The 57671-nt window shown below is 66.6% G+C and carries 47 protein-coding genes, 3 tRNA genes and 1 pseudogene (1 of these 51 running past the window's edge); 31 read left to right on the top strand and 20 right to left on the bottom strand.

Annotated elements, in window-relative coordinates; all coding sequences use genetic code 11:
- The 6 genes and pseudogenes from ACK4S9_RS09480 to ACK4S9_RS09505 form a co-directional block, all read left to right on the top strand.
- Positions 1–248, top strand: a pseudogene (locus tag ACK4S9_RS09480) (IS1595 family transposase); the annotation flags it as partial.
- 102 nt (positions 249–350) lie between these two features.
- Entirely contained in the window at positions 351–1307 is a 957-nt protein-coding gene (locus ACK4S9_RS09485) for an IS1595 family transposase (protein ID WP_409724665.1), read from the top strand.
- A 78-nt stretch (positions 1308–1385) separates the two neighbouring features.
- Positions 1386–2108: a hypothetical protein gene (locus tag ACK4S9_RS09490; protein ID WP_409724668.1), complete on the top strand. Its 723-nt coding sequence runs from the start codon at positions 1386–1388 to the stop codon at positions 2106–2108.
- 93 nt (positions 2109–2201) lie between these two features.
- A complete protein-coding gene (locus ACK4S9_RS09495; RefSeq protein ID WP_409724671.1) occupies positions 2202–2828 on the top strand; it encodes an MEDS domain-containing protein in 627 nt (208 codons plus the stop codon).
- Positions 2806–4641: a putative bifunctional diguanylate cyclase/phosphodiesterase gene (locus ACK4S9_RS09500; protein ID WP_409724673.1), complete on the top strand. Its 1836-nt coding sequence runs from the start codon at positions 2806–2808 to the stop codon at positions 4639–4641. Before ACK4S9_RS09495 ends, ACK4S9_RS09500 begins: the two co-directional genes overlap by 23 nt.
- A 16-nt stretch (positions 4642–4657) precedes the next feature.
- Positions 4658–5653: a 2-hydroxyacid dehydrogenase gene (locus ACK4S9_RS09505; RefSeq protein ID WP_409724676.1), complete on the top strand. Its 996-nt coding sequence runs from the start codon at positions 4658–4660 to the stop codon at positions 5651–5653.
- 3 nt (positions 5654–5656) lie between these two features.
- On the opposite strand, the gene ACK4S9_RS09510 is transcribed toward ACK4S9_RS09505, so the two are convergent.
- Positions 5657–7321 carry a 3-(methylthio)propionyl-CoA ligase gene (locus ACK4S9_RS09510; protein WP_409724679.1) on the bottom strand — a complete coding sequence of 555 codons (1665 nt, stop codon included), beginning with the start codon at positions 7319–7321 and terminating at the stop codon, positions 5657–5659.
- Between the two features lie 192 nt (positions 7322–7513).
- Here ACK4S9_RS09510 and ACK4S9_RS09515 point away from each other — a divergent pair, with 192 nt between their 5' ends.
- The 9 genes from ACK4S9_RS09515 to ACK4S9_RS09555 all read left to right on the top strand — a co-directional run bounded on the left by ACK4S9_RS09515 (position 7514) and on the right by ACK4S9_RS09555 (position 14500).
- The gene (locus ACK4S9_RS09515) at positions 7514–8980 is read left to right on the top strand and encodes a protein adenylyltransferase SelO (protein ID WP_409724898.1); all 1467 of its coding nucleotides are present in this window, start codon (positions 7514–7516) and stop codon (positions 8978–8980) included.
- 25 nt (positions 8981–9005) lie between these two features.
- Positions 9006–9401, top strand: a complete 396-nt coding sequence (gene msrB / locus ACK4S9_RS09520; RefSeq protein WP_409724682.1) for a peptide-methionine (R)-S-oxide reductase MsrB — start codon at positions 9006–9008, stop codon at positions 9399–9401.
- Between the two features lie 14 nt (positions 9402–9415).
- Positions 9416–10057: a septation protein A gene (locus ACK4S9_RS09525; RefSeq protein ID WP_409724901.1), complete on the top strand. Its 642-nt coding sequence runs from the start codon at positions 9416–9418 to the stop codon at positions 10055–10057.
- Positions 10047–10325 (top strand): BolA family protein, encoded by a 279-nt coding sequence (locus tag ACK4S9_RS09530; protein WP_409724685.1) that lies wholly within the window; start codon positions 10047–10049, stop codon positions 10323–10325. The genes ACK4S9_RS09525 and ACK4S9_RS09530 overlap by 11 nt, the downstream gene beginning before the upstream one ends.
- 163 nt (positions 10326–10488) lie before the next feature.
- Positions 10489–11268, top strand: coding sequence for a peptidyl-prolyl cis-trans isomerase (locus ACK4S9_RS09535; protein ID WP_409724688.1), 780 nt, complete (start codon positions 10489–10491; stop codon positions 11266–11268).
- An 81-nt stretch (positions 11269–11349) separates the two neighbouring features.
- Positions 11350–12141 carry a peptidylprolyl isomerase gene (locus ACK4S9_RS09540; protein WP_409724690.1) on the top strand — a complete coding sequence of 264 codons (792 nt, stop codon included), beginning with the start codon at positions 11350–11352 and terminating at the stop codon, positions 12139–12141.
- Between the two features lie 175 nt (positions 12142–12316).
- Complete coding sequence (locus tag ACK4S9_RS09545) at positions 12317–13213, top strand: S1 family peptidase (RefSeq protein WP_409724693.1); 897 nt, start codon at positions 12317–12319, stop codon at positions 13211–13213.
- A gap of 293 nt (positions 13214–13506) precedes the next feature.
- On the top strand, positions 13507–13965 hold the full coding sequence (locus ACK4S9_RS09550) for a hypothetical protein (RefSeq protein ID WP_409724696.1): 459 nt from the start codon (positions 13507–13509) through the stop codon (positions 13963–13965).
- A gap of 82 nt (positions 13966–14047) precedes the next feature.
- Entirely contained in the window at positions 14048–14500 is a 453-nt protein-coding gene (locus tag ACK4S9_RS09555) for a hypothetical protein (protein WP_409724699.1), read from the top strand.
- 61 nt (positions 14501–14561) lie between these two features.
- Here the strand turns inward: ACK4S9_RS09555 and purL are convergent, their stop codons facing one another.
- The gene (gene purL / locus ACK4S9_RS09560) at positions 14562–18587 is read right to left on the bottom strand and encodes a phosphoribosylformylglycinamidine synthase (RefSeq protein WP_409724701.1); all 4026 of its coding nucleotides are present in this window, start codon (positions 18585–18587) and stop codon (positions 14562–14564) included.
- Between the two features lie 201 nt (positions 18588–18788).
- Here purL and ACK4S9_RS09565 point away from each other — a divergent pair, with 201 nt between their 5' ends.
- Together ACK4S9_RS09565 and ACK4S9_RS09570 are read left to right on the top strand one after the other, a co-directional pair.
- Positions 18789–20417 carry a tetratricopeptide repeat protein gene (locus ACK4S9_RS09565; protein ID WP_409724704.1) on the top strand — a complete coding sequence of 543 codons (1629 nt, stop codon included), beginning with the start codon at positions 18789–18791 and terminating at the stop codon, positions 20415–20417.
- Positions 20417–22174, top strand: coding sequence for a putative bifunctional diguanylate cyclase/phosphodiesterase (locus ACK4S9_RS09570; RefSeq protein WP_409724904.1), 1758 nt, complete (start codon positions 20417–20419; stop codon positions 22172–22174). The genes ACK4S9_RS09565 and ACK4S9_RS09570 overlap by 1 nt, the downstream gene beginning before the upstream one ends.
- Here ACK4S9_RS09570 and ACK4S9_RS09575 read toward each other — a convergent pair.
- Positions 22159–25758, bottom strand: coding sequence for a hydantoinase B/oxoprolinase family protein (locus ACK4S9_RS09575; RefSeq protein ID WP_409724706.1), 3600 nt, complete (start codon positions 25756–25758; stop codon positions 22159–22161). The two genes, ACK4S9_RS09570 and ACK4S9_RS09575, sit on opposite strands and share 16 nt — an antisense overlap.
- An 85-nt stretch (positions 25759–25843) precedes the next feature.
- On the opposite strand from ACK4S9_RS09575, the gene ACK4S9_RS09580 reads away from it, so the two are divergent.
- On the top strand, positions 25844–27346 hold the full coding sequence (locus ACK4S9_RS09580) for an NAD(P)H-hydrate dehydratase (RefSeq protein WP_409724708.1): 1503 nt from the start codon (positions 25844–25846) through the stop codon (positions 27344–27346).
- Positions 27347–27498: 152 nt separating this feature from the next.
- Here the strand turns inward: ACK4S9_RS09580 and ACK4S9_RS09585 are convergent, their stop codons facing one another.
- A complete protein-coding gene (locus ACK4S9_RS09585; RefSeq protein ID WP_409724711.1) occupies positions 27499–28224 on the bottom strand; it encodes an ABC transporter ATP-binding protein in 726 nt (241 codons plus the stop codon).
- Positions 28225–28261: 37 nt separating this feature from the next.
- Here ACK4S9_RS09585 and ACK4S9_RS09590 point away from each other — a divergent pair, with 37 nt between their 5' ends.
- Together ACK4S9_RS09590 and mnmH are read left to right on the top strand one after the other, a co-directional pair.
- Positions 28262–28852 (top strand): arylesterase, encoded by a 591-nt coding sequence (locus tag ACK4S9_RS09590; RefSeq protein WP_409724714.1) that lies wholly within the window; start codon positions 28262–28264, stop codon positions 28850–28852.
- Positions 28849–29904, top strand: coding sequence for a tRNA 2-selenouridine(34) synthase MnmH (gene mnmH, locus ACK4S9_RS09595; RefSeq protein ID WP_409724717.1), 1056 nt, complete (start codon positions 28849–28851; stop codon positions 29902–29904). Before ACK4S9_RS09590 ends, mnmH begins: the two co-directional genes overlap by 4 nt.
- A gap of 263 nt (positions 29905–30167) precedes the next feature.
- Here mnmH and ACK4S9_RS09600 read toward each other — a convergent pair whose 3' ends face one another.
- The 11 genes from ACK4S9_RS09600 to ACK4S9_RS09650 all read right to left on the bottom strand — a co-directional run bounded on the left by ACK4S9_RS09600 (position 30168) and on the right by ACK4S9_RS09650 (position 44002).
- Complete coding sequence (locus ACK4S9_RS09600; protein ID WP_409724720.1) at positions 30168–32087, bottom strand: SurA N-terminal domain-containing protein; 1920 nt, start codon at positions 32085–32087, stop codon at positions 30168–30170.
- Between the two features lie 233 nt (positions 32088–32320).
- Positions 32321–32397 (bottom strand) — tRNA-Asp (locus ACK4S9_RS09605).
- Positions 32398–32416: 19 nt separating this feature from the next.
- A tRNA-Asp gene (locus ACK4S9_RS09610) sits at positions 32417–32493 on the bottom strand.
- 65 nt (positions 32494–32558) lie between these two features.
- Entirely contained in the window at positions 32559–32831 is a 273-nt protein-coding gene (locus tag ACK4S9_RS09615; RefSeq protein WP_027864169.1) for an HU family DNA-binding protein, read from the bottom strand.
- 186 nt (positions 32832–33017) lie between these two features.
- The gene (gene lon / locus ACK4S9_RS09620) at positions 33018–35426 is read right to left on the bottom strand and encodes an endopeptidase La (RefSeq protein ID WP_409724723.1); all 2409 of its coding nucleotides are present in this window, start codon (positions 35424–35426) and stop codon (positions 33018–33020) included.
- 271 nt (positions 35427–35697) lie between these two features.
- Positions 35698–36966: an ATP-dependent Clp protease ATP-binding subunit ClpX gene (gene clpX, locus ACK4S9_RS09625; protein WP_027864171.1), complete on the bottom strand. Its 1269-nt coding sequence runs from the start codon at positions 36964–36966 to the stop codon at positions 35698–35700.
- A gap of 160 nt (positions 36967–37126) precedes the next feature.
- Complete coding sequence (gene clpP / locus ACK4S9_RS09630; protein ID WP_027864172.1) at positions 37127–37744, bottom strand: ATP-dependent Clp endopeptidase proteolytic subunit ClpP; 618 nt, start codon at positions 37742–37744, stop codon at positions 37127–37129.
- A 219-nt stretch (positions 37745–37963) separates the two neighbouring features.
- Positions 37964–39304: a trigger factor gene (gene tig, locus ACK4S9_RS09635; protein ID WP_409724728.1), complete on the bottom strand. Its 1341-nt coding sequence runs from the start codon at positions 39302–39304 to the stop codon at positions 37964–37966.
- Positions 39305–39335: 31 nt separating this feature from the next.
- A tRNA-Leu gene (locus tag ACK4S9_RS09640) sits at positions 39336–39422 on the bottom strand.
- A 369-nt stretch (positions 39423–39791) separates the two neighbouring features.
- Positions 39792–42890, bottom strand: coding sequence for an efflux RND transporter permease subunit (locus tag ACK4S9_RS09645; protein ID WP_409724731.1), 3099 nt, complete (start codon positions 42888–42890; stop codon positions 39792–39794).
- Entirely contained in the window at positions 42887–44002 is a 1116-nt protein-coding gene (locus ACK4S9_RS09650; protein ID WP_409724734.1) for an efflux RND transporter periplasmic adaptor subunit, read from the bottom strand. Before ACK4S9_RS09650 ends, ACK4S9_RS09645 begins: the two co-directional genes overlap by 4 nt.
- A 141-nt stretch (positions 44003–44143) precedes the next feature.
- Here ACK4S9_RS09650 and hpnC point away from each other — a divergent pair, with 141 nt between their 5' ends.
- From hpnC to ACK4S9_RS09680, 6 genes are all read left to right on the top strand, one after another.
- Positions 44144–44953, top strand: coding sequence for a squalene synthase HpnC (gene hpnC, locus ACK4S9_RS09655; protein ID WP_409724736.1), 810 nt, complete (start codon positions 44144–44146; stop codon positions 44951–44953).
- A gap of 76 nt (positions 44954–45029) precedes the next feature.
- Positions 45030–45863: a presqualene diphosphate synthase HpnD gene (hpnD, locus tag ACK4S9_RS09660; RefSeq protein WP_409724739.1), complete on the top strand. Its 834-nt coding sequence runs from the start codon at positions 45030–45032 to the stop codon at positions 45861–45863.
- On the top strand, positions 45850–47253 hold the full coding sequence (gene hpnE, locus ACK4S9_RS09665; protein WP_409724742.1) for a hydroxysqualene dehydroxylase HpnE: 1404 nt from the start codon (positions 45850–45852) through the stop codon (positions 47251–47253). The genes hpnD and hpnE overlap by 14 nt, the downstream gene beginning before the upstream one ends.
- A 57-nt stretch (positions 47254–47310) precedes the next feature.
- The gene (locus tag ACK4S9_RS09670; protein ID WP_409724744.1) at positions 47311–47463 is read left to right on the top strand and encodes a hypothetical protein; all 153 of its coding nucleotides are present in this window, start codon (positions 47311–47313) and stop codon (positions 47461–47463) included.
- A gap of 15 nt (positions 47464–47478) precedes the next feature.
- Positions 47479–48273, top strand: a complete 795-nt coding sequence (locus ACK4S9_RS09675; RefSeq protein WP_409724746.1) for an HAAS signaling domain-containing protein — start codon at positions 47479–47481, stop codon at positions 48271–48273.
- Between the two features lies 1 nt (position 48274).
- The gene (locus tag ACK4S9_RS09680) at positions 48275–49081 is read left to right on the top strand and encodes a head GIN domain-containing protein (RefSeq protein ID WP_409724748.1); all 807 of its coding nucleotides are present in this window, start codon (positions 48275–48277) and stop codon (positions 49079–49081) included.
- Here the strand turns inward: ACK4S9_RS09680 and ACK4S9_RS09685 are convergent.
- A complete protein-coding gene (locus ACK4S9_RS09685) occupies positions 49071–50324 on the bottom strand; it encodes a TIGR03862 family flavoprotein (protein WP_409724750.1) in 1254 nt (417 codons plus the stop codon). The two genes, ACK4S9_RS09680 and ACK4S9_RS09685, sit on opposite strands and share 11 nt — an antisense overlap.
- A gap of 138 nt (positions 50325–50462) precedes the next feature.
- Here ACK4S9_RS09685 and ACK4S9_RS09690 point away from each other — a divergent pair, with 138 nt between their 5' ends.
- The 5 genes from ACK4S9_RS09690 to dctP all read left to right on the top strand — a co-directional run bounded on the left by ACK4S9_RS09690 (position 50463) and on the right by dctP (position 53498).
- Complete coding sequence (locus ACK4S9_RS09690) at positions 50463–50849, top strand: hypothetical protein (RefSeq protein WP_409724753.1); 387 nt, start codon at positions 50463–50465, stop codon at positions 50847–50849.
- Positions 50846–51049, top strand: a complete 204-nt coding sequence (locus ACK4S9_RS09695; protein ID WP_409724755.1) for a helix-turn-helix transcriptional regulator — start codon at positions 50846–50848, stop codon at positions 51047–51049. Before ACK4S9_RS09690 ends, ACK4S9_RS09695 begins: the two co-directional genes overlap by 4 nt.
- Positions 51046–51996 (top strand): alpha/beta fold hydrolase, encoded by a 951-nt coding sequence (locus tag ACK4S9_RS09700; protein ID WP_409724758.1) that lies wholly within the window; start codon positions 51046–51048, stop codon positions 51994–51996. Before ACK4S9_RS09695 ends, ACK4S9_RS09700 begins: the two co-directional genes overlap by 4 nt.
- A gap of 16 nt (positions 51997–52012) precedes the next feature.
- The gene (locus ACK4S9_RS09705) at positions 52013–52243 is read left to right on the top strand and encodes a hypothetical protein (protein ID WP_409724761.1); all 231 of its coding nucleotides are present in this window, start codon (positions 52013–52015) and stop codon (positions 52241–52243) included.
- A gap of 241 nt (positions 52244–52484) precedes the next feature.
- A complete protein-coding gene (gene dctP / locus ACK4S9_RS09710) occupies positions 52485–53498 on the top strand; it encodes a TRAP transporter substrate-binding protein DctP (protein ID WP_409724764.1) in 1014 nt (337 codons plus the stop codon).
- Positions 53499–53508: 10 nt separating this feature from the next.
- Here the strand turns inward: dctP and moaD are convergent, their stop codons facing one another.
- From moaD to ACK4S9_RS09730, 4 genes are all read right to left on the bottom strand, one after another.
- Positions 53509–53766 carry a molybdopterin converting factor subunit 1 gene (gene moaD, locus ACK4S9_RS09715; protein WP_409724767.1) on the bottom strand — a complete coding sequence of 86 codons (258 nt, stop codon included), beginning with the start codon at positions 53764–53766 and terminating at the stop codon, positions 53509–53511.
- 7 nt (positions 53767–53773) lie between these two features.
- Positions 53774–54982, bottom strand: a complete 1209-nt coding sequence (gene glp / locus ACK4S9_RS09720; protein WP_409724907.1) for a gephyrin-like molybdotransferase Glp — start codon at positions 54980–54982, stop codon at positions 53774–53776.
- A gap of 24 nt (positions 54983–55006) precedes the next feature.
- Entirely contained in the window at positions 55007–56482 is a 1476-nt protein-coding gene (gene thrC, locus ACK4S9_RS09725; protein ID WP_409724770.1) for a threonine synthase, read from the bottom strand.
- Positions 56483–56701: 219 nt separating this feature from the next.
- Positions 56702–57671 carry the 3' portion of an L-serine ammonia-lyase gene (locus ACK4S9_RS09730; RefSeq protein WP_409724773.1) on the bottom strand. Its footprint extends 419 nt past the window's final position, so only the last 970 of its 1389 coding nucleotides appear in the window; its start codon lies off the right edge, out of view; its stop codon occupies positions 56702–56704.

Genomic DNA, 57671 nt, shown 5'->3' on the forward strand with positions numbered 1-57671 from the left:
TTGCCCGCCAGGCACGTCTCGCGCACGCCTTCGTCAACCTGCGCCTGGGTGAGCGGGTGCGCGGCGCAATTCACGTGCAGAACGTCAACTCCTATCACCAGCGCCTGCGCAACTGGCTGTCACGATTTCACGGCGTGGCCTCGCGCTACCTGCCCAACTACCTCGGCTGGCGCTGGGCGCTCGATGGGGAACGCATCGCATCGCCCGAGCGCTTCCTGAGAGCGGCAATCGGCATCTTCCACACGTAACGAGAACAGCGCCTATTATTTGGCGCTGTTCGCGCTAGATGTAGAAACTGAACTGTCGGGCTGAATGGATGTCCAACCTGGATCGCATCGCCAGGAGGATCCGTGCGTCCGACAGGTTTTACCCGACTGCTGCGCAGCTTGCCGCTACTTACCCGGCAGCAGCGGGCACAACTGGTGGCGGCCTTACGGCCGGCGGCCGGCTTCGACAGCGTGTGCGCGGCAATCGACGGCGCGCGGACAGCGCCCTTGTGCTGTCCCGATTGCGCTTGCCACCGGCACTATCGCCACGGAATGAATCGCGGCCTGCAACGCTACCGGTGCCGGGCTTGTGGCCGCACCTTCAGCGCCTTGAGCGGCACGCCGCTGGCACGCCTGCGCCACCGCGGCAAATGGCTCGACTTCCTCAAGGAAATGCTCGAGTCGCGCAGCGTGCGGGCGTCAGCCAAGCTGCTTGGCGTGCACCGCACGACCAGCTTTCGCTGGCGTCACCGCTTTCTGAATGGCGCAAGGCTGGACCAACCGGAACGCCTGGCCGGCATCGCCGAAGCCGACGAACTGTTTCTCCTGGAATCGCAAAAGGGTTCGCGCACGCTCGACCGGCCGGCTCGCAAGCGCGGCGGCGTCGCCCGCAGGCGGGGCATCACCCATCAACACGACTGCATCCTGGTCGCGCGCGACCGTTCCGGCCAGACCTGTTCCTTCGTCACGGGGCGCGCAGCAGTGACGGCCACGCAGTTGCACCGTCACCTGCTGCCTGTGCTCGATCCGGACGTACTGCTGGTGACCGATGCCCATGCCGCCTACAGGACCTTTGCCCGCCAGGCACGTCTCGCGCACGCCTTCGTCAACCTGCGCCTGGGTGAGCGGGTGCGCGGCGCAATTCACGTGCAGAACGTCAACTCCTATCACCAGCGCCTGCGCAACTGGCTGTCGCGATTTCACGGCGTGGCCTCGCGCTACCTGCCCAACTACCTCGGCTGGCGCTGGGCGCTCGATGGGGAGCGCATCGCATCGCCCGAGCGCTTCCTGAGAGCGGCAATCGGCATCTTCCACACGTAACGAGAACAGCGCCTATTATTTTCTGGCGCGGCGCGATGTGCCAGAATACGCGCCTCCCGCCACCCTCATGCACCGCACATGGAAAAACTGACCGCACAACTGATCCGGCTCTACCTCCTGCCCGGCCTCGAACCGGCCGGCCCGGCCGAGCAGCGCAGCGCCGCCACGCCGCTGGTATCGCCCGAGGGCCGCATGCGCGCCATCGTCGTCGACTTCCCGCGCGCGCCCGGCGACGCGAGCCGCCACTGGGAAGAGCTCTGCCAAGTGGCCAATACGCTGCAGGAAAAACTGGGCTTCCCGGCGCCGGCGGTGAGCATCAGCGGGGACAAGTCCTTCCGCCTGTGGCTCTCGCTGCGCGAGGCGGTGCCGGTGGCAGTGGCCGACCGTTTCCTTGCCCTGCTGCATGACGCCTGGTTCCCGGAGCTGCGCCTGCAGGCCGCCCGGGCGGTCGCGCTGCCGCCCTGCCCGCACGGCGAGACCGGCAAGTGGGCCGCCTTCATCCATCCCGGCATGGGCGCTTCGTTCGCCGGGGAGGAAGGACTGGACATGGCGCCGCCCGCGGCGGCCCAGCTGGCCTTCCTGGAAGGCCTGGAAAGCATCGCGCCGGCACAGTTCCAGGAAGCGCTGGCCGCCATGCAGCGGCCGTCCGAGGCCGAGGCCGCCGCCGTGCCCGTGCCGGCGGCGGCGCCGAGCAGCGGCCTGCTGCTGAAGGACGCGACGCTGGAAGACATCGTGCGCCACCTGCACGCACTCGGGATCGAGCCCACCTTCCGCCACGTCCTGCCGGGCCGGGACCGCTAGCCGGCCGCTCCGGCGCGGCATCCACGCGCAAGCGGACAGCTCCTTCGGCGGCGCCGGTGTATCCTTTTCCGGACGGGATACGCGAGGTGCCGCATGAGCGAAGAACGACGCCACATCTGCCTTGGATTCACGGACGAGCGCTATCCGGAGGGCACCCACATCTGTTACCTGTACAGCGACGACGAGGAGCGGCGCCGCATCCTGCCGCCGTTCGCCCGCCACGCCCTGCTCGAGCACGAATGCTTCAACTACGTGGCCGACGTGCCCGACGCCGCCGGGCTGCCGCGGGTCATGGACGAGCTCGGGCTGAAGCAGGCCGGCAGCGGCCTGCCGGGCCGCATCGACATCGCCACCGTGAGCGAAGGCTACTTTCCGGATGGCCACTTCGATCCGGACGCCATGCTGGCGCGCCTGCGCGCCGCCTACGAACATTGCCTGGCGGCGGGCCAGGCCGGCGCCCGTTTCGCAGGCGAGATGACCTGGGCCCTGCGCGGGATTCCCGGCGCCGAGCGCATCATCGAGTGCGAATCGCGCATCAACGACCTGGTGCGGGAAGCGCCGGTGACGGTGATGTGCCAGTACGACCTGCGCCGGTTCGACGGCGCCATGATGTTCGACGTCATGAGCGTGCACCCGCTCATGATCGTCGGCGGCCACATCCTGCGCAACCCCTTCTACCTGCATCCGGCGGCGCTCCATGGACACGAGCCCGGCCGCTGACGGCGAGGCGCCCAGCGCCGCCGTGCTGGGGCGCCTGCTGGTCATCCAGCAAGCCATCGACGCCCTGCCCGACGAGGAGCGCTTGGCCGCCTTCGTGCGGCGCGCGCTGGCGGGCGTGCCCGGCATCGCCGACGCCCACGTCCATCTCGAGGGACGCACCGTTGCGCCGACGCCGGCCATCGCCGCCCTGCTTCGTTGCTGCAAGGGCGGGGCCGACCCTGGCGCCGCCGCCAACCTGCTGCGCAACATCGGGCACGCCGGGCATTGCTTCCCGATCCACGCGCCGGAGCAGCATTTCGGCTGCCTGGTGGTGCAGATCGCGGATGCGCGCGCCCTGCGGCCCTACCGCGACTTTCTCAGCAATATCTCGAGCACGATCGGCCGCGTGCTGTCCGCGCGCCTGTACCAGGCCCGGCTGGTACAGCTCAACGAGGAGTTGCGCCAGGCGCGCGACAGCCTCGAACTGCGGGTCGCCGAGCGCACCCGCGAGCTCGAATACCGCGCCACCCACGACCTCCTGACCGGGCTGGCCAACCGCCCGCTCCTGATCGACCGCCTGCACGCGGCCATTGCCCTCGCCCGGCGCGAAGGACGGGTGGTGGTGGTCGCCTACCTCGACCTGGACAGCTTCAGCTTCATGAATACGGGCCTGGGCAATGCCTGCGGCGACGCCTACCTGGTCGAGACCGCCGAGCGCCTGCGCCGGGTGGCGCCCGACCGCGACGCCGTGGCGCGCATCGGCTCGGACGAATTCGTGATCGTGCTGGCCGGCCTGGACGGCGTCGAGCGCTGCGGCCCCTGCCTGCACGCGCTGCTGGCGGCGGTGCGCGAGCCGGTGCGGCTCGAGGGCAAGGACGTGGTGGTCACCGGCAGCATCGGCGCCAGTGCCTATCCGTCGGACGGCGAAGACCCCGAGCTGCTGCTGCGGCGCGCGAACTCGGCGATGCACCGGGCCAAGCGCTCCGGCAAGGACGGGGTCCAGTTCTACGCCAGCACGCGCGACGCCGCGGTGGCCGAGCGCATGGAACGGGAAGCCGAGCTGCGCCAGGCCATCCCGGGCGGGCAGCTGGTGCTGCACTACCAGCCCAAGCTGAACCTGCGAAGCGGCGCCTGGCGCGGCGTCGAAGCCCTGGTGCGCTGGCAGCACCCCAGGCGCGGCCTGCTGCCGCCGGCCGAATTCATCCCGCTGGCCGAGGAATCGTCCCTCATCGTGGCGCTCGGCGAACACGTGCTGGCCGAGGCCTGCCGCCAGGCCGCCCGGTGGCAGCGCGACGGCCTGCCGCGCACCCCGGTCGCGGTCAACGTCGCGGCCCGCCAGTTGCGCGACCGCCGCATCGTCGAGGTGGTGGACGGCGTGCTGCGCGACACCGGCCTGCATCCCAGCTGCCTGGAGCTCGAGATCACCGAAAGCTCGATCATGCACGACCTCGAGTATGCTTCCACCTTGCTGCACGAACTGAAGGCGCTGGGAGCGAGGATCTCGATCGACGATTTCGGCACCGGCTATTCGAGCCTGAGCGCCCTGCGCCACTTCCGCGTCGACAAGCTCAAGATCGACCGCTCGTTCATCCAGGAGATCGAGCAGGACCAGAGCGCGGCGGCGGTGACGCTGGCCGTGATCTCCTTCGCCACCACGCTGGGCATGCAGGTCAACGCGGAAGGCGTGGAGACGCCGGGCCAGGCCGCCTTCCTGCAGCAGCACGGCTGCGACGAGATCCAGGGCTACCTGCTGTCGCGCCCGCTGCCGGCCGCGGCGCTCGAAGCACTGTACCGCAGCGGCGATCCGCCGCCCTGGCACGTGGCCACGACCTGAACGAAAGGACAACACGATGAAAACAGCCGTCTACAGCGCCCGCCGCTACGACAAGACCCTGCTGGCGCGCGCCAACCAGGAGGCCGGCCACGAGTTGCGCTTTATCGAAGACCGCCTGAGCCTGGCGAGCGCGAACCTGGCCGAGGGCTGCGAAGCCGTGTGCGTGTTCGTCAACGACACCGTCGACGCGCAGGTGCTCGATGTACTGGCCCGCCAGGGCACCCGGCTGGTGGCGACCCGCTCCACCGGCTACAACCAGATCGACGTGGCGGCGGCAGGAAAGCTGGGCATCGAGGTGGTGCGCGTCACCGACTATTCTCCCTACTCGGTCGCCGAGTTCGCGGTAGGCCTGCTGCTGGGCGTGAACCGCAAGATCGCGCGCGCCAGCGCCCGCACCCGCGACGGCAATTTCGACCTCGAGGGCTTGATGGGCTTCGACCTGCACGGCAAGACGATCGGCGTCATCGGCACCGGCAAGATCGGCGTCATTTTCGCCCGCATCATGGCCGGCTTCGGCTGCACCATCCTGGGCCACGATCCCTATCCGAGCGGGGCCTTCGAAGACACCGGCGGGCGCTACGTCGCGGTCGACGAGCTGCTCGCGCACAGCGACGTGGTGTCGCTGCACTGTCCGCTCACCGAGGCCACCCGCTACATCATCAATGCCGGGAACCTGTCCCGCCTCAAGCGCGGCAGCATCCTCGTCAACACCAGCCGCGGCGGCCTGGTCGACACCGACGCGGCCATCGAGGCGCTCAAGAGCGGCCAGCTCGGCGGCCTGGCGATCGACGTCTATGAACAGGAAGCGAACCTGTTTTTCCAGGACCTGTCCTCGACCATCATCTGCGACGACGTGATCCAGCGCCTGGTTTCCTTCCCGAACGTGATCGTCACCGGCCACCAGGCCTTCTTCACGGTGGAGGCGATCGGCCAGATCATGCGGACCACCATCGACAGCATCAGCGCCTTCGAGCGCGGCGAGCCTTTGCTCAACCGGGTGCCGCCGGCTTGAAGCTCAAGCGGTCGGCAGCCGGTGCTCCTGGTAGATGTCGCGCAGCTTGTTCTTCTGGATCTTGCCGGTGCCGCCGACCGGCAGCGCCTCGGCGAAGACGACGTCATCCGGGATCCACCACTTGGCCACCTTGCCTTCGAAGAAGCCCAGCAGTTCCTCGCGCGACACCGAAGCGCCGGGACGCCTGACCACCACCAGCAAGGGGCGTTCCGCCCACTTCGGGTGCGCCACGCCGATGCAGGCCGCCTGCAGCACCGCCGGATGCGCCATCGCGATGTTCTCCAGGTCGATCGAGCCGATCCATTCGCCGCCGGACTTGATCACATCCTTGCTGCGGTCCGTGATCTGCAAGTAGCCGTCGGCGTCGATGGTGGCGACGTCGCCGGTCGGGAACCAGCCGTCCTGCAGGACCTCGCCGCCCTCGCCCCGGAAATACCCCGACACCACCCACGGGCCTTTCACCAGGAGGTGCCCGTAGGTCGCGCCGTCCCAGGGCAGCTCGCTGCCGTCGTCGTCGACAATCTTCATGTCGACGCCATAGATGGCGTGTCCCTGCTTGCGCAGCGCGGCGCGCTGCGCTTCCCGCGGCAGCGCCAGGTGCCTGCCCAGCAGGGTGCAGGCGGTGCCCAGCGGCGACATCTCGGTCATGCCCCAGGCGTGCACCACTTCGACGCCCAATTCGTCGATCAGGGTATCCATCATGGCCGGCGGGCAGGCCGAGCCGCCGATCACCGTGCGCCGGAACGTGGAAAAACGCAGTCCGGTCTGCTGCACGTGATTGACCAGGCCAAGCCAGACGGTCGGCACGCCGGCCGAGAAAGTGACGCCTTCGGCCTCGAACAGCTCGTAGAGAGACTTGCCGTCCAGGGCCGGGCCCGGAAACACCAGCTTCGCGCCCGACAGCGGCACCGAATACGGCAGCCCCCAGGCATTCACGTGGAACATCGGCACCACCGGCAGCACGACGTCACGAGCCGAGACGTTCAGCGCGTTCGGCATGGCCGAGGCGTAGGCGTGCAGCACGGTCGAGCGGTGCGAGTACAGCGCGCCTTTCGGGTTGCCGGTGGTGCCCGAGGTGTAGCACAGGCTTGCCGCCGAACGCTCGTCGAACTGCGGCCAGGCGTAGTCGTCGGAAGCGGACGCGATCAGGTCCTCGTAGCACAGCAGCAGCGGGATGTCGGTCTCGCGCGGCATGTGGGCGCGCTCGCACATCGCCACGTAGCCCTTGATGGTCTTGCAGTGGCGCGCCATCTGCTCGATCGCGGGCAGGAACGTCATGTCGAAGAACAGGTACTGGCCCTCGGCATGGTTGAGGATGTAGGCGATCTGCTCGGGATGCAGGCGCGGGTTGATCGTATGCAGCACCGCGCCCGAGCCGGATACGGCATAGTACAGCTCCATGTGGCGGTAGCCGTTCCAGGCCAGCGTCGCGACCCGGTCGCCCATCGCCACGCCCAGCGTTCGCAAAGCCTGCGCCATGCGGCGCGCGCGCGCCTCGCAGTCGCGGTAGGTATAGCGGTGGATGTCGCCCTCCACCCGGCGCGACACGATCTCGCCGGATCCGTAGTGGCGGGCGGCGAATGCGATGATGCTCGAGACCAGCAGCGGCTGGTCCATCATCTGGCCCATCAGGGGGCTGGCCGGGTAAGCGTCGACTGCGGTGTTCATCTCGTCTCCCATATGCTGATTGGCAACTATATGTCGAGTGTCGGCTCCCGCTCGCGCTCGCGTCAACGCAATTCGATTGCGCGGCGCAGCATGGCCGCATGCAGCCGTGCGCCATGGGAATCGGCCCGGTACGGTAGAATCCTGCCGATACCACACGCATAACCGTGCCGACCGCGCACCAAAGGAGCTGCCATCACTGCCGACGAACTCCCCTTCAACAACTCGTTTGCCGAGTTGCCGCCGGCCTTCCATACCCGGCTGATGCCGACGCCCTTGCCGTCGCCCTATTTCATCGCTGCCAGCGCACCCGCGGCGGCGCAGCTAGGGCTCGATCCGCAGGCGCTGGCGCAGGAGGATTTCGTCGCCGTGTTTACCGGCAACAAGGTGGCGGTCCGTTCCCAGCCCCTGTCCGCCGTCTATTCGGGCCACCAGTTCGGCGTCTGGGCCGGCCAGCTCGGCGACGGGCGCGCCATCGTGCTGGGCGACCTGCCGGCCGCCGGCGGGTCCATGGAAGTGCAGCTCAAGGGCGCCGGCCTGACGCCGTATTCGCGCATGGGCGATGGCCGCGCGGTGCTGCGTTCCTCGATCCGCGAGTTCCTGTGCTCGGAAGCGATGGCCGCGCTCGGCATTCCCACCACCCGCGCCCTGATGCTGACCGGTTCGCACCAGCGCGTCATGCGCGAAACCGTCGAAACCGCCGCCGTCGTCACGCGCATGGCGCCGACTTTCGTGCGCTTCGGCTCCTTCGAGCACTGGCATTACCGCGGCAAGCAGGACGAACTGCGCATCCTGGCCGACTACGTCATCAAGAACTGGTATCCGGAATTCCTGGGCGCCGCCAACCCGTATAAAGAACTGCTGGCCGAAGTCACGCGCCGTACCGCCCGGATGATTGCCCAGTGGCAGGCGGTCGGCTTCATGCACGGGGTCATGAACACCGACAACATGTCGATCCTCGGCCTGACGCTCGACTACGGCCCCTTCGGCTTCATGGAAGCCTTCGACGCCAACCACATCTGCAACCACACCGACCAGGGCGGCCGCTACTCCTATGCCAACCAGGTGCCGGTGGGACACTGGAACTGCTACGCCCTCGGCAACGCCCTCCTGCCGCTGATCGGCACCCCGGAAGACACCGAGGAAGCGCTCGACGCCTACCGTCCCGCCTTCGGCGAAAAACTGGACGAGCTCCTGCATGCCAAGCTCGGCCTGTTCGACACGCGCGAGGAGGACAGCGCCCTGTTCGAGGCCATGTTCCAGCTGCTGCAGGCCAACCACGCCGACTTCACGCTGTTCTTCCGCCTCCTCGGCGACTTGCGCCTTGACGGCGGCCAGGACGAGGACGCGCCCCTGCGCGACCTGTTCCTCGACCGCGCAGCCTTCGACGCCTGGGCCGGCCAATACCGCGCCCGCCTGCGCCTGGAAGGCAGCCAGGACGCATTGCGCCGTCCCGCCATGCAGCGCGTCAACCCGAAATACGTGCTGCGCAACTACCTGGCCCAGACCGCGATCGAACAGGCCCAGAACGGCGATTTCAGCGGCGTGCACAAGCTGCTCGCCGTGCTGGAGCGCCCCTTCGACGAGCAGCCGGAAAACGCATCGTACGCGGCCCTGCCGCCCGATTGGGCAGCGCACCTCGAGGTGAGCTGCTCGTCCTGAACCACCCGCAACAAGTGAGACCGACATGAACGACAAAGTGAGCAAGAGCGACGCCGAGTGGCGCGCCCAACTGGACCCGATGCAATACCAGGTGACCCGCCACGCCGCCACCGAGCGCGCCTTCACCGGCAAGTACTGGGACCATCACGAGCACGGCATCTACCACTGCGTCTGCTGCGACACCCCGCTGTTCGAATCCGACGCCAAGTTCGAGTCCGGCTGCGGCTGGCCGAGCTACTTCAAGGCCCTCGACCCGGACAATGTGATCGAAAAGGAAGACCGCAGCCACGGCATGCTGCGCACCGAGATCATCTGCGCAGTCTGCGACGCCCACCTCGGCCACGTGTTCCCGGACGGCCCGCCGCCCACCGGCCTGCGCTACTGCATCAATTCGGCGGCGATGCGCTTCGAACCCGCCTGAGGACCACCAGAATGATCAAGTTTTTGTTCGACATGCTGCCGGTGATCCTGTTCTTCGGCATCTACAAGTATGGGGAAAACAACCAGGACTGGGCCCACGGCCTGGTCACCGATTACCTGGGCTTCCTGATTTCCGGCGGCGCGGTGCCGGCCTCGCAGTCGCCGATCCTGCTGGCGACCGCCGTCACGATCGTGGCCACGGTGCTGCAGATCGTCTACCTGCTGGCGCGCCGCCGCAAGGTCGACGGCATGCTGTGGCTGTCGCTGGGCGTGGTCGTGATCGCCGGGGGCGCCACCATCTACTTCCACGACGACACCTTCATCAAGTGGAAGCCGACCATCCTGTACTGGGCATTCGGCGTCGTCCTGCTGCTGGCGCAGCTGATTTACCGCAAGAACCTGATGCGCTCGGCGCTCGGGGGCGCCATGAGCCTGCCGGACGCGGTCTGGAACCGGGTCCTGTATGCATGGGTTGCCTTCTTCATCGGACTGGGGCTGCTCAACCTCCTGATGGCCTTCGTGGTGTTCCGGTCCGATACCGGCGCCTGGGTCAGCTTCAAGCTGTTCGGCATCAGCGGAATCTTGTTCGCCTTTATCGTCATTCAATCGCTTTTCCTCTCCAAACATATCCAGGAGGATGCTAAAAATGGAAGCTAGCCGTACCGAACGCCTGCGCGAGCGCCTGCAGGCCGAACTCAACCCCTCCGTGCTGGACATCCAGGACGACTCGCACCTGCACGCCGGCCACGCCGGCGCCGCCTCGGGCGGCAGCCACTACAGCGTGAAAATCGTGTCGGACAAGTTCCAGGGCCTCACGCTGGTCATGCGCCATCGTCTTGTGTATGATGCCGTTCACGAAATGATCAACAAGGCGGAAATCCATGCCCTGGCCATCACGGCCCTGGCGCCGTCGGAACCGGCTTGAGGCTGATTGCCGCTGGCCTGCGCCACCGGCATTCAGCCCTGCTCATCTTCAGTCTACTTTAAGAATAGTGGCCGACAATCTGTAACGCGAAGTACCAGAACTTGAAGTACAAGAACTAATCAAATCTCGTCCAAGCACATCCCTTCCCACAGGAATTCCAGAAATGACTTTTAAGCCAGCACACCTGCTGTTAGCTCTGATCGCCGTGTCCGCAGCACCCGCTTTTGCGCAGAACCTCGCCGTCGTCAACGGCAAAGCCATCCCGACTTCGCGCGTCGAGGAAGCCGTCAAGCAGCTCGTCGCTGCCGGCCAGGCCCAGGACAATCCGCAAACGCGCCTGGCCATCAAGGAAGAGCTGATCGCCCGCGAAGTGCTGATGCAGGAAGCGATCAAGCAGGGTTACGACAAGAAGCCGGAAGTGCGCGCCGCGCTCGACAATGCGCGCCAGTCCATCGTCGTCAACCAGCTGGCCCGCGAATACATCCAGAAGAACCCGGTGACCGACGCCGAGATCAAGGCCGAGTACGACCGCTTCAAGGCCCAGACCGGCGACAAGGAATACCACGTGCGCCACATCCTCCTCGACACCGAGGCCGACGCGAATGCCGTGATCGGCAAGATCAAGGCCGGCGCCAAGTTCGAAGAGCTGGCCAAGCAGTCGAAGGACACCGGCACCGCCAACAACGGCGGCGACCTGGACTGGGCGACCCCGTCCTCCTTCCCGCCCGAGTTCGCTGCCGGCTTCACCGGCCTGCAGAAGGGCGGCGTGACCGAGAAGCCGGTCAAGACCGCCAACGGCTTCCACGTCATCAAGCTGGACGACACCCGTGCCGCCAAGCTGCCGTCGCTGGAGGAAGTCAAGCCGCAGATCCAGGACGCCCTGGCTCAGAAAAAACTGACTGACTACCGCGACCAAATGGTCAAAAAGGCAAAGGTGCAGTAAGATGTACTACCGCCGGTGCCTGCAGGCACCGGTTCTTGCCGCCTGCGGCGAACTTTTTCGTGTTTAGATAGGACCTCAACAATGATTTTGAAGCCAGCCCGCCTGACTTTGGCAATCAGCTTGGCCACGGCCGCGATGATCGCCGCGCCTGCTTTCGCGCAGAACGCCGCCACCGTCAACGGCAAGCCCATCCCGGCGGCAAAGGTTGACCAGCTGGTCAAGCAATTGGTCGCACAAGGCCGCGCCACCGATTCGCCACAGCTGCGCGACGCGATCAAGAAAGACCTGATCGGCCGCGAAGTCCTGATCCAGGAGGCCGACAAGCAAGGCATCGGCGGCCGCGCCGACGTCAAGGCAGCTATCGACAACGCCCGCCAGAGCATCATCATCAACGCGATGCTGGCCGACTACGTCAAGAAGAACCCGATCTCCGACGCCGCCATCAAGGCCGAGTACGACAAGTACAAGGCGCAGGTGGGCGACAAGGAATATCACGCGCGCCACATCCTGGTCCCGACCGAAGACGAAGCGAAGTCCATCATCACCAAGCTCAAGGGCGGCGCCAAGTTCGAAGACCTGGCCAAGCAGCACTCCAAGGACGGTTCGGCGGCCAACGGCGGCGACCTGGACTGGGCGAGCCCGGCCAACTACGTGCCTGAGTTCTCGAAGGCCATGGTTGCCCTGCAAAAAGGCGCCATCACCGACACCCCGGTCAAGAGCCAGTACGGCTTCCACGTGATCAAGCTGGAAGACGTGCGCCAGGCCAAGATCCCGGCCCTGGACGAAGTCAAGCAGCAGGTCGCGGAATCGCTGCAGCAGCGCCAGCTGGCGCAGTACCGCGAAAGCCTGGTCAAGAAGGCCAAGATCCAGTAAGTCTCTATTACTCAGAAGCGCAGTTTCTGAACTGAACCCCAAAAGTTGTCTCGCAGCTTTTGGGGTTTTTTTATGGCATACGACAAATGAAGCCGGGACGGCGCCTGCACGCGCGCATGGAACGCAAGCGGAATACCCGGCTGATGATCCACGAGAAGATGGAGATGTACACGATATGAAGTATGTGAAAATAGCCTCCTTCCTGGCCCTGCTGGCGATGTCATCCACGTCCGGCGCGATCATCATCCGTGACGACGTCGATGACGACAAGTACCGCGTCCCCGCCTCGACGCTTCCAGCGCTAGCCGATTTTCACCAGGAAGGACATGGCGTCCTGATCGCTCCGCAATGGGTCGTGACCGCCGCGCACGTCGCGTGCATGCACCCCAATCAGGACGTCGTCATCAATGGCCTGCCGCGCCGGGTCGCCGCCATCATCGTCCACCCGGGATACAAGACACCGCCAGAGGAACTGGTCCAGGAAGTCCTCGCCTCCGGCGAAGGCGCCAGGCTGAGGGCGTTTCTTGCCTCTTCCGATGACATCGCGCTGGTCAGGCTGACGGCCCCTGTTACGGATGTCCCCCCGGTGCCGCTTTACAGCGGCGATGACGAACTCGGCAAGACCGTCCAACTGATTGGCAAGGGCGCCACCGGCAGTGGCGACAAGGGTATCGCAGCGCAGAGCCCGCATCGCACCCTCTTGCGCAGAGCCTACAACGTCATTTCCAGCGTCGATGACCGCTGGATCTCCTACACCTTTGATGCGCCGGCCTCCGCCCTTCCGCTGGAAGGCATGTCGGGTAACGGCGATAGTGGAAGCCCAGTCCTGATCCTGCGTGATACACGGTGGGAACTCGCCGGCCTGGTTGCGTGGGTGAGCAGTGACCGGGATATCCGGACCTTCCACGGCGCCCGATACGGCGACGGCGGGAATAACGTTCGCATATCGCATTACAGAAGCTGGATCGAGCGCACTATTTCCGACGAGGACAAAAAGAGAGCCCCCCCCGCCCGCGGGAAGCTGAGCGACGGCCTCGGCGCCGGCAAGACTAGCAGCCTGGCTCAACGCTGAATGAGAAGGCCATTTCTGTTGCCTGTGCCGGCGCAGGCGCAGGCGCGCATTGCACACCTCCTCGTCGTTGATGACGGCCCCGACCGTCTCGCCCCATGATGCGCGTGCGGACGAGCTTGGGATTTACGTCAACTCAGGCACGCAAGCTATTGATCTTTCGGCATAATTTTCCTGTCAGCAGGCTCATGCAACGCCCTCGGACGCCTCCTACGGGAACGCGGAAGGTGCGCCTATTCAAGTTTCGGCAGGCTTGTCTAAGATCGACAGCAAGGACAAGCGAACAGGAGACCACCATGAGCAGCGAACAACGCACCCAGCCAGGACCAGCACTCGACGGCGGCCGTGAAGGTCCGGGCGAGGCCGCGCACTCGCCAGGCGCGAGCCGCACGCCGGCTAGCGACGGCGGCGGCGCGGGCGCCGACCAGTCGGCCGAGTCCGTGTGGCGCTACCAGGTTCCGCCACCCGGCAGCGGCGCCGGCGCCGAAGAATCGAACGCAGGACACTACACGCCGAATGCGGCTGGCCACGGCGGCGGGATCGTCGGCGCACCGGCCGACAGCAATGTGAATGCGCCCGGCCGTCCGCACAGCGGCGCCGGCAGCGCGACCGATCCCGCAGCCGGCACCATCGGCGGCATCGAGGCGAGCAGGAAAGCCCAGGCGAGCGGCGGCGCGGGCGGCGGCAATGCTGTCGAGTCGGCCGGCAATGCGGACGGCAACATGAGCGGCTCGGCCGGTACCGACCGCAGCTAGCTCTACCCGGGCGCCTGCACCCTGGCGCCCATTTTTTCTCCGGACGGCTACGATCGAGCCGTTTGATCCACAGGAGGACAGCATGGACAAGGAACGAGCGAAAGCAGACCCTGCCAATCAGGATGGCCAGAACGCCTCCCAGGGCGGATTGTGGCAGTACCAGGTGCCGCCCCAGGACCCTGGCGCGGGCAGCATGCAGTCGAACGCGGGCCATTACACGGGCGGCGCCCATGGCGGCGACAGCCAGCAGGGCGACTTCTTGCCGTCACCGCCGGAGGCGAATGCGATGCCGCCGGGGGCGCCGCTGACCAGCCGCGGCAGCGCTGGGCAAGGCGGTGCGGATCCGCAGACGCGGCCGATGCCGGGCGCCGGCGGCGGTAGCGGCGACGCCGGACTGGTTCCGGAACCCGGGGGTGGCGGTGCCGGTGCAGGTGCCGGCGCTGGCGGCGCCGCAGACGATGGAGGCGGCGCCGGGGGCGGCCAGCCTGCCCCGGTCGGCAACGGCACCAAGGACCAGCCCGTCTGGGCCACCTGAACCGGACCGGCCATGAAAAAAGCGCCTCCGAGGAGGCGCTTTTCGTCGTCCGGTCAACCGATCAGCCGACCCACTTGCGCGCGTTGCGGAACATGCGCATCCACGGCGACTCGTCCGGCCAGTCGCTCGGGGCCCAGGAGTGCACGGCGGTGCGGAACACGCGCTCGGCGTGCGGCATCATCGCGGTGAAGCGCCCGTCCTCGGTGGTGACGGCGGTCAGGCCGCCCGGCGAACCGTTCGGGTTGAAGGGGTAGGCCTCGGTGGCCTGGCCGCGGTTGTCGACGTAGCGCAGCGATTTCACCACTGCATTGACGTCGCCGGTCAGCGAGAAGTCGGCGAAGCCTTCGCCGTGGGCGATCGCCAGCGGCGCCTGGGTGCCGGCCATGCCGTCGAAGAAGATCGACGGCGAGTCCAGCACCTCGACCATGCCGAAGCGCGCTTCGAACTGCTCCGACTTGTTGCGGGTGAACTTCGGCCAGGCCTGCGCGCCCGGGATGATCGACTTCAGGTTGCTCAGCATCTGGCAACCGTTGCACACGCCCAGGCCGAAGGTGTCCTTGCGCGCGAAGAAGGCGGCGAATTGATCCGACAACTGCGGATTGAACAGGATGGTCTTGGCCCAGCCCTCGCCCGCGCCCAGCACGTCGCCATACGAGAAGCCGCCGACGGCGATCACGCCGTGGAAGTCCTCGAGCCTGGCGCGGCCGGCGATCAGGTCGCTCATGTGCACGTCGACGGCGGTAAAGCCGGCCTGGTGCATGACCCAGGCGGTCTCGATGTGCGAGTTCACGCCCTGCTCGCGCAGGATCGCCACGCGCGGGCGCACGCCGGTCGCGATGAAGGGCGCCGCCACGTTGTCCAACAGGTCGAAAGTGAGCTTCGGCGACAGGCCCGGGTCCTGCTCGTCCAGCAGGCGATCGTATTCCTGGTCGGCACACATCGGGTTGTCGCGCAGGCGCGCGATGCGCCAGCTGGTCTCGCTCCACAGGCGGTGTAGGGTGCTGCGCTTTTCGCTGTAGATCAGCTTGGCGTCGCGGGTGAACTCGATCACGCCGCGGTCGTTCGGTTTGCCGATGATGTGGCTGCAGGCGCCCAGGCCGAACTCGCGCAGGACCGCCATCACGGCCTGCTTGTCTTCGCTACGCACCTGCAGCACCGCGCCCAGCTCTTCGCTGAACAGCGCGCGCAGGGTCATCTCGTTGCGGCGCTCGCCCACCTGGGTCGCCCAGTTCTTGGCGTCGCCCCAGTCGGAAGCGTGCTCGCCCTCCATGGCCAGGATGTCGAGGTTGACCGACACGCCGGCGCGGCCGGCGAAGGCCATCTCGGCCAGGGTCGCATACAGGCCGCCGTCCGAGCGGTCGTGGTAGGCCAGCAGCTTGCCTTCCTTGTTGAGACGCTGGATGGCGTCGAAGAAGGCCTTCAGGTCTTGCGCCGAGTCGACGTCCGGCACGCTGTCGCCGATCTGCTGGAACACCTGGGCCAGGATCGATGCGCCCAGGCGGTTCTTGCCGCGGCCGAGGTCCACCAGCACCAGCGCGGTGTCGCCGGCGTCGAGCCGCAGCTGCGGGGTCAGCGAGCGGCGCACGTCCACGACCGGCGCGAACGAGGACACGATCAGGGACACCGGCGAGATCACCGACTTGCTGGCGCCCTCCTCGCTCCAGGTGGTGCGCATCGACAGCGAATCCTTGCCGACCGGGATGGAGACGCCCAATGCCGGGCACAGCTCCATGCCGACCGCCTTGACGGTGTCGAACAGCGCGGCGTCCTGGCCCGGCTGGCCGCAGGCCGCCATCCAGTTGGCCGACAGCTTGATGTCGCCAATCTGGTCGATGGCGGCGGCGGCGATGTTGGTGATCGCCTCGCCCACGGCCATGCGGCCCGAGGCGGCGGCGTCGATCACGGCCAGCGGGGTGCGCTCGCCCATCGCCATCGCTTCGCCCAGGAAGCCCTCGTAGGACATGGCGGTGACGGCGCAGTCGGCTACGGGCACCTGCCACGGACCGACCATCTGGTCGCGCACGGTCATGCCGCCCACCGTGCGGTCGCCGATGGTGATCAGGAAGGACTTGTCGGCCACGGTCGGGTTCAGGAGCACGCGGCGCGCGGCTTCCGCCAGTTCGATGCCGGTCAAGTCGATCGCCGGGAAGTCGTACTTCACGTGCGCGACGTCGCGCAGCATCTTGGGCGGCTTGCCGAGCAGGACGTCCATCGGCATGTCGACCGGATAGTTGTCCGCCTGCGGATCGATCACGCGCAGCTGGCGCTCTTCGGTCGCGGTGCCGACCACGGCGTAGGGGCAGCGCTCGCGCTCGCACATCGATGCAAATTTATCAAGGTCCATTGGCGCAATCGCCAACACATATCGCTCCTGCGACTCGTTTGACCAAATTTCCTTCGGCGCCATGCCACTCTCTTCCAGCGGCACCTTGCGCAGGTCGAACAGGGCGCCGCGCTTGGCGTCGTTGACGATCTCCGGGAAGGCGTTCGACAGGCCGCCCGCGCCCACGTCGTGGATCGAGATGATCGGATTGTCCGCGCCCATCTGCCAGCAGCCGTTGATGACTTCCTGGGCGCGGCGCTCCATCTCCGGATTGCCGCGCTGGACCGAATCGAAGTCCAGGTCGGCGGTATTGGTGCCGGTGGCCATCGAGGACGCGGCCGAGCCGCCCATGCCGATGCGCATGCCCGGGCCGCCCAGCTGGATCAGCAGGCTGCCGACCGGGATATCGTCCTTGTGGGTGTGCTCGGCGGAGATGTTGCCGATGCCGCCGGCGATCATGATCGGCTTGTGGTAGCCGTACACGTTGCCGGCCGCGCCGACGTTCTGCTCGTAGGAACGGAAGTAGCCGCCCAGCACCGGACGGCCGAATTCGTTGCTGAAGGCGGCGCCGCCGATCGGGCCGTCGATCATGATCTGCAGCGGCGAGGCGATGCGCTCCGGCTTGCCGTACACCGCGTCCACGCGGCCGGCCTCGCCCTTCGTGACGTCGCTGGCGTTTTCCCACGGACGCCGGGCGTCCGGCAGCAGCAGGTTCGACACCGTGAAGCCGGTCAGGCCCGCCTTCGGCTTGGCGCCGCGGCCGGTCGCGCCCTCGTCGCGGATCTCGCCGCCGGCGCCGGTGGAGGCGCCCGGGAACGGGGAAATGGCGGTCGGGTGGTTGTGGGTCTCGACCTTCATCAGGGTGTGCACCAGCTCGGTCGAGGGCGCGTATTGCTGGCCTTGGCGCGGGTAGAAACGCGTCACGGTGGCGCCCTCGATGATCGAGGAGTTGTCGCTGTAGGCGACCACGGTGCCGCGCGGATTGAGCTGGTGGGTGTTCTTGATCATGCCGAACAGCGACTTGTCCTGCGTGACGCCGTCGATGATCCAGTCGGCGTTGAAGATCTTGTGGCGGCAGTGTTCCGAGTTCGCCTGCGCGAACATCATCAGCTCGACGTCGGTCGGGTTGCGCTGTGCTTTGGTGAAGGCGTCGTGCAGGTAGTCGATCTCGTCGACCGACATCGCCAGGCCCAGTTCAAGGTTGGCGCGCACCAGCGCGTCGCGGCCCTGCCCGATCACGTCCACGGTCTCGAGCGGCCGGCCTTCGAGTTCGTCGAACAGGCGCTGCGCTTCGTCGGCGCTGCGCAGCACGGTCTCGGTCATGCGGTCGTGCAGCAGCGCGGCGACAGCCTGCAGTTCCTGCTCGGCCAGCTTCTTCGGCGCGCCGATCCCGGTGCCCAGGATGCCGCTTCTGAGCACGACGGTATAACCCACGCCGCGCTCGATCCGGTGCACATGATGCATGCCGCAGTTGTGGGCGATGTCGGTGGCCTTCGAGGCCCACGGCGAGATCGTGCCCAGGCGCGGGATGACGAAGAACTCCTCGGTCACGCCCTCGTACAGCGTCTGCGCCGCAGGCTCGCCATAGGTGAGCATGGCCGACAGGCGCTCGGTGTCGTCGACACTCAGCGGTGCGCTGGCGTCAATGAAGTGATAGAAGCGGGCCTGGACTGCGGCAATCGATGGTGCGACGGCTTGGAGTTGCGACAGGAGGCGTTGGCTACGGAAGGCGGACAGGGCGTTGGAACCCGGCAGAATCAACATGGCTGAGAAGTTGGTTGATGCAGCGTCGCTGCTAGGGTGGAAGATAGCCCGCTATTATACAGTGTCGCTACCCGGCGTTGCATTCCTACCAGTCCAAGCCTTGTAGAACGGACATTTCTTGATCCTGCAGGAACTTATCGGTATTGTAAGCACACAACATTAAAACAAGGTGCATGGGCACCGCACAGGAACGGAAGCGAGATGCAAGACAACGCCAACCTCACGGTACTGATCGTCGATCCCAACCCGGGCATGCGCGCCAGCCTGCAGAACATGCTGAACCAGGCCGGCATCGGCAAGGTCGAGTCGGCGGTCAATGCCGGCACCGCGATCAAGCAGCTCGCCAGGCGCGGCTATGACATCATCCTGTGCGAATACGACCTGGGCGGCCCCCACGGGGATGGCCAGGACGGCCAGCAGTTGCTGGAAGACCTGCGCCACCACCGCCTGATCACGGCGTCGACCATCTTCATCATGCTCACCTCGGAAGGCGTGTACGACAAGGTCGTCAGCGCCGCCGAGCTGACCCCGACCGACTACGTGCTCAAGCCGTTCACGGTGGAGATGCTGAGCACCCGCATCAAGCGCGCGCTGGAGCGCCGCGGCGCCCTGCTCCCGGTCTGGCAACTGGCCGCGCAGGGTAAACCGGCGCAGGCCATCCGCGCCTGCGCCAGCGCGGCGCTCGCCAACCCGCGCTATGCGCTCGACTTCCTGCGCCTGAAGGCCGAACTGCACGTGTCCGTCGGCGAGCATGCGCAGGCCGGCGCGGTCTACCGCGACGTGCTGGCCGAGCGTCCGCTGGGCTGGGCCGGCCTCGGCCTGGCGCGCACCATGCTCGCGCTGGGAGCGGTCGAGGACGCGCGCGACACCTTGGCGGCGCTGGTGCAGGCCAACCCGCGCCTGATGGCCGCCTACGACCTGCTGGCGCGCTGCCACGAGCAGCTGGGCAGCAGGCTCGACGCGCAGAAGGTGCTGGAGGAAGCCGTGGCGATCTCGCCGCACATGGTGCGGCGCCTGCGCAAACTCGGCGAGGTCGCGCTGGAGAACGGCGATGCCGAAGCGGCCGAAAAATCCTTCAAGCAGGTGGTGAGCAAGGCGCGCTACTCGGAATTTCGTAATCCCGAAGACCACGTCAACCTGGTCAAGGCGATGGTCACGCGCGGCGACGTGGCGGGCGCCGGCGGCGTGATCCGCGACCTGGAACGCTCGATGCGCGGCAGCGCCAACGTCGATGCCTGCCGCGCCTATTCGAACGCCCTGCTGCTGGAAAAGATGGGCAATCTCAGCGCCGCCGTGGCCGAGCTCTCGAACGCCGTGAGCGCGGCTCGCACCAGCAGCGGCCTGTCCCCAAACCTGAAGATCGGCCTGGCCCAGGCCTGCCTCGAGCACCGGATGGACGAGCAGGCCTCCAACGTCATGATGAGCGTGATGGGCGACACGGCAAGCCAGGTGACGGTGGACCAGGCGATCGGGGTGTTCGTGCGCGCCGGCCGGCCCGACCTGGCCGACGGCATGGGCCAGCAACTGCGCGCCCAGGCGCAGATCCTGCTGGGGGTGGCCGACGAGAAGCGCAACATGGGCGACGTGCGCGGCGCGGTCCAGACCCTGCTGGAGGCGCTGCACATGGCGCCAGGCAACCTGCAGGTGATGGTGGCGGTGGCGGGCGGCATCCTGCGCCAGGTAAACGAACTGGGCTGGGATCATGCGCTGGGCGAAGTGGCCGGCGAGCAGATCGAGCGGCTGCGGGCGATCGACCCGGGGCATCCGCGGCTGGCGGCGCTGGGCGAGGAATTCCAGCAGGCCAAACGCAAGTACGGCATCTCGACTTGATGCCGGCAGCACCGGAAACCGGCCTGTTCGAAAGCGGACGCGCCATGCGCCTGGTCGAGTCCTATTTCCGTTTGCGCTCGTCCAGGGACAGGACGGTCTGGCTGCTGTTTCCCTGCCTGTTGCTGATGGTCGCGGCCGTTTATCTGCTGGTGTATGCGACGGGCGGCATCAAGTACGTGCACTCGCACTCGATGTACATTCCGATCATGCTGGCCGGCTTGTGCTACGGCTGGTTGGGCGGCGTGCTGGTCGCCTTTATCGGCGGCATCGCGCTCGGCCCGCTCATGCCGATCGAAGTCTTGAGCGGCGAACCGCAAAAACTCGGCAACTGGATGTTCCGGACCGGTTTCTTCCTGTTCGTGGGCGCCTTGAGCGGCCTTGCCAGCAACGCGGCGCATGCGCACATCTGGAAGCTGCGCTGGATGACCCGCCACGATCCGGTCACCGGCCTGCCCAACCTGACCGCCCTGCTCGACGCGCTCGCCCCCGGCGCCGCCGACCCGGACCCCTTCGCGCGGCGTGCCCTGGCAGTGCTGTCGATCCGCAATGCGTCCGAGCTGAGGGCGGTCTTCGGGGTCGGGGTGCTGGAGGAAAACATGCAGCAACTCGCCGCACGTGCGGCGGAAGGGCCGGGATCGGCATCGCGTGTGTTCCGGGTCGGCAGCGAGCAACTGGCCGTGCTGATCGAGGACCCGGATGGCGCGCTGGCCGACCGTATCGCCGAGTTGGGCGCCGCCTTCGAACTGCCCTTCCCCTACCGCGACGTGGCGCTCCATCTCGACGTCCAGATCGGTTACGTCGCGCTCGACCGTGACGCCGCGTCGCCGCAGGACTACCTGCGTCAGGCGCAGTCGGCCTCCTTCCACGCGTCCGAAACCGGCGACGAAGTCGCGCAGTACCGCGCGCAACTGCACGACCGGACCAGCGACAGCCTGGCGATCCTCGGCGAACTGCGGGGAGCGCTCGAGCGCCAGGAATTGCTGCTCCACTACCAGCCGAAGATTTGCCTGCGCACCGGCCTGGTGTGCGGCGTCGAGGCCCTGATGCGCTGGAAGCACGCCGAACGCGGGCTGATCGGGCCTGGCCTGTTCATCGCGCGCGCCGAACAGAGCACCCTGATCCACGCCTTGAGCGGATTCGCGCTGGAACAGGCGCTGCGCCAGGTGCTCGCATGGCAAACGATCGGGATCGACATGCCGGTCGCAGTCAACATTTCATCACGCAACCTGGCCCACCCCAATTTCAGCAAGTCGCTGCTTGCCACGCTCGAGCGCTGTGGCGTGGCGCCGCACATGCTCGAACTGGAGGTGACGGAAAGCGCACTGATGGCCGACGTGGTCCATACCACCGCCGTGCTCGAGCGGCTGGCGCGCCACGGCATCCGGATTTCGATCGACGATTTCGGCACCGGCCATTCCTCGCTCGCCTACGTCCAGCGCCTGCCGGTGTCGCACCTGAAGATCGACAAGAGCTTCGTCTCGGACCTGCTCACCAATCCGGACAGCCTGCACATCGTCGAAGCCGTCCTCACGCTGGCGCGCAAGAAGGGCATCGGCACCATCGCCGAAGGCGTCGAAGACAGCGGGGTCTATGCGCGCCTGCAGGATCTGGGCTGCGAGGTCGCGCAGGGCTATTTCATTGCCCGCCCCATGGCTCCGGAACAATTTCCGCAATGGCTGGCGGAATTCAGCCGGCACGGCCTTCCCCGCCCCCGGCACGCCCGGGGCACGGCGCGGCCCGGTCAAGGCAGGCCGTAGCCGCCCCCTCCCGGCGTCTCGATCACGAATACGTCGCCGGGCTCCATGCCGACCTTGCCGATATGACCCAGGGTCAGGGCCGTCCCGTCGGCCCGCAGCACGGTATTGCGCCCGCGCTCGCCCGGCTCGCCGCCGGCCATGCCGAAAGGCGCGTGGATGCGGTTGTTCGACAGGATGGCCGCCGTCATCGCCTCCAGGAAACGCACTTTGCGGGTGCCGCCATTGCCGCCGCGCCAGCGCCCGGCGCCACCCGAGCCCTGCCGGATCTCGTAGCTCTCCAGGCGCACCGGGAAGCGGAACTCCAGTATCTCCGGGTCGGTCAGGCGCGAATTGGTCATGTTGGTCTGCACCACGTCGGTCCCGTCGAAGCCTTCGCCCGCGCCCGCGCCGCCCGAAATGGTCTCGTAGTACTGGTAGCGCGCATTGCCGAAGGTGAAGTTGTTCATCGTGCCCTGGCTGGCCGCCATCACGCCCAGCGCGCCGTAGAGCGCATTGGTGATGCAGGTCGAGGTCTCGACGTTTCCCGACACCACCGACGCCGGATAGTGCGGATTGAGCATCGATCCGGGCGGAATGATCACCTTCAGCGGCTTGAGGCAGCCGGCGTTGAGCGGGATCTCATCCATGACGAGGGTGCGGAACACGTACAGCACCGCGGCCATGCAGACGCTGGACGGCGCATTGAAGTTGTTGGGCAGTTGGCCGGACGTGCCGGTAAAATCGATCTCGGCGCTGCGGCTGGCGCGGTCGACGCGGATGGCCACCTCGATCCGTGCCCCGTTGTCGAGCTCGTAGCTGTACCGGCCGTCCTGCAGCACCGCGATCACGCGCCGCACCGCTTCTTCGGCGTTGTCCTGCACGTGGCCCATGTAGGCGCGCACGACGTCCAGCCCATAGTAGCCGACCATCCTGCGCAGTTCCTCGACGCCCTTCTGGTTGGCCGCCACCTGGGCGCGCAGGTCGGCCATGTTCTGGTCCGGATTGCGCGCCGGGTAGCGTGCGCCCGTCAACAGCGCGCGCGCCTCCTGCTCGCGCAGCACGCCGTCAAGCCCGTCGACCAGCTTGAAGTTGTCGATCAGGACACCCTCCTGCTCGATGTGGCTCGAATCCGGCGGCATCGAGCCGGGCGTGGTGCCGCCGATGTCGGCGTGGTGGCCGCGCGAGCCGACGTAAAAGAGGATTTCCCGGCCGGCCTCGTCGAACACGGGCGAGATCACGGTCACGTCCGGCAAATGGGTGCCGCCGTTGTACGGGTCGTTCAGCACGTAGACGTCGCCGGCCTTCATCCGGCCGGCGTTCTTGCGCATCACGGCCTTGATGCTCTCGCCCATCGAGCCCAGGTGCACCGGCATGTGCGGGGCGTTGGCCACCAGCTTGCCGTCGGCGTCGAAGATCGCGCAGCTGAAGTCGAGGCGCTCCTTGATGTTCACCGAATGGGCCGTGTTCTGCAGGCGCAGGCCCATCTGCTCGGCGATCGACATGAACAGGTTGTTGAAGATCTCGAGCATGACCGGATCGGCGCTGGTGCCGATGGCGCGCCGCTCGGGCAGCGCTTCCACCCGGCGCAGCACCAAGTGATTGTGCGGCGTGACCTGGGCCTGCCAGCCCGGTTCGACCACGGTCGTGGCATTCGCTTCGGCGATGATCGCCGGACCGCGCACGATGTCGCCCGCCTGAATTGCATCGCGCTGATAGATGCCCGTGTCGCGCCATGCGCCGCCGCTGAACATGCGAACCTGCTCGCCCGGCGCCGGCTGCGCGCCGTTCGAACTCGATTGCGCGGCCGCTTCCACGGGCGCATCGGAGCGCCCGATGGCCTCCACCGACACCGCTTCGACCACGAGTGCGCGCGAGGGCATGAGGAAGGAATAGCGGCGCTTGTAGGCCTGCTCGAACGCGGCCTGCATGGCATCGTTCTCGCCGAAGGGCACGACGATGGCCGAATCCGTGCCTTCGTAGCGCAGGTGCACCCGCTGCACCAGTTCGATGCGGCCGGGCGCCACCCCCTGCCCCAGCAACCCGTCGCGGGCACTGGCGCCGAGCGCCGCCAGGCGCGCGCCGAGGGCGTCGCTGCCGGCATCCCGCAGGCGCTGCTCGACGGCCTGCTCGCGCATCGCGCTCTGGTCGGCCAGGCCCATGCCGTAGGCCGACAGCACGCCGGCCAGCGAATGGATGAACACCGTCTTCATGCCGAGCGCATCGGCGACCAGGCAGGCGTGCTGGCCGCCCGCGCCGCCAAAGCTGGTGAGCGCGTATTCGGTCACGTCATGGCCGCGCTGCACCGAGATCTGCTTGATGGCGTTGGCCATGTTGCCGACTGCGATCTGGATGAAGCCCTCGGCCACCGCTTCCGGCGCGGGCCTGGCGCCGGTTGCCGCGCCAATGCGATCGGCGAGCGCGGCGAAGCCCGTGCGCACCGCCTCGAGGTCGAGCGCTTCGTTGCCGCCTTTGCCGAACAGGCGTGGGAAGTGCTGCGGCTGGATCTTGCCGAGCATGAGGTTGCAGTCGGTGACCGCCAGCGGACCGCCGCGCCGATAGCTGGCCGGGCCCGGATTGGCGCCGGCGCTGTCGGGACCGACCCGGTAGCGGGTGCCGTCGAAGTGCAGGATCGAGCCGCCGCCCGCGGCCACCGTGTGGATGCTCATCATCGGCGCGCGCATGCGCACGCCGGCGACCTGGGTCTCGAACACCCGCTCGAATTCGCCGGAGAAGTGCGAGACGTCGGTCGAGGTGCCGCCCATGTCGAAGCCGATCACGCGCTCGAAGCCGGCCGCCTGGCTGGCGCGTACCATGCCGACGATGCCGCCGGCCGGCCCGGACAGGATGCTGTCCTTGCCCTGGAAGGCGCGCGCGTCGCTCAGGCCGCCGCTGGACTGCATGAACTGCAGGCTCACGCCTGGCAACTCGCCCGCGACCTGGTCGACGTAGCGCCGCAGGATCGGCGACAGGTAGGCGTCGACCACAGTGGTGTCGCCGCGCGCCACCAGCTTCATGAGCGGGCTGACCTGGTGCGAGCTCGACACCTGGGTGTAGCCGATCTCGCGGGCGATGCGGCTGGTTGCCGCCTCGTGCTCGGTGTAGCGGTAGCCGTGCATGAAGACGATCGCAATCGCGCGCAGGCCGCGGTCGTAGGCCTGCTGCAGGGCGGCGCGGGTGGCGGCTTCGTCCAGCGGCAGCACCACATCGCCATGGGCACCCATGCGCTCGTCGATCTCGACGACCTCGGCATACAGCAGTTCGGGCAGCACGATGTGGCGGTCGAACAAGCGCGGACGGTTCTGGTAGGCGATGCGCAAGGCGTCGCGAAAGCCCCGGGTAATGGCCAGCACGGTCGGCTCGCCCTTGCGCTCGAGCAGCGCGTTGGTGGCGACCGTCGTGCCCATCTTGACGGCCTCGACCTGTGCGACCGGCACCGGCTGGCCCGCCGCGACGCCCAGCAAGTGGCGGATGCCGGCCACCGCCGCGTCGCGGTACTGCTCGGGGTTTTCGGAGAGCAGCTTGTGGGTGAGCAGCTGCCCGTCGGGCGTGCGCGCGACGATGTCGGTGAAGGTGCCGCCGCGATCGATCCAGAATTGCCAGTCCATGTACATCCCCCCGCTGCCGCATCCAAAACAGCTATTGTAGTCCGGCCGCGCGACCGGTATGGCGAAAATGCATGACAATGGGACCATGGACAATCCCCTGTATACCGTCGCGCAGCTGCGCGAGATCGAACGCGCCGCCTACGCGGCGCTCGAACCCGGAGCATTGATGCGCCGCGCCGGCGCGGCGGCGGCGAAGTATGCGCTCGAACTGCTGGGCGACAAGCGTGACCTGCCCGTCTTGCTGCTGGCCGGCCCCGGCAACAACGGCGGCGATGCGCTGGAAATGGCGGCCGCCCTTGCCGACGCCGGCATCGATGCGACCGTGCTCAACCCGCCCGGCCAGCGCGAAACCTCGAACGAAGCGGCGAGCGCGCACGAACGCGCACGCGCCGGCACGGTCGGCTTCATCGACATGCTACCACCTGGTGCGCAATGGGGGCTGGTGGTGGACGGCCTGTTCGGCATCGGCCTGACGCGTCCCATCGAAGGCGAATACCGCGCGCTGGTGGCCGCCCTCGACGAACTGCGCTGCCCGATCCTGGCGCTGGACGTGCCCAGCGGACTCGATGCCGACACCGGCGCCGTCGTCGGCCCGGACGGCATCGCGGTACGGGCCACCCACACGATCACCTTCCTGGGCGACAAGCCGGGCCTGCACACGGCCGACGGGCGCGACCATGCCGGGCGGGTAGAGGTGGAGCCGCTCGGCGTCGCCCCGGAACTGTTCCCGGCGCCTGCCGCGCGGCTGGGATCGGCGGAGAGCTTCGCGGGGCAGCTGGCGCCGCGCCGGCACAACACGCACAAGGGCAGCTTCGGCGACGTGGCCGTGGTCGGCGGCGCCCACGGCATGGCCGGCGCGCCGGTGCTGGCCGCGCGCGGCGCCCTGTTCGCCGGCGCCGGTCGCAGCTTTGTCGCCACCATCGATCCCGGCCCGGGCTACGACAGCCTGCAGCCCGAGATCATGTTCCGCGTCGCCGACGAATTCGAGTTCGCCCAGCGCACGCTGGTGATCGGGCCCGGCATGGGCGGCTCGGCCAGCGCCATGCGCCTGCTGGCCAAGGCCCTGGACAGCGACAGCCCTTTGGTGATCGACGCCGACGCCATCACCCTGATCGGCGCCAGCCCGGACCTGGCGGGCCGGCTGGCCGAGCGCGCCGCGCCCACGGTGCTCACGCCCCATCCGCTGGAAGGCGGACGCCTGTTAGGGACGACGGCGGCGGCGGTCCAGGCCGACCGCCTGGCGGCCGCGCGCGAACTCGCCCGGCGCAGCAATGCGACGGTCATCCTGAAGGGCTCGGGCTCGGTGATCGCGCACCCGGACGGAAGGCTATTGATCAACCCGACCGGCAACGCCGGCCTGGCCACCGCCGGCAGCGGCGACGTGTTGGCGGGAATCTGCGGCGCCCTGCTGGCCCAGGGCTGGCCGGCATGGGAAGCGGCGGCCGGCAGCGCCTGGATCCACGGCGCCGCGGCCGACCTGCTGGCCGCGCACGGGGTCGGCCCGATCGGCATGACCGCCGGCGAACTGCCGGCCGCGGCACGGGCGGTGATCAACCTGCTGGTGGCCGAGAAAGCTGGGCTGACGTAGGGTGGGCAGGTTCCCTGCCCACGCGGCGATAGTTAGCAGCAAGATCTTCGAGCGCGAGATCGGAGCCACTTCGTATCGCCGCGTGGGCGGGAGACCCGCCCACCCTACGAACTGATTGGACACGCGGCCGGCAAGCCGACCACCCTACCGGTTCAAGCTAGCTGGCCTGCGGCGATTGTCAGCGTGCGCCCGCAGCGCGCGGCCATCGCCGGATCGTGCGTCACCAGGACGAGGGTCGAACCGCGCTCGCGGTTCAGTTCGAACATCAGCTGGATGATCTGTTCGCCGGTGGCCGCATCCAGGCTGCCGGTGGGCTCGTCCGCGAACAGCAGCGGCGGTTCGGTAACAAAAGCGCGCGCCAGGGCCACGCGCTGCTGCTCGCCGCCCGACAGGTACTTGGGATAATGGCGCAGGCGGCTGGACAGGCCCACGCGTCCGAGCATGGCCTCGGCCTTGGCGCGGGCATCGTCCTCGCCGCGCAATTCCAGCGGCAACATCACGTTTTCGACCGCATTCAGGTGGGCCAGCAACTGGAAGGACTGGAACACGAAGCCCAGCTTGGCCTTGCGAAAAGCGGCGCGGCCGTCCTCGTCGAGGGCGAAGATGTCGGTGCCGTCGAGCAGCACCTTGCCGCTCGATGGCGTGTCCAGGCCGGCAAGCAGGCCCAGCAGGGTGGACTTGCCCGAGCCGGAAGCTCCGACGAGCGCGAGCGTCTCGGCCGGTTGCACGGTAAAATCGATGTTTTGCAGGATGGTGAGTTCGCCGCTGGCATCCGCCACCCGCTTCGACAGGCCGCTGACCGCGATCGCCGCCGGCCGGCCTGGCGCTGCCGCGCCGGCCGTCATACCATTCTTGAACACCTCGGGGTTATCACGCATGCTAGCCATTCTAAAAAAGTTGTCTCTTGTTGCAATCATGACGCTGGCCGCGTCGGGCAGCGCTTATTCTGCACCAAAAACCGTACTCGTGGTGGGCGACAGCCTGTCGGCCGAATACGGCATCGCGCGCGGCGCCGGCTGGGTGGCCCTGCTGGAACAGAAGCTCAAGGCCGAAAGGATCCCCGCCAGGGTCGTCAATGCCAGCATCAGCGGCGAGACCACGATCGGCGGCCGCACCCGCCTGCCGGCCCTGCTCGACCAGCACAAGCCGAACATCGTGGTGCTCGAACTGGGCGCCAACGACGGCCTGCGCGGCCTGCCCGTGGCCTCGGCCGAGAGCAACTTGCGCGCCATGGTCGACATGGCCAACAAGAAAAACGCGAAGGTGATGCTGGTGGGAATGCGCATGCCGCCGAACTACGGGCGCGCCTATACCGAAAGCTTCTTCAACATGTTCAAGAAGATTGCGAGCGACACCGGGTCGCCGCTGGTACCCTTCATGCTGGAAGGCGTGGCCGACAAGCCGGCCCTGTTCCAGCAGGACCGCATGCATCCCACCGCCGCCGCCCACCCCATCATCCTGAACAACATCTGGCCGCAGCTGTCGGCACTCGTGAAAAAACAATGAAATACCCAGCCGTCCTGAGTTTCGCCGACATCCTCCCCGAACTCGATACCTTCGACACCATCATCGACGCGCGCAGCGAGTCCGAATATGCGCTCGACCACCTGCCCGGCGCGATCAACGCGCCGGTGCTCGACGACGCGCAGCGCATCCGCGTCGGCACCCTGTACAAGCAGGTCGGCCCCTTCGAGGCCAAGAAGGTGGGCGCGCCGCTGGTGGCCGCGAACATCGCGCGCCATATCGAGGCCCTGTGGGCGGACAAGCCACGCGACTGGAAGCCGCTGGTGTACTGCTGGCGCGGCGGCAACCGCAGCGGCTCGATGGCGCACATCCTGGCGAAGATCGGCTGGCCGGTGGTGCAACTGGACGGCGGCTACAAGGCCTACCGCGCCCATGTGGCGGCGGCAGTGGAAAACCCGCCCGAACTGGATTTCCGGGTCGTGTGCGGCACCACGGGCAGCGGCAAGAGCCGCCTGCTGGAGACGCTCGAGCGCATCGGCGCGCAGGTGCTCGACCTCGAAAAGCTGGCGGCGCACCGCGGCTCGGTGCTGGGCCACCTGCCGGACGAAGCCCAGCCCTCCCAGAAGATGTTCGAAAGCCGGGTCTGGGACAAGCTGCGCCACTTCGATCCGTCCCGCCCCGTGTTCGTGGAATCGGAAAGCAAGAAGGTCGGCAACCTGCGCGTGCCGGAGGCGGTGATGGCACGCATGCGCGCCTCGCCCTGCATCTCCTTGTGGCTGTCGCGCGAGAACCGGGTGCGCCTCCTGATGGAGGACTACGCACACTTCTGCAAGAACCCGGACGCGCTCACCGGCCAGCTGGCGCACCTGGCGCAGCTGCACGGGAACGAGAAGATCACCGCCTGGCGCGACATGGCCAACAGCGGCTCGATGCCGCAACTGGTGGACCAGCTGCTGGTGGAGCATTACGACCCGGCCTACCTGCGCTCGATCGACCGTAATTTCGTGCAGTTTCCAAAGGCGCAGGTGCTGGAGCTGGGGGATATCGCCGAAGAGGATTTCGTGGCGGCAGCGCGGCGCTTGCACGCGGCTTGAATTGCCACACTACTCTTTGTCCCATTAGTAGTTGATCCGTCATCCCGGCGCAGGCCGGGATCCAGTTCCCCTGAGCAGTGAGAACGCATGCGCTAGCGGCGACACACGCAAACTTGGATCCCGGCCTTCGCCGGGATGACGTTCTGAGGGTACGGCTAAGGCAGTCTGCGTCGCTTTTCAACGCTCTCGACAAAGCCCAAAAAACAAAAAGCCCGGCTGCTCACACAGCCGGGCTTTTTCTTATCCTGCTACTTTGATCGCGATCACTCGCCGTCCTGCTTGGCGCCCAGTTGCGAGGCGTTCACGGTGATCTTGGCCTTGGCCTTGGCCTTGAGTGCCTCGACATAGTTGAACAGCTCCGCCTGGCCCACCAGGCTCGAGATCTGCTGCGCTTCCTGCTTGCGGCGCTCCAGGTCCGGGTTGGCCGGCTGCGACACCTTGTTGATGCGGTAGACGCCGTAGCCCTGGCCCGGAATCTCCACGCCCACATAGGCCGGCAGCTTGGTCGCATCCGCCTTCAGCACCGCGATCGCCGCCGTGGTGTTGATCGTCGGCTCCTTGGTGCGGGTCACGATCGTCGGCGCGCCGAAACCGCTCGCGTCGCCCGAGGCCTTGGCCGCGGCCAGCTTCTGCTCGCCGGCGGCCTTGGCCAGGCGCGACGCCTCTTCCAGCGTGACGCGCTGGCGGATCATGGCATCCACCTCGGCCAGCGGGCGCTTGGTGGCCGGCTTGAACTCGACCACGCGGCCCGAGATCAAGACGCTCGGCGCCACTTCCACGGCTTCGGTGTTGCGCTTGTTCTTGATGGCGTCGGTGCCGAACAACGCGGCCAGGAACTTCTCGTTGTTGAACGGCGCCTGGCCCAGTTGCGGGTTCGGCTTGCGGGTCAGGTTGTCGACGGTCTCGATCTTCAGGCCCAGCTTGTCCGCCACCGGCTTCAGGCTTTCCGACTGCTCGTAGACCATGTTGGTGAAGGTCTCGGCCATTTCGGAATAGCGCTTCGACATCTTCTGCTTCTTCAGGTCGGCGGCGATGTCGTCCTTCACGGCGGCCAGCGGCTTCTGCTCGGCCGGCTTGAGCGAGGTCAGCTTGATGATGTGATAGCCGAATTCGGACTGCACCACGCCGCTCACTTCGCCTTCCTTGAGTGCGTAGATCGCGTCTTCCACCGGCTTCACGAAGGTGCCCTTCTCGACCACGCCGAGGTCGCCGCCGGCCTGGGCCGAACCCTGGTCCTGCGACTGCGCCTTGGCGATCTCGGCGAAGTTCGCCGGGTTCTTGCGCACTTCAAGCAGCACGCTTTCCGCCTTGGCCTTGGCGGCGGCCTGGTCGGCCGGCTTGGCGTCGCGCGGCGCGTTGATCAGGATGTGGGCCGCGGTACGCTGCTCGGGCGTGGTGTAGCTCTTGACGTTCTTGTTGTAGTAGTCGGTGACCTCGGCATCGCTCACCTGCACCTGGCTCTCGACCGCGGCCGGATCGAACACGACGAACTCGGCCTTCACCTGCTCGGGGATGGTGAACAGCTCGGCGTTCTTGTCGTAGTAGGCTTTCACCATGGCGTCGGTGACCTTCACTTGCGGCAGGTATTGCGCCACCGGGAACAGGATTTCCTGGACTTCGCGTTCCTGGTCGCTGATGCTCGACAGGCGCTGGCTCACCGAGCGCGGGGCGAACGCGGTGCCCTGGATCGAGCCGGTCAGCTGCTCCAGGGTCAGGTCGCGGCGCAGGCGCTGGTCGAACATCGCCGGGGTCATGCCCTGGGCCGCCAGTGCGGCCTTGTAGCCTTCCATGTCGAAGCTGCCGTCGGGCTGGCGGAACTGCTGGAATTCGCCGATCCGCTTGGCCAGGGCGGCATCGCCCACGGTCATGTGGCTGCGCGCGAGTTCGGCGTTGATGGCGCGTTCGGCCACCAGGTTGTTCAGGATCGCCTGCTTGGCTTCCGGCGTCTCGAACATCTTCTGGTCGAACTGCGGGCCCATCATCTGGCGGGCCTGGTCGATCTGGCGGCGCTGGGCTTCTTCCCACTCTTGCTGGGAGACCTTCTGCCCTGCCACGGTGGCCACGGCGGTATCGGCTTCGTTGTTCTGGTAGCCTTCTACGCCGAGGAGCACGAACGAAGGAATCACCAGGAGCAGCAGGATTCCGTACATCCAGCGCTTGTGGTTCCGAATAAATTCAAACATGGTCAGCCATTCAAGGTTGAGAATGCTTTAACAGCACAGGTTAAAAAAAAAGGCGAACTCGCGTTCGCCTCTTCTCGTCTTCCAAGGCCTTCGCAGGCTTCGGATCTTACTGAATTCTGGCGGAGCGGATGGGGCTCGCCCACGTTCCGCGGGCCGCGGATTGCCTTGCAAGTCAATCCCTTCTCGCCCAAGCCGTGCTCCCCGCAGGGGGAGCACTACTTTCCTACGTGTTCTGGCGGAGCGGACGGGGTTCGAACCCGCGACCCCCGGCGTGACAGGCCGGTATTCTAACCAACTGAACTACCGCTCCAGACTAATGTGGTGGATGTTGGCGGAGCGGACGGGGCTCGAACCCGCGACCCCCGGCGTGACAGGCCGGTATTCTAACCAACTGAACTACCGCTCCAACAAAAACACGACATCGCATTACCTTTGCAGGTAGTGCCCCTGCATGTCACTGCAGGGAAGGCATTAGTTTACAGCATCTTTCAGAGCTTTACCAGCCTTAAATTTCGGAACCTTGGCCGCTGCAATCTTGATCGGTTCCTTGGTGCGCGGATCGCGGCCGGTGCGCGCAGCGCGTTCGCCCACGGTGAAGGTACCGAAGCCGACCAGCGTGACGCTGTCGTTCTTCTTCAGGGACTCGGTCACGGCTCCGATCATGGCGTCGAGAGCACGCGTCGCCGAGGCCTTGGTAATGTCCGCGGACTTCGCGATTTCTTCGATCAGTTCTGTCTTGTTCACTCTAACCCTCGTATACGTTGGACGCCGCGGCGCCTTGCTGCAAAAGTGCAAGCGCGTATTAAACAAGGGCAACATTGGTCTGTCAAGCAACATCCGTGGTGGATGGCCTCGCCCATGTGCCACTCGCGGCGCGCACACGAAAAAACAGGCGCCCGCAGGCGCCTGTCTCATCGACGATCCGGACGATCAGTGCTTGACCACGTCGGTCGATCCTTCCGCGGCCGGAGCCGGGGTCACGGCGACCGGCGCCGCCACGTCCGCCAGCGCTTCCGGCTGGCGCTCCAGCGCAACCTCGAGCACCTTCTCGATCCAGCGCACCGGCACGATCTCGAGCTTGTTCTTGACGTTGTCCGGAATCTCGGCCAGGTCCTTCACGTTCTGCTCGGGGATCAGGACCGTCTTGATGCCGCCGCGATGCGCCGCCAGCAGCTTCTCCTTCAGGCCGCCGATCGGCAGGACTTCGCCGCGCAGCGTGATCTCGCCGGTCATCGCCACGTCGGCGCGCACCGGGATGCCAGTGAAGGCCGAGACCAGGGCGGTGGTCATGCCGATGCCGGCGGACGGACCGTCCTTCGGCGTCGCGCCTTCCGGCACGTGGATGTGGATGTCGGTCTTTTCAAAAGCTTCCGCCTTGATGCCGAAGCGCTGGGCGCGCGAACGCACCACCGTGCGCGCCGCCTCGATCGATTCCTTCATCACGTCGCCCAGGGTACCGGTGCGGATGATCGCGCCCTTGCCCGGCACGTTCACCGCTTCGATCGTGAGCAGGTCGCCGCCCACCTCGGTCCAGGCCAGGCCGACCACCTGGCCGATCTGGTTTTCCTTCTCGGCCACGCCGAAGTCGTAGCGGCGCACCCCCAGGAACTTGTCCAGGTTCTTGGCGTTGACAGTCACCTTCTTCTCGGCCTTGGTCAGCAGGAGCATCTTGACGACCTTGCGGCAGATCTTCGAGATCTCGCGCTCGAGCGAACGCACGCCCGCTTCACGGGTGTAGTAGCGGATGATGTCGCGGATCGCCGATTCCTCGACCTTGATCTCGCCTTCCTTCAGGCCGTTGTTCTTGATCTGCTTCGGCAGCAGGTAGCGCTGCGCGATGCTGGTCTTCTCGTCCTCGGTGTAGCCCGACAGGCGGATCACTTCCATCCGGTCCAGCAGCGCCGGCGGGATGTTGAAGGAGTTCGAGGTGGCCACGAACATCACGTCCGACAGGTCGAAGTCCACTTCGACGTAGTGGTCGCTGAAGGTATGGTTCTGCGCCGGGTCCAGCACTTCCAGCAGGGCCGAGCTGGGATCGCCGCGGAAGTCCGCGCCCATCTTGTCGATCTCGTCCAGCAGGAACAGCGGGTTGCGCACGCCGACCTTCGACAGCGACTGCAGCACCTTGCCCGGCATCGAGCCGATGTAGGTGCGGCGGTGGCCGCGGATCTCGGCCTCGTCGCGCACGCCGCCCAGCGCCATGCGCACGTACTTGCGGTTGGTGGCGCGGGCGATCGATTCGCCCAGCGAGGTTTTACCCACGCCCGGAGGACCGACGAAGCACAGGATCGGGGCCTTCAGCTTGTCGACGCGCTGCTGCACCGCGAGGTACTCGAGGATGCGTTCCTTGATCTTGTCCAGGCCATAGTGATCGGCTTCCAGCACCTGCTGGGCCTTTTCCAGGTCGATGGTGACCTTCGACTTTTTCTTCCACGGCAGCGACACCAGGGTGTCGATGTAGTTGCGCACCACGGTGGCTTCGGCCGACATCGGCGACATCAGCTTGAGCTTCTTGATCTCGGCCTGGGCCTTTTCCAGTGCCTCTTTCGGCATCTTGGCGGCGATGACCTTCTTCTCCAGCTCTTCGATGTCGGCGCCCTCTTCGCCTTCGCCCAGTTCCTTCTGGATCGCCTTGACCTGTTCGTTCAGGTAGTACTCGCGCTGCGACTTTTCCATCTGGCGCTTGACGCGGCCGCGGATGCGCTTTTCGACCTGCAGGATGTCGAGTTCGCCTTCCAGTTGGCCGAGCAGGTGCTCGAGGCGCTTGGCGACGTTGAAGATCTCGAGGATGACCTGCTTCTGCTCGAGCTTGAGCGGCAGGTGCGCGGCGACGGTGTCGGCCAGGCGGCCGGCGTCGTCGATGCCCGCCAGCGAGGCCAGGATCTCCGGCGGGATCTTCTTGTTGAGTTTGACGTACTGGTCGAACTGCTGGACGATGGCGCGGCGCATGGCCTCGACTTCGGAGTCGTCGCCGATTTCCGAGGCGACCGGGGTCAGCTCGGCGGTAAAGTGGGTGGCGCCATCGACGATGTTGTCGATGCGCGCGCGCTGGGCGCCCTCGACCAGGACCTTCACGGTGCCGTCGGGGAGCTTGAGCATTTGCAGAATATTGGCCACGCAGCCGATCTCGTAGATGTCTGCGGCGGAAGGTTCGTCCTTGGCGGCGGCTTTCTGGGCAGCCAGCATGATGCTCTTGCCCTGCTCCATCGCGGCTTCCAGGGCCTTGATCGATTTCGGACGGCCGACGAACAGAGGTATCACCATATGCGGGAACACGACCACGTCGCGCAGCGGCAGGAGAGGCAGCGTCGTTTGCTCGGTTAATTTCGAAGTTGTCATGGCATACCTTATAGAAACGTGTTGCTGAACTTGGGCACTCGCAGCGCAAATCTCAAGACCGCTGCGAATATATTTTCTACTGGTAAAACAATATCAATCAGGTAGAAATATAGCCGTTCCAATAAAAACCCTGATTTCAAATGAAAAAGCCACTGCGCAGGGGGGGGACCCGCGAGTGGCTTTTCGATTGAAGCCCGGTTTCTTATTATGGTCTAGTGTACCTTCAAGAATCCGTACGGCAAGACTTTTGTGACAAAAGTGTGGCGGTTTTTTAGTTCTCGCCGGAAGCTTTTGGCGTTTCGCTGTAGATCAGCAAAGGTTTCGCGGCGTTCGTGATCGTATTTTCATCGATCACGACCTTCACCACGTTCTGCTGGCTCGGCAGCTCGTACATCACATCGAGCAGCGCGTGTTCCAGGATCGAGCGCAGGCCGCGCGCGCCGGTCTTGCGTGCCAGGGCCTTGCGCGCGATCGCGTGCAGGGCCGCAGGACGTATTTCGAGTTCGGCGCCTTCCATTTCAAGCAGCTTCGAGTATTGCTTGATCAGGGCGTTCTTCGGCTCGATCAGGATCTGGATCAGCGCTTCTTCGGTCAGTTCGCTCAGCGTCGCCACGACCGGCAGGCGGCCGACCAGCTCGGGGATCAGGCCGAACTTGATCAGGTCTTCCGGCTCGGCTTCCATCAGGATCTCGCTGTTGGCGCGTTCGGTCTGGCTCTTGACCGTGGCCGCGAAACCGATCCCGCTCTTTTCCGAACGGTTCTGGATGATCTTGGCCAGGCCGTCGAAAGCGCCGCCGCAGATGAACATGATGTTGGTCGTGTCGATCTGGACGAAGTCCTGGTTCGGGTGCTTGCGGCCGCCCTGCGGCGGCACCGAGGCCATGGTGCCCTCGATGAGTTTCAGCAGGGCCTGCTGCACGCCCTCGCCCGACACGTCGCGCGTGATCGAGGGGTTGTCGGACTTGCGCGAGATCTTGTCGATCTCGTCGATGTAGACGATGCCGCGCTGGGCCTTCTCGACTTCGTAATTGCAGCTTTGCAGCAGCTTCTGGATGATGTTCTCGACGTCTTCGCCGACATAGCCGGCTTCCGTCAGCGTGGTCGCGTCGGCGATCACGAAGGGAACGTTGAGCATGCGCGCCAGGGTCTGGGCCAGCAGGGTCTTGCCGGAACCGGTCGGGCCGACGAGCAGGATGTTGCTCTTGGCCAGTTCGATGTCGTCTTTCTTGCCCAGGTGCTTGAGGCGCTTGTAGTGGTTGTACACCGCCACCGACAGGATGCGCTTGGCCGTCTGCTGGCCAATCACGTACTGGTCGAGCAGTTCGGTGATTTCGTGAGGCGTCGGCAGATCGGACTTGGCGCCCGCCACCGATTCGACATTGGAAGTCTCGTCGCGGATGATGTCGTTGCACAGGTCGATGCACTCATCGCAGATGAACACCGACGGGCCCGCGATCAGCTTCTTGACTTCGTGCTGGCTCTTTCCGCAGAACGAGCAGTACAGAAGTTTTTCGCCGCTGGAGGATTTTTTGTCAGACATGGGGCAGGTTATCTAATAAGTTGCTTGAATATAACGCTAATACGGGTACGCAACAAGTGCGCACACGAACATGCTACCCGAAATAAAAACGAAACGCCCGAACACGTTTTGCGCCCGGGCGTTTTTTGGCAACACCTTGGCGGTGTCGCAACGTCGTTCTTTACGCGCGGTTGGTGAGTACGCGGTCGATCATACCGTACTCAACGGCCTCTTCCGCCGACATGAAGCGGTCGCGGTCGGTGTCGCGGTGGATCTGCTCGATGCTCTGGCCGGTGTTCTCGGACATGATGCGCGCCAGGCGCTCGCGCAGGTACAGGATTTCCTTGGCCTGGATCTCGATGTCCGAGGCCATGCCCTGCGAACCGCCGGACGGCTGGTGGATCATGACGCGCGAGTTCGGCAGCGAGAAACGCTTGCCCTTGGCGCCGGCGGCCAGCAGGAAGGCGCCCATCGAGGCGGCCAGGCCGGTGCACAGGGTGGAGACGTCCGGCTTGATGAAGTTCATCGTGTCGAAGATCGCCAGGCCCGCCGAGACCGAACCGCCCGGCGAGTTGATGTACAGCGAAATGTCCTTGTCCGGATTCTCGCTCTCCAGGAACAGCAGCTGAGCCACGATCAGGTTGGCCATCTGGTCGTTGACAGGGCCGACCAGGAAGATCACGCGCTCCTTGAGGAGGCGCGAGTAGATGTCATAGGCGCGCTCGCCGCGGCCGCTTTGTTCGACCACCATCGGCACGAGGCCGAGTGCTTGGGTATCCAATGCCGGATTACGAATCATACCTGTCTCGTTCCTTGTAGTTAGGGGTTCAGAAATCCAATCTTAGCAGGTGTATGCGGTTCGCACAGACACGTAGGGTGGGCAGCTCCGCTGCCCACGCGGTGATCGTTATCGGCTCCGTCATCGCGCACGATGATCTTGCTGCCAACTATCACCGCGTGGGCGGGAGACCCGCCCACCCTACGATTTAACCACAACAGCCTTGCTGGCTGGCATTCATTAACCCTGAGCGTTGCCGCCCATCAGTTCATCGAAAGCGATGGTCTTGCTGCTGACCTTTGCCTTGCCGAGGACGTAGTTAACGACGTTTTCTTCCAAAACAAGGGCTTCCACTTCGGCCAGGCGGCGGCGGTCGCTGTAGTAGTACTTCAGGACTTCCTTCGGATCTTCGTAGCTCTGCGCGAAGTCTTCGATCTGGGCCTTGACCTGCTCCTGGGTTGCCTGCAGGTTGTTATCCGACACCAGTTGCGACAGGATCAGACCCAGGCGCACGCGGCGCTCGGCCTTGTCGGCGAACATTTCCGGCGGGAACGGCATTGCCTTCACGTCCATGCCGCGCTGCGCCATGTCCTGGCGGGTCATCTCGGCCAGGCGCTCCGAATCCTGCTGGATCATGGCCTTCGGCACGTCCAGTTCGGTGGCCTTGACCAGGGCGTCCATCACGGCTTCCTTGTTGCGGGCCTTGATGCGGGCGTTGACTTCACGCTCCAGGTTGGTCTTGATGTCTTCGCGCATCTTCTCGATCGAGCCGTCTTCGATGCCCAGCGACTTGGCGAATTCCGCGTCGACTTCCGGCATGTGCGCCCACTCGAGCTTGTTCAGGGTGATGGTGAACTCGGCGGTCTTGCCGGCCACGTCCTTGCCGTGGTAATCCTCAGGGAAAGCCAGCGGGAAGGTCTTGCTCTCGCCGACCTTCAGGCCGACGGTGGCGGCTTCGAATTCCGGCAGCATGCGGCCTTCGCCCAGCACGAAGGCGTAGTTCTCGGCCTTGCCGCCGGCGAATTCTTCGCCGTCGATCTTGCCGACGAAGTCGACGGTCACGCGGTCGCCGTTGGCAGCCACGGCCTCGCCGCCGGTGCCGTGCTCGCCCTCTTCACCCTTGGTGTGGTAGTGCACGCGCTGCTTGCGCAGGATGTCGATGGTCTTGTCGATCTCGGCGTCGCTCACGTCGGCGGCGACGGTTTCGATCTCGGTGGCGGCCAGGTCGCCCAGCACGACTTCAGGATAGACTTCGAAGGTCGCGTCGAAAGCCAGCATGCCTTCCGGCGCGTCTTCTTTCGGTTCGATTTTCGGGAAACCGGCAACGCGCAGCTGGTTCTCGTTGGCGGCTTCGTTGAACGCGCGGCCGACCTTGTCGTTCAGCACGTCCGATTCGATCTGGTAACCGTATTGCGCAGCGACCATCTTGAGCGGCACCTTGCCTGGGCGGAAGCCCGGGGCCTTTGCCGTCTTGGCCTGCTTCTTGAGGCGCTTTTCGACCTCCGTACGGACGTCAGCTACCGGAAAAGTGATCGTCAAGCGACGCTCGAGTTTACCCAGGGTTTCGACTGCAGTTGCCATTGTAAAAATCGTCCAAAAAAATAATTATTCGTGGTGCGAGGAGGGGGACTCGAACCCCCACACCATTGCTGGCGTCAGGACCTAAACCTGGTGCGTCTACCAATTTCGCCATCCTCGCGGAAGGATTGCATTTTTGCCACAAAAACAAAGGGCGCCCGACAGTGAAACCGGCCGCCCTGCACTCCTCTGTTTAGGGGCTACAACTTCAATCGATTATTTTACTGGATTTTCTGTCACTATTGGGGCGTTTTTTGCTGTGTGTGCGAGGGGTGGGAGCTCATCTATATAGAGGAGAGAGCTCGGCAGTATGCGCAGCCACGCTCGCACGCCTCTGCGTCAAACCCCAGAACCGTCGCTCCGGCGAAGGCCGGAGCCTGAGTTCCTTGCGTCACGTTGGCGGGTGCACGCAAGCGCCTGCGGCCTACAACGAAACCTGGATCCCGGCCTTCGCCGGGATGACGGCTCTGCGCTTAGTGGACAAAGGACGCTACACGGTCTTCGTGCCAACCGGCTTCTTGACCCGGAACCAGGCCGCATACAGCGCCGGCAGGAACAGCAAGGTCAGCGCCGTCGCCACCAGCAGGCCGCCCATGATCGCCACCGCCATCGGCCCCCAGAACACCGAACGCGACAGGGGAATCATGGCCAGCGCCGCCGCCGCCGCGGTCAGGAGGATCGGCCGGCAGCGCCGCACCGCCGCCTCGACGATCGCATCCCAGGCTTCGGCGCCGCCCGCGATGTCCTGCTCGATCTGGTCGACCAGGATCACCGAATTGCGGATGATCATGCCGAACAGCGCGATCACGCCCAGGTTCGCCACGAAACCGAAAGGCCGGTCGAAGACGAGCAAGGCCATCGCCGCCCCCGCGATGCCCAGCGGCCCGGTGAGGAAGACCAGCAGCGAGCGCGAGAAGCTGTGCAACTGCAGCATCAGGAGCGTGAACACGATGAACAGCACCAGCGGCACGTTGGCCATGATCGAGGCTTCCGCATCCGCGCTGTCGGCCGCCGCGCCTTCCACCTTGACGCGGTAGCCGGCCGGCAGCTTCGCGCGGATCGCCGCCAGCTTCTCGTCCACCTGGGCGGTGACGGTCGGCCCCTGGATGCCCTCGACCACATCGGACTGGACCATGATGGCCCACTCGCGCCCCTCGCGCCAGACCACGCCCGGTTCCCACACGAAGGCCACCCGCGCCACCTGCCCGATCGGCACGGCGCCGCCGCCAGGTGTCGGCACCAGGGCCTCGGACAGACGGGTGATGGTGGAACGCTCCTCCAGCGGCTGGCGCACCACGATGTCGATCAGGCGATTGGTCTCGCGGAACTGGCCGACCGGCGTGCCGGTGAGCGTGGTATTGATCACGCGCCGCACCGCCTGCGAGGTGACGCCGAGGGCGCGCAGCTTGTCCTGGTCGAGATCGAGGCGCAGCACCTTGACCGCCTCGTTCCAGTTGTCGTTGACGCCCACCGTGTTCGGATTGGCGCGCATGACGTCCTTGACCTCGTCGGCGACCCTGCGCACGATGCCGATGTCGGGTCCCAGCACCTGGAACTGCACCGGATAGGCCACCGGCGGCCCGTTCGGCAGCAGCTTGACGCGCCCGCGCACCTCGGGGAAGTCGTCGCGGAAGGCCGCTTCGATTTTCAAGCGCAGGGCGTCGCGCGCCTCGGCGTCCACCGGCAAGACGACCAGTTGGGACACGTTCGATTGCGGGAAGATCTGGTCCAGCGGCAGGTAGAAGCGCGGACTGCCGGTGCCGACGTAGCTGGTCACGCTCTGCACGCCCTGCTGCTGCTTGAGGAAGCCCTCGAAGCGCTTCACGACCGCCTCGTTCGCGGCGAAACTGGTGCCCTCGGGCGACCACATCTCCACCATCAGCTCGGGGCGGCTGGAGTCCGGGAAGAACTGCTTCTCGATGAAATTGAAGCCGAATACCCCCAGGGAGAACACGCCCAGGCTCAGCGCGATGGTGGTCTTGCGCCACTCCACGCAGCGGTTGACCAGGCGCCGAAAGCGTTCGTAGGCCGGGCTGTCGAACACGTCATGCGAGGATTCGCCCTGGCCGTGGGGCTTGACCTTCAGGAGGATGTAGCCGATGTATGGGGTAAACACCACCGCCGCCACCCAGGAAATGAGCAAGGCCAGCGCGTTCACCGAGAACATCGTGAAGGTGTATTCGCCGGCCGCGGACTTGGCCAGGCCGATCGGCAGGAAGCCCGCCGCCGTGATCAGGGTCCCGGTCAGCATCGGCATCGCGGTGGAGGTGTAGGCGAAGGTGGCGGCCTCGAAGCGCGACAGGCCCTCCTCCATCTTGCGCACCATCATCTCGACCGCGATGATGGCGTCGTCCACCAGCAGGCCGAGCGCGATGATCAGGGCGCCCAGCGAGATCTTGTGCAGCGAAATGTCGAGCACCCGCATGAAGAGAAAAGTTATCGCCAATACCAGCGGGATCGTCAGCGCCACCACCAGGCCGGGGCGCACGTCGATGCGCAGCTTGGGCTTGGTGTGCAGGCCGAGCGCGATGAAGGACACGGCCAGCACGATGATCACCGCCTCGATCAGCACCTTGATGAATTCGTTGACCGAGGCGGTGACGGCCTGCGGCTGGTTCGACACGCGCTCCAGCTCGATGCCGACCGGCAACTCGGCGCGAATGCGGGCAACGGTCTCGTCCAGGCCCTCGCCCAGGCGGATGATGTTGCCGCCCTTTTCCATCGACACCCCCAGGCCGATCACTTCCTTGCCGTTGAAGCGCATCTTGTCGCGCGGCGGGTCCTGGTAGCCGCGCTTCACGGTCGCGAAGTCGCCCAGCCGGAAGGTGGTGTTGGCGGCGCGCAGCTGCAGGTTTTCCAGCAGCGCCAAGCTGTTCAGGGCGCCGGTGACGCGCACCTGCAGGTTGTCGCCCGGCGTCACCAGGACGCCGCTGGCCTCCACCCCGTTCTGGGTGGCGATCTGGTTGACGATCTGCTCGAAGGGCACGCCCAGCTGGGCGAACTTCTTGCTGGAGAACTCGATGTAGATCTTCTCCGCCTGCACCCCGAACTGCTCGACTTTCGCCACCAGCGGCACCTTGAGCAGTTGCTGGCGCACGAAGTCGGCGTAGTCGCGCATCTCGGCCGGCGTGAAACCGTCGCCCGAGAGCGCGAAGATCGAACCGTAGGTGTCGCCGAATTCGTCGTTGAAGAAGGGGCCGACCACGCCCTGCGGCAGGGTGGCGGCCATGTCGCCGATCTTCTTGCGCACCTGGTAGAAGGCCGGCGCGGTTTCATGGGGCGGCGTCGATTCGCGCAGCTCGAGGATGATGGTGGTCTCGCCCGGCTTGGAAAAGCTGCGGATGCGGTCGATGTAGGGCGTCTCCTGGAGTTTTCTCTCGAGCGGGTCGGTGACCTGCTCGGCCATCTGGACCGCGGTCGCGCCCGGCCACACGGCGCTCACCACCATGGCGCGGAAGGTGAAGGGCGGGTCTTCGTCCTGGCCCAGCTGCTGGTAGCTGAGGATGCCCCCGATCAGGAGGGCGGCGATCAGGTAGCGCGTCAGCGGAATGTGTTCCAGCGCCCAGCGCGACAGGTTGAAGCCCCTCATCGCGCGCCTCCTCCGACGGCGGCGGCCTCGGTGTCGCCGCGGCGCGCCACGTCGGCCGTGAGGATCTTGACCTTCTGGCCCGGCTTGAGCAGGTGCACGCCGGCCGTCACCACGGTCTGGCCGGGCTGCACGCCGCCGGAGACGAGGATGTCGTTGCCCGACTGCCCGGCCACCTCGACCTTGCGCAACTGTACCGCGCCATTCTCCACCACCCAGACGCTCGTCGCGCCCTTGTCCTGCACCAGGGCGCTGAGCGGCACCCGCAGGGCCGAGGCATCCGCGCCGGCGGCCGTCGTGATCTCCACCGTGGCGGTCATCCCGAGGCGGATATCGGCGCGCGCCGGGATCGACACCTTGACCGTATAGGTGCGGGTCGCCGGATCGGCCACCGGCGAGACTTCGCGGATCTTGCCGGGAATGGCCTCCGAGCGCCTGGCCCAGAGGCGTACGTTCACGTCAAGGGCCTGGCGCAGCGCCTCGACCCGGTCTTCCGGAATGCCGATCACGACTTCCTTCTCGTCGGTGCGGGCCACGCGCACGACCGGCGCGCCGGCGGCCACCACCTGGCCGACTTCGGCGTCGACCGCGGTCACCACGCCGTCGGTGTCCGATTCCAGGTTGGCATAGCCGGCCTGGTTCGACTGGCCGCGAAAACCCGCGCGCGCCGCGTCGACGTTGGCCTGGGCCGCGCGCAGGGCCGCCTGCTTGGCATCAAGCACCGCCTGGCTGACGAAATTCTGGGCGCGCAGGTTCTGGTGGCGCTTGTAGTCGGCCTGGGCCAGGTCGCGCTCGGTCTCGGCGGCGCGCAGGGTGGCGCGCGCCTGGGCCTCGGCCAGGCGCAGGTCCTGCGGGTCGAGGCGCATCAGGACCTGGCCGTCCTTGACGACCGCCCCGACGTCGACCCGGCGCTCGACGATCTTGCCGCCCACCCGGAAACCCAGCCGCGACTCATAGCGGGCACGTACGTCGCCCGAGAACTCGACGCGCTCGCCGCCATTGCCGGCGGCCAGCTGGATGGCGCGCACCGGGCGCACCTCCTCGGTCTTCGGCGCTTCCTTGCCGCAGCCGGCCAGCAGGAAAAGGAGCAAGGGCGCGGCATATGCGGCGCGCATGATGGAGAACGTCGGGCGAAACTTCGGAAATGCAGACACGTTGGGTCCCCTGTCGATCGAGTGCCATTTAGGGCATTTGTAATCAAGCAATTATAATCAGTCAAAGATCCAGAAACCCGACATTAGAGTCAACAGTCCAATATGCCAGTCGAGCATTACGAGAACTTCCCCGTCGCCTCCTTCCTGCTGCCGCGCCGCCTGGCGCCGGCGGTCGAGGCCATCTATGCTTTTGCCCGCAGCGCCGACGACATCGCCGACGAGGGCGATTGCGCCCCGCCCGAGCGGCTGGCCGCACTGGAGCGCTATGGACGGGAACTGGCGGCCATCGAGCGCGGCGCGACGCCCGCCGACCCGCTGTTCGCGCGCCTGGCCGGCGTGGTGCGCGAATTCCGCCTGCCGGTCGCGCCCATGCACGACCTGCTCTCGGCCTTCCGCCAGGACGTCGTCACCACCCGTTATGCCGACTACACCGCCTTGCTCGACTATTGCCGGCGCTCGGCCAACCCGGTCGGGCGCCTGATGCTGGAACTGTACGAAGCCGTGGACGAGCGCAACCTGCGCGATTCGGACGCGATCTGCAGCGCGCTCCAGCTGATCAACTTCTGGCAGGACGTGGCGATCGACCTGCCCAAGGGCCGCATCTACCTGCCGCTGGAAGACCTGGAGCGCCACGGCGTCTCGGAGGCCGAACTGGCATCCAGCCCGTCCACGCCGGCCTGGCGCGCCCTGATGCGTTTCGAGGTGGAGCGCGCCCGTGCCCTGATGCTGGCCGGCTCGCCGCTGGTGCACCGCCTGCCGGGGCGGATCGGCTGGGAACTGCGCCTCATCGTGCAGGGCGGGCTGCGCATCCTGGAAGCCATCGAGAAGGCCGAGTACGACGTGTTCCGGCGGCGCCCGACCCTGGCGCCGGCCGATTGGATCGTGGTGGCCTGGCGCGCATGGAAGATGTGATCGATGTTCGCAGACCTACCCGTATCGGCTAAGATAGCGGATTCGCCTCAGCAATCAGCAACAAAACAATAAATACATGTCCCCCGACGAATACTGCCAGCAAAAGACCGTCCAGAGCGGCTCCAGCTTCTATTACAGCTTCCTGTTCCTGCCGCCGGAGCGCCGCCGTGCGATCACCGCCCTGTACGCCTTCTGCCGCGAGGTCGACGACACCGTCGACGAGACTTCCGACCCGTCGGTCGCGCGCATCAAGCTGGCCTGGTGGCGCACCGAGGTCTCGACCATGTACAAGGGCACGCCGACGCACCCGGTGACCCAGGCGCTGCAGCCGCACGTCGCCACCTACCAGCTGGAAGAACAGCACCTGCAGGCCATCATCGACGGCATGGAGATGGACCTCGACCAGAGCCGCTACCTCGACTTCGCCGGGCTGCAGAAGTATTGCTGGCGGGTGGCGGGCGTGGTCGGCATCCTGTCGGCCAGCATCTTCGGCACCACGCGTCCCGAGACCCTGCTCTACGCCGAGAAGCTCGGCCTGGCCTTCCAGCTGACCAACATCATCCGCGACGTCGGCGACGATGCGCGCAAGGGCCGCATCTACATCCCGGTGAACGAGCTGCAGCAGTTCAACGTGACGGCCGCCGACATCCTGAATTTCCGCCACAGCGAGAAGTTCGAGGCCTTGATGCGTTTCCAGAACGAGCGCGCCCAGCGCACCTACGACGAGGCCCTGGCCCTGCTGCCGAAGGCGGACCGGCGCGCCCAGCGCCCGGGGCTGATGATGGCCGCCATCTACCGCACCCTGCTGGACGAGATCGCGCGCGACAACTTCCAGGTGCTGAACCAGCGCATCTCGCTCACGCCGCTGCGCAAGCTGTGGCTGGCCTGGAAGACCTATGTCCGCAGCTAGCGGCGCCCTGCGGGTCGCGGTCGCCGGCGGCGGCTGGGCCGGCTGCGCCGCCGCCGTCGAACTGGCGGCCGGCGGCGCCCGGGTGACCCTGGTGGAAAGCGCCCGCAGCCTGGGCGGCCGGGCGCGCGGCGTCGAGGTGCAGGGCAAGATGCTCGACAACGGCCAGCACATCCTGCTGGGCGCCTATGGCGACACCCTGCGCATGATGCGCCAGGTCGGGGTCGACCCGGACGCGGCGCTGCTGCGCCTGCCGGTGCAGATGCGCTATCCCGAGGGCAGCGGCGGCATGGACTTCGTCGCGCCGCGCTGGCCGGCGCCGCTGCACCTGGCCGCCGCCCTGCTGCGCGCCAAGGGCCTGGCGCGCGCCGACAAGATGGCCCTGGCCCGCTTCACCACCGCCGCGCGCACCATGGGCTGGGTGCTCTATAACGACTGCACCGTCGAGGAACTGCTGGAGCGCTTCGGCCAGACCGCGCGCCTGAACCGCCTGCTGTGGCATCCGCTGTGCATCGCCGCCCTGAACACCCCGCCGCAGCGCGCCTCGGCCAAGGTATTCCTGGCGGTGCTGCGCGACAGCCTGGGGGCGAAGCGCCGCGCAGCTTCCGACATGCTGCTGCCGCGCATCGACATGGGCGCGCTGTTCCCGCAGGCGGCGGCGCGCTATGTCGTAGCGCAGGGCGGCCAGGTCTTGCTGGGCGCCAAGCTCGGCGCCGCCCAGCAGGTGGACGGCGCCTGGCGCCTTTCCCTGTCCGGCGGCGAAGCCGAGTTCGACGCCCTGGTGCTGGCCACGCCCGCCAGCCAATCCGCCGCCATCCTCGCGCCACACGCGCCGGACCTGGCCGCCCGGCTCTCCAGCCTGGACTACGAGCCGATCGCGACCTGCTACCTGCAATACGATCCGTCGCTGCGCCTCGACCTGCCCTTCTACGCCCTGCTCGACGATCCGGCGCAGGGCCGCTGGGGCCAGTTCGTCTTCGATCGCGGGCAGCTCGACGCCTCCCAGCCGGGGCTGCTGGCGGTGGTGGTCAGCGTCGCGCAGGATGCCGCCGGGCTCGACCAGGATGCGCTCGCCGGGCTGATCGCGGCCCAACTGGCCCAGGACCTGCGCCGCCCGGAACTGGGCGCGCCCGAATGGTCGCGGGTGATCACCGAGAAGCGCGCGACCTTTTCCTGCACCCCGGGATTGCTTCGGCCCGGCAACGACACGCCGCTCCCGGGCCTGGCGCTGGCGGGCGACTACACCGCCAGCGACTACCCGGCGACCCTCGAGACCGCCGTGCAGAGCGGCCTGGCGGCCGCCACGCTTATCCGTGCCTACGGCAAGCTGCCCCCAGAAAAACGCAGACTGTCGCACACCGGTGGCGGCGACGCGCCGGCTTCCGTAATCTAGCAGCATCGAAACAAGTCTTACGGAACCAACAACATCATGAACGACATGAGCAAACACATGAGCAAGCTCGCACTCGGCCTGCGCGCCCTGGCCCTGCTGGCTTTCGTGGGCCTGAGCACCGCCGTGCTGGTCCAGCCCGAACTCATCGGCGGCTCGGCGCCGGCCACCGCGCTGGCGATCGGCTCGATTCCGGCCATCACCCACCACTGATCGGAACGGCAGCACATGGGCAAACTGGACTATCTCGACGCGCTCAAGCGGGCCATGCACGGCCTGCCGCCGGAGATCCAGGCCAAGACCCTGGCCTGGTACGAGCAGCGCTTCGTGGACGGCGTGGCCGCCGGCCGCAGCGAGCAGAGCATCGCCGCCGAGCTGGACGACCCGCGTAGAATCGCGGTGACGCTGCGCGCCAGCACCCACATGGAGGCTTTCAAGGAAAAGAAGAATCCCGCCAACGCCGCGCGCATGCTGGTGGCCGGCGTTGGCCTGCTGGTGTTCAACCTGTTCATGGCGATTCCGGCCGCCGTGTACGCCTCGCTGCTGGTGGCGGTCTACGGCACCGCGCTCGGCTTCTATGTGTCGGGCATCGCCATCACCGCGAGCGGCCTGGCAGGCGCCAATGAACTGGTCCTGAACAATCCGCTGCACCGGATCGTCATCATGGCCGACGGCGAGCGCCACGAAACCATCGACCATTCGCGCACCCGGGTCGCGATCGGCAAGCAGGGCATCCACGTCTACGAGGACGAGGCGGCGGACGGCGACCGCGCGGACGAGCGAGCGGACGACGCGGCGAAGGCCTCGGTGGTCATCCGCCGCGCCGAGAAGGTGGCCGATGCCGGCATCCGGATCACCACCGACATGGACGGCGAATCGCGCACCACCCAGACCCTGGTCGGCTTCGCCATGGTGCTCGGCGGGATCCTGCTGTTCCTGCTGTCGCTGGTGATCACCAGGTACACGTTCATCGGCCTGAAGCGCTACGTCAAGATGAACCTGTCGCTGCTGCGGGGAGCCTGACATGCGCGCACTGCTGAAAGTCGGATTCAGCCTCTTGCTGCTGTCCTTCGTGCTGATCGGCCTGAGCTATGCGGCGCTGCGCGCCAACGGCGTGGCCGCGGCCAGCGAAGGCCGCCGGTTGGCGAGCGAGAAGCGCGAGGTGCCGGCCGCCATCCGCGCGATCGACCTCGACGGACCGATCGACCTGAACGTGCGCTACGGCGCGACGCCCTCGCTGGAAGTGCGCGGCGAAGCGCGCCTGCTGAACAACGTCGACGTCAATGCCGACGGCGAGGTGCTGCACATCGGCATCCGCGGCATGGTGCTGGGCCACCGCCGCCCGCTGGAAGTGGACCTGGTGCTGCCGCGCCTGGACAGCGTCAAGATCGACGGCAGCGGCGACAGCAGCGTCAACGGCTTCTCGGGCGAGCGCATCGAGGCGCGCATGCAGGGTTCCGGCAGCCTGCGCTTCAACGGGCGCTTCCGCCGCGTCGACGCGGCCCTGAGCGGCAGCGGCGAACTGGACCTGAATGCGGGCTCCGGCATCGAGCGCTTCGACGCGGTGCTCACCGGCTCGGGCCACATGACCATCGTCGGCGGCGCGCGCGAACTGCACGCCAACGCGAGCGGTTCGGGCGAACTCGACGCGCGCCACCTGCGCGCCGACAAGGTCGAGGTGAGCCAGACCGGCTCCGGCCGCAGCACGGTGCATGCGAAGCGCAGCGTCACGGCCTCGATCTCGGGCAGCGGCGACATCGAGGTGACCGGCAACCCGGCCGAGCGCAGCGTCAGCCGCACCGGCAGCGGCGCGGTGACCTTTACGGATTAGCGTTCAGATAGGCCAGCGCGTCGCGCCCGGCGGCGCGGCCGCTGCCGAAGCAGGCGGTGAGCAGGTAGCCGCCGGTCGGCGCTTCCCAGTCGAGCATTTCCCCAGCCACGAACACGCCCGGCAGCGCGCGCAGCATGGCGCTGGATCCGTCGAGCGCTTCGAATCGCACGCCGCCCGCGCTGCTGATCGCCTCGTCGATCGGACGTGCACGACGCAAGACCAGCGGCAAGGCCTTCAGCGCACGCGCCAGCTTTCCCGGATCGGCGTACTCCTCCTTCGGCAGGCATTCGTGCAGCAAGCCGGCTTTCACTCCCTTGATCCCGAGGCGCCCCGCCAGGTGGCTGGACATCGAACGCGATGCGCGCGGACGCGCCACTTCGGACAGAACCCGTGCCTCGTCCAGGTCGGGCAGCAGGTCGAGCCAGATGGTGGCGCTGCCCGCGGCCGCGATCTGGTCGCGCACGGGCGCCGAGACCGCATACACGAGGCTGCCCTCGATGCCGGTCTGCGTCACCACGAACTGGCCCTGGCGCTTCTCCAGCGCGCCCCCTTCGCCGCGCCAGGCAATCGCCACGGTCGTGAGCGGCGCGCCCGCATGTTTGTCCCTGAAGTGCGCGCTCCAGTCGACGTCAAAGCCGCAGTTGGCCGGCGCCAGGGGCGCCACCTCGACGCCGCGCTCGGCCAACAGCGGCACCCAGGCGCCGTCGGATCCGAGCCGGGCCCAGCTGGCGCCACCCAGCGCCAGCACCGTCGCATCCGCATCGAGCAGGACCTCGCCGCCCGGCGTGGCCATGCGCAGGCGGCCGTCCTGCCAGCCCAGCCAGCGGTGCCGCATGTGCAGGCGCACGCCGGCCTCGCGCAGGCGGTGCAGCCAGGCGCGCAACAGCGGCGCGGCCTTCATCTCGCGCGGGAACACGCGCCCCGAGCTGCCGACGAAGGTGTCGATGCCGAGGCCATGGATCCAGTCGCGCAAGGCCTGCGGCTCGAAACCGTCGAGCCAGCGGCCGACCTCAAGCGCGCGCTCCCGGTAACGGCTGCGGAAGGCCGGCAGCGCTTCGGAATGGGTGATGTTCATGCCACCCTTGCCCGCCAGCAGGAACTTGCGGCCGCTCGAGGCCATCGCATCATAGACGTCGACCTGCGCGCCGCCCGCGGCCAGGGTTTCGGCGGCCATCAGGCCGGCGGGGCCGGCGCCGATCACGGCGACGCGTTTGCTTGGTTTGGGCTGCTGGTTCATCGGCATGGCAAGAGAAAGCGAAGGAGCGGCATTGTAGTCGAGTTTGCAGCCTGCATAAAATGCGGGCGCCGATGTAAAGGGAGCTTGACATGTCAAGTGGCCTTGACTACGCTGTCAAGCATACTTTACTTCACGGAGGATGTCATGCATGAGAAGCGGGTGGGGAAAGCCTACATGCGCGAGTTGATGGGTTCGATCGCGCTGTACACGGTGCTGCTGGTGGCCTCGGTGCGCTGGGGGCGGCCGATGGAGGAAGGCGTGGCGCGCACCCTGGTGCTGGTCTCGCCGATGATCGGCTTCGGCCTGGCCCTGTGGGCCATCGCGCGCCATTTCGCGCGGGTCGACGAATACATTCGCCGCTTCCTGCTCGAATCGCTCGCCGTGGGCGCGGGCATCACGGCCGGCTTGAGCTTTACCTACGGCTTCCTCGAGGTCGCCGGGTTTCCGCGGCTGTCGATGTTCACCGTCTGGTGCGTGCTGTGCGGTTCCACCGGCATCGTGTGCATCCTACGCCGCTGGTTGGACCGATGAACAACCACATCAAGGCCCTGCGCGCCGAGCGCGGCTGGAGCCAGGCGGAGCTGGCAGAGCTGCTCGACGTGTCGCGCCAGAGCGTGAACGCGATCGAGACCGGCCGCTACGATCCGAGCCTGCCGCTCGCCTTTGCCATTGCCCGACTATTCCAACTACCCATCGAATCGATCTTCATCCCAGACCAGGAGTCAGCATGAAAGCTTCCCTGTTGTTCGCAGCACTGCTCGGCATCGCCGGCGCCACCCTCGTGTCCACCGCCGCGGCCCAGGGGCCGGCGGCCGCCGAAGCACCCAACCGCTTCGCCGTCCAGCCGGCGCCCGCCGAGCGCTTCGAGCTCAAGGGCATGCTGGTCGAGCGCCACGGCAGCGGCCCGCAGCCGCTGGTGCTGGTGCCAGGGCTGGCCAGCGGCGGCTGGGTCTGGGGCCAGATGGTGCGCGACTTCGCCCCCAGCCACACCGTCTACGTCCTCACCTTGCCCGGCTTCGACGGCCGCCCTGCGGTGGACGGCGACCCGTTCGACGCGGCCAAGGGCGCGCTCGCCGAGCTGATCGCATCGCGCAAGCTGGTCAAACCGGTGCTCATCGGCCACAGCCTGGGAGCGACGCTGGCGCTCGCGCTGGCCCAGGACCTGCCGCAGGGGATCGGCGGCGTGGTCGCCATCGACGGCCTGCCGGTCTTCCCGCGCACCGAGGACATGCCGCCGGAGCAACGCGCCGCGATGGCCGAAGGCATCCGCAAGCAGATGGCTGCCCTCACGGGCCAGGCATTCGCCTCCCAGCAGCACCAGTACATGCGCAGCATCGGCATGGTCGACCTGGGCAAGGCCGACGACGCGGCCAGGCTCTCGTCGCGCAGCGATCCCGCCGCCGTCGCGGCCTACATGGGCGCGCTACTGTCGCGCGACCTGCGCCCCGCTCTGGCGCGGATCCAGGCGCCGGTGCTGATGCTGGTGCCCTACTTCGCGCCCGACGCCGTGGTCCTGAATAACATCACCATTGCCGACAAGCTCGCGTATTATCGTGAGCTGATGACCGGCACCCCGCGCCTGCAGGTCGAGGCGATCGACAAGGCCCGCCACTTCGCCATGGTGGACCAGCCCGAAGCGGTGGCCGGCGCCGTCCGCCGTTTCCTCAACAACCTGTAAGCCAAAGGAGCACACCATGCAAAAGCTGATTTACTGGAGTGGGCAATACCTGCTGGCGGCCGGCTCGATGTTCGCCCTGCTGGTGTCGATCGACGTGTTCCTGCGCGGCGAGGCTTTCGAGACCGGCTGGCGCGAGTCGCTCGCCTGGTCGATCATGGCCTCGGCCATCTTCATCGCCTCGCGCTACTACCGGGCCGACCGCGGCGCCGACTGCACCATGTGCCGCCACCCGGACAGCAAGCATTAAGGCGCCATCCTCCAAGCCGCATCAAGGCGGACCCGGGGCGGCACAGCCATACTGCCGCCCTGGCGTATGCATGCATTTGTCATATCCATAAGATTCTGCTTGACAATACATGTAACAGGAATATTCTTGTACCCGCTACAAGGAACGATGGCGCCCGCTCGACGAGGTCGGCCACGATTCCCGAAAGCAGTCCGTTTCAACATCTTGGAGGATGTGTATGTCGGTAAAGACAAGGACAGTAATGTCCCGTAGGACGATGCTGGGCGCAATCGCGTCCAGCCCACTCTGGATGCAGTCCGCATGGGCGCAGCCAAACCTGAAAATCTCCCACCAGTTCCCGCGCGCCAGCCTTGCCGAAGGCGATTTCCGCGACCGCTTGTGCCGCATGTTCGCGGCCAACGTCGAACGGCGCACCCGCGGCGGCCTGAAGTTCTCGATCCACCCGAGCGCCAGCCTGATGGCCCCCGGCGCCCAGATCGGCGCGCTGCGCAGCGGCAGCCTGGACATGGCGCTGGTGCCGCTGTCCTACGCCGGCGCCGAGTCTCCCGAGGCCAACATCGGCCTGATGCCGGGCCTGGTCACCTCGTACGAGCAGGGCTACGGATGGAAGAATGCGCCGGTCGGCCGCGAACTGACCCGCATCCTGAACGAACAGGGCCTGGTCGTGGTCAGCTGGATCTGGCAGGCCGGCGGCGTCGCATCAACCGGCAAGCCGATCGTGCATCCGGAAGACGTGGCCGGGCTCAAGGTCCGCGGCGGCTCGCCGGAAATGGACCGCCTGCTGCTGGACGCCGGCGCCAGCGTGGCCAACATGCCCTCCAACGAGATTCCCGCCGCGATGCGCGAGGGCAGGCTCGATGCGGCGCTGACCTCGTCCACTTCGCTGATCTCGTTCCGCCTGCAGGAATCGGCGCGCTCCCTGACCACGGCGCGCGGCGGCGCCTACTGGTTCATGTTCGAGCCCCTGATGATGTCGCGCACCGTGTTCGACCGCCTCACCAAGCAGCAGCAGGCCGCGGTGATGACGGTGGGCGCCGAGCTGGAAGCCTTCGCGCTCAAGGCCGCGCGCGCCGATGACGCCGCGGTGGCATCCGTATACGCCAAGAGCGGCGCCCAGATCGTCGACCTGAACGCGGAAGCGCTGCGCAAGTGGCAGGCGGTGGCGCGCACCAATGCCTGGCGCGAGTATGCCGAGCGCAGTGCCAACTGCGCGAAGCTATTGGCACTGGCGGAGCAGTCGATCGCGATGATCTAGCGCTGCGCCCCTACCCGCCCGTCACGGGCGGGAAGAAGGCCACCTCGGCGCCGTCGGAGACCGCGGTATCCGGCCCGCACATCACTTGCTGGTGCGCCATGCGCACCGGGCGCGCCAGGCCCAGGGCTTCGGCCCAGGCGCCGCCGCGCGCGACCAGGAGTTCGCGCACCGCGCCCACCGACGCCACGCCTTCCGGCAGTTCCAGGCTTTCCTGGGCGGTGCCGACCTGCTCGCGCACCGAGGCAAAATACCGCAATGTGATCTTCATGTGCATCCTAATGCTGCAGTTCGGCGAACGGGATGAAACGCACCAGGTCGCCTTCAAGAATGGCCCCGCCCGGCGGATTGTCCACCAGCCCGTCGCCCCAGACGGTCGAGGTCAGCACGCCCGAGCCCTGGTTGGGGAACAGGTCGAGGCCCCCGGCCGCATTCACGCGCACGCGCAGGAATTCGTTGCGGCGGTCGCCCTTCGGCAACGTGAAGTCGGCGCGCATGGCATAACCGCGCGGCTCCACCGGCCCGCTCACGCCCTGCAGGCGGAGCAGGAAGGGCCGCACGAACAGCAGGAAGGTGATGAAGCTCGACACCGGGTTGCCGGGCAGGCCGATGAAGTACGCGGAACCGCCTTCACGGCCGACCTCGCCGAAAGCGAGCGGCTTGCCCGGCTTGACGGCGATCTGCCACATGTTCAGCCGCCCCTCCGTTTCGACCGCGGGCTTGATGTGGTCCTCTTCGCCGACCGACACGCCGCCCGAGGTAATGATCAGGTCATGCTCGCGGGCGGCCTCGCGCAGGGTGGCGCGGGTGGCGTCCAGCGAATCGGGCACGATGCCGTAGTCGGTGAACGCGCAGCCGAAATTCTCCAGCAGGCCGCGCAGGGTGAAGCGGTTGGAGTTGTAGATCGCGCCAGGCTGGAGCGGCTCGCCCGGCATGGCCAGTTCGTCGCCGGTGAAGAACACCGCAACGCGCACCCGGCGCAGCACCGGCAATCGGGCCAGGCCGACAGACGCGGCCAGGCCCAGTTCCTGGCTGCGCAGGCGGGTGCCGGCCGGCAGGATCGTCGAACCGAGGGCGACGTCCTCGCCGGCGCGGCGAATCCACTCGCCGGCGCGCGGCGCATGGCGCACCGTGACGCTGTCGCCCACCGCCTCGCACTGTTCCTGCATCACGACCGCGTCGGCGCCGGGAGGAATCAGGGCGCCGGTGAAGATGCGGGCGGCGGTACCGGGTTCGAGCGGCCCGCCGACACTGCCGGCCGGAATGCGCTGGGCCACGCGCAAGGTCGCGCTGCCGCTTTCGCAATCGACCGCGCGCACCGCGTAGCCGTCCATCTGGGTGTTGTCGGCGGAAGGCACGTCGATGGTCGAGCGCTGGTCTTCGGCCAGCACGCGGCCGTTGGCCTCGAGTGTCGGCACGGTGTCGACGTCGCGCACCGGAAGCACCGCATCGAGCAGCTGGCCCAGGGCCTCGCGCACGGACAGCATGGGTGGCTTCATCTCACAGCCCCCTCATAGTCCGGTGTGCCGGGCGATGTAGGCCTTCATGGCCTCCACGCTCGGCTCCATCACGACGAAGCGCTGCGGCAGCGACTCGATGTCCTCGAAACCGGCCGGGCGCTCGGCGTCCTGGCCCAGCGCTTCCAGGATGGTCTCGTTGAATTTCGCGGCCAGCGCGGTTTCCAGCACGATCATGGGGATGCCTGGCTGCAGATGTTCGCGCGCCACCTTGATGCCGTCGGCCGTGTGGGTGTCGATGGTGATGCCGTAATCGTCGAACACGTCGCGGATCGTCGCCAGGCGGTCGGCATGGGTCGACTTGCCGGAGGCGAAACCGTACTGCCCCACCAGCTTCCACTCGTCGCCGTCGCTACCCGGACCGCCCGACAGGTCGAAGCCGCCGTGGGTGTCGACCTTGCGGAACAGCGCATGGGTGCGCTCGGGGTCGCGCCCCACCAGTTCGTACACGAAGCGCTCGAAGTTGGAGGCCTTCGAGATGTCCATCGAGGGGCTGCTGGTATGGTAGGTCTCGGACGGCTTGCGCACCCGGTACCTGCCGGTGCGGAAGAATTCGTCGAGCACGTCGTTCTCGTTGGTGGCGGCGACCAGCTTGTCGATCGGCAGGCCCATCATGCGCGCGATGTGCCCGGCGCAGATGTTGCCGAAGTTCCCCGAGGGGACCGTGAACGAGACCTTCTGGTCGTTGCTGGTGGTCGCTCCAAGATAGCCGCGGAAGTAGTACACCACCTGGGCCACGACGCGCGCCCAGTTGATCGAGTTGACGGTGCCGATCTTGTGGCGCGCCTTGAAGGACAGGTCGTTCGAGACCGCCTTGACCATGTCCTGGCAGTCGTCGAACACGCCTTGAACGGCGATGTTGAAGATGTTCGGGTCCTGCAGGCTGAACATCTGCGCGGTCTGGAAGGCGCTCATTTTCTTGTGCGGGGACAGCATGAACACGCGCACGCCGCGCTTGCCGCGCATCGCGTACTCGGCGGCGCTGCCGGTGTCGCCCGAGGTGGCCCCGAAGATGTTCAGTTCGTCGTCGTTCTTCGCCAGCGCGTACTCGAACAGGTTGCCGAGCAACTGCATCGCCATGTCCTTGAAGGCCAGGGTCGGGCCGTTCGACAGGGCCTGCAGCACCAGCTTGCCCGCCTGGCCGTCTTCCAGTACGCGCAGCGGGGTGATCTCGGCGGCGGATTCGTCGGCGCGCGCGTTGCGGTAGACCTCCGGGGTGTAGGTCTTCGCCGTCAGGGCCCGCAGGTCGTCGTCGGGGATATCGGTGGCAAACTTGCGCAGGATTTCATAGGCGAGTTCGGCGTAGGAGAGCTTGCGCCAGGCGTCCAGTTCCGCGCCGCTGACCTGCGGGTATTCTTCGGGAAGATACAAGCCGCCGTCCGGGGCCAGGCCCGCTAGCAGGATGTCGGAGAAGCGCTGGGGATTGCGTGCTGCGGACGCGCTGGTCGCGCGGGTGGAGACGTAATGCATACGGGTCGGGATCCGGTTGGGGCCAAAGTTGAACTTTTATTATAGCGCCCGAACGGATCGTATGCTGTGCTGCAAAAAAAAATGGGTTTAGCTCGACGCGACGAACTTGGATCCCGGCCTGCGCCGGAATGACGGTTCCAAGGACATCGATACAAATACCGAAGTCAGCTGCTCAAGCACGTCGTCCCGGCGCAGGCCGGGACCCAAGTGAAGATTAGCTCAGCAGGCCGCGTGGTTCACCGTCACCACGTGCACCGCCAGGCCACCCAGCGAGGTTTCCTTGTACTTCACCTGCATGTCCGCCCCCGTCTGGCGCATGGTCTCGATCACGTTGTCGAGGCTGACGAAGTGGGTGCCGTCGCCCTTCAGGGCCAGCGAGGCCGCGGTGATCGCCTTGATCGCTCCCATGCCGTTGCGCTCGATGCAGGGAATCTGCACCAGGCCGCCGATCGGGTCGCAGGTCATGCCGAGGTGGTGCTCGATGCCGATCTCCGCCGCGTTCTCGATGCGCTCGTTGGAGCCGCCCAGCGCCGCCACCAGGCCGGCGGCCGCCATCGCGCAGGCCACGCCGACCTCGCCCTGGCACCCGATCTCGGCGCCCGAGATCGAGGCGTTCTTCTTGCACAGCATGCCGATCGCGGCGGACGTGAGCAGGAAGTCGCGGATGCCCTTCACCGGGTCGCTCGGACGGCAGTCCTCGGCGTAGTAGCGCAGCACCGCCGGGATGATGCCGGCCGCGCCGTTGGTCGGCGCCGTGACCACCCGGCCGCCGGCCGCGTTTTCCTCGTTGACGGCCATCGCGTACAGGGTCACGTGGTGCGTCGCGTCATGCGGCAGCTCGTTGACGCGCTTGCCTTCGAGGCAGTGCGCCTGCTTCCACAGCTTGGCCGCGCGCCGCTTGACGTTCAGGCCGCCCGGCAGCTGGCCCTCGGTGACCAGGCCGTGTGCGATACAGTCGCGCATGGTTTCCCAGATGCGGTCCAGGCCCGCATCGAGCTCGGCCTCGCTCATGCGTACCAGCTCGTTCGCGCGCAGCATGTGCGGGATGGACAGGCCATGCCTACTACCCTGCGCCAGCAGCTCGCTCATGGTGCTGAAGGGGAAAGGCACCTGCACCGCCGCCGCATCGGCCGCGCGGTTCTGGCTTTCGCCCGCCGCGGTGATGAAGCCGCCGCCCACCGAGTAGTAG

It is taken from the genome of Massilia sp., assembly GCF_046293535.1.
Lineage (GTDB): Bacteria > Pseudomonadota > Gammaproteobacteria > Burkholderiales > Burkholderiaceae_D > Telluria.

Excerpts from the sequence above, each read along its gene's own strand:
- ACK4S9_RS09490 (WP_409724668.1), top strand. The coding sequence starts at position 1,386 with ATGGAAAAACTGACCGCACAACTGATCCGGCTCTACCTCCTGCCCGGC.
- ACK4S9_RS09495 (WP_409724671.1), top strand. The coding sequence starts at position 2,202 with ATGAGCGAAGAACGACGCCACATCTGCCTTGGATTCACGGACGAGCGC.
- ACK4S9_RS09500 (WP_409724673.1), top strand. The coding sequence starts at position 2,806 with ATGGACACGAGCCCGGCCGCTGACGGCGAGGCGCCCAGCGCCGCCGTG.
- ACK4S9_RS09505 (WP_409724676.1), top strand. The coding sequence starts at position 4,658 with ATGAAAACAGCCGTCTACAGCGCCCGCCGCTACGACAAGACCCTGCTG.
- ACK4S9_RS09510 (WP_409724679.1), bottom strand. The coding sequence starts at position 7,321 with ATGAACACCGCAGTCGACGCTTACCCGGCCAGCCCCCTGATGGGCCAG.
- msrB (WP_409724682.1), top strand. The coding sequence starts at position 9,006 with ATGAACGACAAAGTGAGCAAGAGCGACGCCGAGTGGCGCGCCCAACTG.
- ACK4S9_RS09530 (WP_409724685.1), top strand. The coding sequence starts at position 10,047 with ATGGAAGCTAGCCGTACCGAACGCCTGCGCGAGCGCCTGCAGGCCGAA.
- ACK4S9_RS09535 (WP_409724688.1), top strand. The coding sequence starts at position 10,489 with ATGACTTTTAAGCCAGCACACCTGCTGTTAGCTCTGATCGCCGTGTCC.
- ACK4S9_RS09540 (WP_409724690.1), top strand. The coding sequence starts at position 11,350 with ATGATTTTGAAGCCAGCCCGCCTGACTTTGGCAATCAGCTTGGCCACG.
- ACK4S9_RS09545 (WP_409724693.1), top strand. The coding sequence starts at position 12,317 with ATGAAGTATGTGAAAATAGCCTCCTTCCTGGCCCTGCTGGCGATGTCA.
- ACK4S9_RS09550 (WP_409724696.1), top strand. The coding sequence starts at position 13,507 with ATGAGCAGCGAACAACGCACCCAGCCAGGACCAGCACTCGACGGCGGC.
- ACK4S9_RS09555 (WP_409724699.1), top strand. The coding sequence starts at position 14,048 with ATGGACAAGGAACGAGCGAAAGCAGACCCTGCCAATCAGGATGGCCAG.
- purL (WP_409724701.1), bottom strand. The coding sequence starts at position 18,587 with ATGTTGATTCTGCCGGGTTCCAACGCCCTGTCCGCCTTCCGTAGCCAA.
- ACK4S9_RS09565 (WP_409724704.1), top strand. The coding sequence starts at position 18,789 with ATGCAAGACAACGCCAACCTCACGGTACTGATCGTCGATCCCAACCCG.
- ACK4S9_RS09570 (WP_409724904.1), top strand. The coding sequence starts at position 20,417 with ATGCCGGCAGCACCGGAAACCGGCCTGTTCGAAAGCGGACGCGCCATG.
- ACK4S9_RS09575 (WP_409724706.1), bottom strand. The coding sequence starts at position 25,758 with ATGGACTGGCAATTCTGGATCGATCGCGGCGGCACCTTCACCGACATC.
- ACK4S9_RS09580 (WP_409724708.1), top strand. The coding sequence starts at position 25,844 with ATGGACAATCCCCTGTATACCGTCGCGCAGCTGCGCGAGATCGAACGC.
- ACK4S9_RS09585 (WP_409724711.1), bottom strand. The coding sequence starts at position 28,224 with ATGCGTGATAACCCCGAGGTGTTCAAGAATGGTATGACGGCCGGCGCG.
- ACK4S9_RS09590 (WP_409724714.1), top strand. The coding sequence starts at position 28,262 with ATGACGCTGGCCGCGTCGGGCAGCGCTTATTCTGCACCAAAAACCGTA.
- mnmH (WP_409724717.1), top strand. The coding sequence starts at position 28,849 with ATGAAATACCCAGCCGTCCTGAGTTTCGCCGACATCCTCCCCGAACTC.
- ACK4S9_RS09600 (WP_409724720.1), bottom strand. The coding sequence starts at position 32,087 with ATGTTTGAATTTATTCGGAACCACAAGCGCTGGATGTACGGAATCCTG.
- lon (WP_409724723.1), bottom strand. The coding sequence starts at position 35,426 with ATGACAACTTCGAAATTAACCGAGCAAACGACGCTGCCTCTCCTGCCG.
- clpX (WP_027864171.1), bottom strand. The coding sequence starts at position 36,966 with ATGTCTGACAAAAAATCCTCCAGCGGCGAAAAACTTCTGTACTGCTCG.
- clpP (WP_027864172.1), bottom strand. The coding sequence starts at position 37,744 with ATGATTCGTAATCCGGCATTGGATACCCAAGCACTCGGCCTCGTGCCG.
- tig (WP_409724728.1), bottom strand. The coding sequence starts at position 39,304 with ATGGCAACTGCAGTCGAAACCCTGGGTAAACTCGAGCGTCGCTTGACG.
- ACK4S9_RS09645 (WP_409724731.1), bottom strand. The coding sequence starts at position 42,890 with ATGAGGGGCTTCAACCTGTCGCGCTGGGCGCTGGAACACATTCCGCTG.
- ACK4S9_RS09650 (WP_409724734.1), bottom strand. The coding sequence starts at position 44,002 with ATGCGCGCCGCATATGCCGCGCCCTTGCTCCTTTTCCTGCTGGCCGGC.
- hpnC (WP_409724736.1), top strand. The coding sequence starts at position 44,144 with ATGCCAGTCGAGCATTACGAGAACTTCCCCGTCGCCTCCTTCCTGCTG.
- hpnD (WP_409724739.1), top strand. The coding sequence starts at position 45,030 with ATGTCCCCCGACGAATACTGCCAGCAAAAGACCGTCCAGAGCGGCTCC.
- hpnE (WP_409724742.1), top strand. The coding sequence starts at position 45,850 with ATGTCCGCAGCTAGCGGCGCCCTGCGGGTCGCGGTCGCCGGCGGCGGC.
- ACK4S9_RS09670 (WP_409724744.1), top strand. The coding sequence starts at position 47,311 with ATGAGCAAGCTCGCACTCGGCCTGCGCGCCCTGGCCCTGCTGGCTTTC.
- ACK4S9_RS09675 (WP_409724746.1), top strand. The coding sequence starts at position 47,479 with ATGGGCAAACTGGACTATCTCGACGCGCTCAAGCGGGCCATGCACGGC.
- ACK4S9_RS09680 (WP_409724748.1), top strand. The coding sequence starts at position 48,275 with ATGCGCGCACTGCTGAAAGTCGGATTCAGCCTCTTGCTGCTGTCCTTC.
- ACK4S9_RS09685 (WP_409724750.1), bottom strand. The coding sequence starts at position 50,324 with ATGCCGATGAACCAGCAGCCCAAACCAAGCAAACGCGTCGCCGTGATC.
- ACK4S9_RS09690 (WP_409724753.1), top strand. The coding sequence starts at position 50,463 with ATGCATGAGAAGCGGGTGGGGAAAGCCTACATGCGCGAGTTGATGGGT.
- ACK4S9_RS09695 (WP_409724755.1), top strand. The coding sequence starts at position 50,846 with ATGAACAACCACATCAAGGCCCTGCGCGCCGAGCGCGGCTGGAGCCAG.
- ACK4S9_RS09700 (WP_409724758.1), top strand. The coding sequence starts at position 51,046 with ATGAAAGCTTCCCTGTTGTTCGCAGCACTGCTCGGCATCGCCGGCGCC.
- ACK4S9_RS09705 (WP_409724761.1), top strand. The coding sequence starts at position 52,013 with ATGCAAAAGCTGATTTACTGGAGTGGGCAATACCTGCTGGCGGCCGGC.
- dctP (WP_409724764.1), top strand. The coding sequence starts at position 52,485 with ATGTCCCGTAGGACGATGCTGGGCGCAATCGCGTCCAGCCCACTCTGG.
- moaD (WP_409724767.1), bottom strand. The coding sequence starts at position 53,766 with ATGAAGATCACATTGCGGTATTTTGCCTCGGTGCGCGAGCAGGTCGGC.
- glp (WP_409724907.1), bottom strand. The coding sequence starts at position 54,982 with ATGCTGTCCGTGCGCGAGGCCCTGGGCCAGCTGCTCGATGCGGTGCTT.
- thrC (WP_409724770.1), bottom strand. The coding sequence starts at position 56,482 with ATGCATTACGTCTCCACCCGCGCGACCAGCGCGTCCGCAGCACGCAAT.